This is a genomic window from Nonomuraea sp. NPDC050394, from assembly GCF_044459065.1.
Classification (GTDB): domain Bacteria; phylum Actinomycetota; class Actinomycetes; order Streptosporangiales; family Streptosporangiaceae; genus Nonomuraea.
This window is the reverse complement of record NZ_JBITIO010000007.1, coordinates 53648-110240: the sequence shown is the minus strand read 5'-3', so window position 1 is coordinate 110240 and position 56593 is coordinate 53648. Positions and strand designations below refer to the sequence as shown.

48 protein-coding genes, 1 other RNA gene and 3 pseudogenes (2 of these 52 cut by a window edge) are annotated in these 56593 nt (G+C 71.5%); 27 read left to right on the top strand and 25 right to left on the bottom strand.

All coding sequences use genetic code 11. From position 1 onward, the window contains the following. Positions 1–361, top strand: the 3' portion of a protein-coding gene (locus ACIBKY_RS27220; protein WP_397100708.1) for a sensor histidine kinase. It extends 698 nt beyond the left edge of the window; 361 of the gene's 1059 nt are visible here — the last part of the coding sequence; its start codon lies beyond the left edge, outside the window; its stop codon occupies positions 359–361. Continuing rightward, entirely contained in the window at positions 358–1017 is a 660-nt protein-coding gene (locus tag ACIBKY_RS27215) for a response regulator (RefSeq protein WP_397100706.1), read from the top strand. Before ACIBKY_RS27220 ends, ACIBKY_RS27215 begins: the two co-directional genes overlap by 4 nt. Here ACIBKY_RS27215 and ACIBKY_RS27210 read toward each other — a convergent pair. From ACIBKY_RS27210 to ACIBKY_RS27175, 8 genes are all read right to left on the bottom strand, one after another. Beyond that, a complete protein-coding gene (locus ACIBKY_RS27210) occupies positions 1001–2092 on the bottom strand; it encodes a C45 family autoproteolytic acyltransferase/hydolase (protein ID WP_397100704.1) in 1092 nt (363 codons plus the stop codon). The two genes, ACIBKY_RS27215 and ACIBKY_RS27210, sit on opposite strands and share 17 nt — an antisense overlap. Before the next feature lie 35 nt (positions 2093–2127). Further along, positions 2128–3081 carry a helix-turn-helix transcriptional regulator gene (locus tag ACIBKY_RS27205; protein WP_397100702.1) on the bottom strand — a complete coding sequence of 318 codons (954 nt, stop codon included), beginning with the start codon at positions 3079–3081 and terminating at the stop codon, positions 2128–2130. 17 nt (positions 3082–3098) lie between these two features. Beyond that, the gene (locus tag ACIBKY_RS27200) at positions 3099–5081 is read right to left on the bottom strand and encodes a zinc-binding dehydrogenase (protein WP_397100700.1); all 1983 of its coding nucleotides are present in this window, start codon (positions 5079–5081) and stop codon (positions 3099–3101) included. Between the two features lie 197 nt (positions 5082–5278). Continuing rightward, positions 5279–6706, bottom strand: a complete 1428-nt coding sequence (locus ACIBKY_RS27195; protein ID WP_397100698.1) for an Nramp family divalent metal transporter — start codon at positions 6704–6706, stop codon at positions 5279–5281. A 9-nt stretch (positions 6707–6715) separates the two neighbouring features. Further along, a complete protein-coding gene (locus tag ACIBKY_RS27190) occupies positions 6716–7474 on the bottom strand; it encodes a GNAT family N-acetyltransferase (RefSeq protein ID WP_397100696.1) in 759 nt (252 codons plus the stop codon). 7 nt (positions 7475–7481) lie between these two features. Then, positions 7482–8570 (bottom strand): M20/M25/M40 family metallo-hydrolase, encoded by a 1089-nt coding sequence (locus ACIBKY_RS27185; RefSeq protein WP_397100694.1) that lies wholly within the window; start codon positions 8568–8570, stop codon positions 7482–7484. Beyond that, positions 8567–9595 carry a dipeptidase gene (locus ACIBKY_RS27180; protein WP_397100692.1) on the bottom strand — a complete coding sequence of 343 codons (1029 nt, stop codon included), beginning with the start codon at positions 9593–9595 and terminating at the stop codon, positions 8567–8569. The genes ACIBKY_RS27185 and ACIBKY_RS27180 overlap by 4 nt, the downstream gene beginning before the upstream one ends. 100 nt (positions 9596–9695) lie before the next feature. Further along, positions 9696–11204: a flavin-containing monooxygenase gene (locus ACIBKY_RS27175; protein ID WP_397100690.1), complete on the bottom strand. Its 1509-nt coding sequence runs from the start codon at positions 11202–11204 to the stop codon at positions 9696–9698. A gap of 107 nt (positions 11205–11311) precedes the next feature. Here ACIBKY_RS27175 and ACIBKY_RS27170 point away from each other — a divergent pair, with 107 nt between their 5' ends. The 5 genes from ACIBKY_RS27170 to ACIBKY_RS27150 all read left to right on the top strand — a co-directional run bounded on the left by ACIBKY_RS27170 (position 11312) and on the right by ACIBKY_RS27150 (position 15609). Then, complete coding sequence (locus ACIBKY_RS27170; RefSeq protein WP_397100688.1) at positions 11312–12112, top strand: Nif3-like dinuclear metal center hexameric protein; 801 nt, start codon at positions 11312–11314, stop codon at positions 12110–12112. Positions 12113–12114: 2 nt separating this feature from the next. Continuing rightward, positions 12115–12855 carry a zinc ribbon domain-containing protein gene (locus ACIBKY_RS27165; RefSeq protein ID WP_397100686.1) on the top strand — a complete coding sequence of 247 codons (741 nt, stop codon included), beginning with the start codon at positions 12115–12117 and terminating at the stop codon, positions 12853–12855. Next, positions 12852–14351 carry a histidine phosphatase family protein gene (locus ACIBKY_RS27160; protein ID WP_397100684.1) on the top strand — a complete coding sequence of 500 codons (1500 nt, stop codon included), beginning with the start codon at positions 12852–12854 and terminating at the stop codon, positions 14349–14351. The genes ACIBKY_RS27165 and ACIBKY_RS27160 overlap by 4 nt, the downstream gene beginning before the upstream one ends. Positions 14352–14389: 38 nt before the next feature. After that, positions 14390–14779: RNase P RNA component class A (gene rnpB, locus ACIBKY_RS27155), an RNA gene on the top strand. 362 nt (positions 14780–15141) lie between these two features. Next, positions 15142–15609, top strand: coding sequence for a GNAT family N-acetyltransferase (locus tag ACIBKY_RS27150; RefSeq protein WP_397100682.1), 468 nt, complete (start codon positions 15142–15144; stop codon positions 15607–15609). Positions 15610–15706: 97 nt separating this feature from the next. On the opposite strand, the gene ACIBKY_RS27145 is transcribed toward ACIBKY_RS27150, so the two are convergent. The 4 genes from ACIBKY_RS27145 to ACIBKY_RS27130 form a co-directional block, all read right to left on the bottom strand. After that, positions 15707–16720, bottom strand: coding sequence for an NAD-dependent epimerase/dehydratase family protein (locus ACIBKY_RS27145; protein ID WP_397100680.1), 1014 nt, complete (start codon positions 16718–16720; stop codon positions 15707–15709). Positions 16721–16754: 34 nt separating this feature from the next. Beyond that, positions 16755–18971 carry a SulP family inorganic anion transporter gene (locus tag ACIBKY_RS27140; protein ID WP_397100678.1) on the bottom strand — a complete coding sequence of 739 codons (2217 nt, stop codon included), beginning with the start codon at positions 18969–18971 and terminating at the stop codon, positions 16755–16757. A gap of 58 nt (positions 18972–19029) precedes the next feature. After that, positions 19030–20508, bottom strand: a complete 1479-nt coding sequence (locus ACIBKY_RS27135) for a hypothetical protein (protein WP_397100676.1) — start codon at positions 20506–20508, stop codon at positions 19030–19032. Between the two features lie 183 nt (positions 20509–20691). Next, the gene (locus ACIBKY_RS27130; protein WP_397100674.1) at positions 20692–21264 is read right to left on the bottom strand and encodes a YbhB/YbcL family Raf kinase inhibitor-like protein; all 573 of its coding nucleotides are present in this window, start codon (positions 21262–21264) and stop codon (positions 20692–20694) included. Between the two features lie 120 nt (positions 21265–21384). On the opposite strand from ACIBKY_RS27130, the gene ACIBKY_RS27125 reads away from it, so the two are divergent. Then, positions 21385–24528, top strand: coding sequence for a BTAD domain-containing putative transcriptional regulator (locus ACIBKY_RS27125; RefSeq protein WP_397100672.1), 3144 nt, complete (start codon positions 21385–21387; stop codon positions 24526–24528). Here the strand turns inward: ACIBKY_RS27125 and ACIBKY_RS27120 are convergent. After that, positions 24512–25309, bottom strand: coding sequence for an ABC transporter permease (locus ACIBKY_RS27120; protein WP_397100670.1), 798 nt, complete (start codon positions 25307–25309; stop codon positions 24512–24514). The genes ACIBKY_RS27125 and ACIBKY_RS27120 overlap by 17 nt on opposite strands. Beyond that, positions 25310–26257 carry an ATP-binding cassette domain-containing protein gene (locus ACIBKY_RS27115; protein WP_397100668.1) on the bottom strand — a complete coding sequence of 316 codons (948 nt, stop codon included), beginning with the start codon at positions 26255–26257 and terminating at the stop codon, positions 25310–25312. Positions 26258–26352: 95 nt separating this feature from the next. Here ACIBKY_RS27115 and ACIBKY_RS27110 point away from each other — a divergent pair, with 95 nt between their 5' ends. Further along, positions 26353–26886 carry a PH domain-containing protein gene (locus ACIBKY_RS27110; RefSeq protein WP_397100666.1) on the top strand — a complete coding sequence of 178 codons (534 nt, stop codon included), beginning with the start codon at positions 26353–26355 and terminating at the stop codon, positions 26884–26886. Then, positions 26883–28607, top strand: coding sequence for a PH domain-containing protein (locus ACIBKY_RS27105; protein ID WP_397100664.1), 1725 nt, complete (start codon positions 26883–26885; stop codon positions 28605–28607). Before ACIBKY_RS27110 ends, ACIBKY_RS27105 begins: the two co-directional genes overlap by 4 nt. Positions 28608–28797: 190 nt before the next feature. Here ACIBKY_RS27105 and sepH read toward each other — a convergent pair whose 3' ends face one another. Both sepH and ACIBKY_RS27095 read right to left on the bottom strand, forming a co-directional pair. After that, on the bottom strand, positions 28798–31068 hold the full coding sequence (sepH, locus tag ACIBKY_RS27100; RefSeq protein WP_397100662.1) for a septation protein SepH: 2271 nt from the start codon (positions 31066–31068) through the stop codon (positions 28798–28800). Positions 31069–31227: 159 nt separating this feature from the next. After that, positions 31228–32361, bottom strand: a complete 1134-nt coding sequence (locus ACIBKY_RS27095) for a S8 family serine peptidase (RefSeq protein WP_397100660.1) — start codon at positions 32359–32361, stop codon at positions 31228–31230. Between the two features lie 113 nt (positions 32362–32474). On the opposite strand from ACIBKY_RS27095, the gene ACIBKY_RS27090 reads away from it, so the two are divergent. Beyond that, the gene (locus tag ACIBKY_RS27090; RefSeq protein ID WP_397100658.1) at positions 32475–33287 is read left to right on the top strand and encodes a hypothetical protein; all 813 of its coding nucleotides are present in this window, start codon (positions 32475–32477) and stop codon (positions 33285–33287) included. A gap of 160 nt (positions 33288–33447) precedes the next feature. Here the strand turns inward: ACIBKY_RS27090 and ACIBKY_RS27085 are convergent, their stop codons facing one another. Genes ACIBKY_RS27085 through ACIBKY_RS27070 form a run of 4 tightly spaced genes read right to left on the bottom strand, consistent with a single transcriptional unit; the run spans position 33448 to position 38024 of the window. Then, on the bottom strand, positions 33448–34677 hold the full coding sequence (locus ACIBKY_RS27085) for a sensor histidine kinase (RefSeq protein ID WP_397100656.1): 1230 nt from the start codon (positions 34675–34677) through the stop codon (positions 33448–33450). 53 nt (positions 34678–34730) lie between these two features. After that, positions 34731–36008 (bottom strand): D-arabinono-1,4-lactone oxidase, encoded by a 1278-nt coding sequence (locus ACIBKY_RS27080; RefSeq protein WP_397100654.1) that lies wholly within the window; start codon positions 36006–36008, stop codon positions 34731–34733. A 46-nt stretch (positions 36009–36054) separates the two neighbouring features. Further along, positions 36055–36765, bottom strand: a complete 711-nt coding sequence (locus tag ACIBKY_RS27075; RefSeq protein WP_397100652.1) for a polysaccharide deacetylase family protein — start codon at positions 36763–36765, stop codon at positions 36055–36057. A gap of 56 nt (positions 36766–36821) precedes the next feature. Beyond that, positions 36822–38024: an MFS transporter gene (locus ACIBKY_RS27070; protein WP_397100650.1), complete on the bottom strand. Its 1203-nt coding sequence runs from the start codon at positions 38022–38024 to the stop codon at positions 36822–36824. A gap of 78 nt (positions 38025–38102) precedes the next feature. On the opposite strand from ACIBKY_RS27070, the gene ACIBKY_RS27065 reads away from it, so the two are divergent. Beyond that, the gene (locus tag ACIBKY_RS27065) at positions 38103–39260 is read left to right on the top strand and encodes a lytic transglycosylase domain-containing protein (RefSeq protein WP_397100648.1); all 1158 of its coding nucleotides are present in this window, start codon (positions 38103–38105) and stop codon (positions 39258–39260) included. Here ACIBKY_RS27065 and ACIBKY_RS27060 read toward each other — a convergent pair. Next, complete coding sequence (locus ACIBKY_RS27060) at positions 39251–40162, bottom strand: ferrochelatase (RefSeq protein WP_397100646.1); 912 nt, start codon at positions 40160–40162, stop codon at positions 39251–39253. The two genes, ACIBKY_RS27065 and ACIBKY_RS27060, sit on opposite strands and share 10 nt — an antisense overlap. A 39-nt stretch (positions 40163–40201) precedes the next feature. Here ACIBKY_RS27060 and ACIBKY_RS27055 point away from each other — a divergent pair, with 39 nt between their 5' ends. Both ACIBKY_RS27055 and ACIBKY_RS27050 read left to right on the top strand, forming a co-directional pair. Then, entirely contained in the window at positions 40202–42178 is a 1977-nt protein-coding gene (locus ACIBKY_RS27055; protein ID WP_397100644.1) for a prolyl oligopeptidase family serine peptidase, read from the top strand. Between the two features lie 34 nt (positions 42179–42212). Next, on the top strand, positions 42213–43001 hold the full coding sequence (locus tag ACIBKY_RS27050) for an inositol monophosphatase family protein (protein ID WP_397100642.1): 789 nt from the start codon (positions 42213–42215) through the stop codon (positions 42999–43001). A 61-nt stretch (positions 43002–43062) separates the two neighbouring features. Here the strand turns inward: ACIBKY_RS27050 and ACIBKY_RS27045 are convergent, their stop codons facing one another. After that, positions 43063–43227, bottom strand: a complete 165-nt coding sequence (locus ACIBKY_RS27045) for a hypothetical protein (protein WP_184971869.1) — start codon at positions 43225–43227, stop codon at positions 43063–43065. 211 nt (positions 43228–43438) lie between these two features. Here ACIBKY_RS27045 and ACIBKY_RS27040 point away from each other — a divergent pair, with 211 nt between their 5' ends. The 4 genes from ACIBKY_RS27040 (at position 43439) to ACIBKY_RS27025 (ending at position 46781) form a co-directional block, all read left to right on the top strand. After that, positions 43439–44092 (top strand): response regulator transcription factor, encoded by a 654-nt coding sequence (locus ACIBKY_RS27040; RefSeq protein WP_184971867.1) that lies wholly within the window; start codon positions 43439–43441, stop codon positions 44090–44092. Then, a complete protein-coding gene (locus tag ACIBKY_RS27035) occupies positions 44089–45372 on the top strand; it encodes a sensor histidine kinase (RefSeq protein ID WP_397100640.1) in 1284 nt (427 codons plus the stop codon). The genes ACIBKY_RS27040 and ACIBKY_RS27035 overlap by 4 nt, the downstream gene beginning before the upstream one ends. A 287-nt stretch (positions 45373–45659) precedes the next feature. After that, positions 45660–45959 carry a DUF4193 domain-containing protein gene (locus tag ACIBKY_RS27030; protein WP_090929286.1) on the top strand — a complete coding sequence of 100 codons (300 nt, stop codon included), beginning with the start codon at positions 45660–45662 and terminating at the stop codon, positions 45957–45959. 12 nt (positions 45960–45971) lie between these two features. Further along, on the top strand, positions 45972–46781 hold the full coding sequence (locus ACIBKY_RS27025) for a hypothetical protein (RefSeq protein WP_397100638.1): 810 nt from the start codon (positions 45972–45974) through the stop codon (positions 46779–46781). A 7-nt stretch (positions 46782–46788) separates the two neighbouring features. On the opposite strand, the gene ACIBKY_RS27020 is transcribed toward ACIBKY_RS27025, so the two are convergent. The 3 genes from ACIBKY_RS27020 to paaI form a co-directional block, all read right to left on the bottom strand. Beyond that, complete coding sequence (locus tag ACIBKY_RS27020; RefSeq protein WP_397100636.1) at positions 46789–47379, bottom strand: TetR/AcrR family transcriptional regulator; 591 nt, start codon at positions 47377–47379, stop codon at positions 46789–46791. Positions 47380–47383: 4 nt separating this feature from the next. After that, positions 47384–48703 (bottom strand): phenylacetate--CoA ligase PaaK, encoded by a 1320-nt coding sequence (gene paaK / locus ACIBKY_RS27015; RefSeq protein ID WP_397100634.1) that lies wholly within the window; start codon positions 48701–48703, stop codon positions 47384–47386. A gap of 80 nt (positions 48704–48783) precedes the next feature. Then, a complete protein-coding gene (gene paaI / locus ACIBKY_RS27010; protein WP_397101319.1) occupies positions 48784–49152 on the bottom strand; it encodes a hydroxyphenylacetyl-CoA thioesterase PaaI in 369 nt (122 codons plus the stop codon). Between the two features lie 97 nt (positions 49153–49249). On the opposite strand from paaI, the gene paaN reads away from it, so the two are divergent. From paaN to ACIBKY_RS26965, 9 genes and pseudogenes are all read left to right on the top strand, one after another. Further along, positions 49250–50896 (top strand): phenylacetic acid degradation protein PaaN, encoded by a 1647-nt coding sequence (paaN, locus tag ACIBKY_RS27005; RefSeq protein ID WP_397100632.1) that lies wholly within the window; start codon positions 49250–49252, stop codon positions 50894–50896. A 572-nt stretch (positions 50897–51468) separates the two neighbouring features. Next, a complete protein-coding gene (locus ACIBKY_RS27000) occupies positions 51469–52212 on the top strand; it encodes an enoyl-CoA hydratase/isomerase family protein (protein ID WP_397100630.1) in 744 nt (247 codons plus the stop codon). Continuing rightward, positions 52209–52409, top strand: a pseudogene (locus tag ACIBKY_RS26995) (3-hydroxyacyl-CoA dehydrogenase NAD-binding domain-containing protein); the annotation flags it as partial. The gene ACIBKY_RS27000 and the pseudogene ACIBKY_RS26995, both read left to right, overlap by 4 nt. Positions 52410–52694: 285 nt before the next feature. Next, positions 52695–53456 (top strand): annotated as a pseudogene (locus ACIBKY_RS26990) (3-hydroxyacyl-CoA dehydrogenase family protein); the annotation flags it as partial. Continuing rightward, positions 53453–54352 (top strand): annotated as a pseudogene (gene paaA / locus ACIBKY_RS26985) (1,2-phenylacetyl-CoA epoxidase subunit PaaA); the annotation flags it as partial. The pseudogenes ACIBKY_RS26990 and paaA, both read left to right, overlap by 4 nt. A 431-nt stretch (positions 54353–54783) precedes the next feature. Further along, on the top strand, positions 54784–55053 hold the full coding sequence (paaB, locus tag ACIBKY_RS26980) for a 1,2-phenylacetyl-CoA epoxidase subunit PaaB (protein ID WP_397100628.1): 270 nt from the start codon (positions 54784–54786) through the stop codon (positions 55051–55053). Further along, positions 55050–55763, top strand: coding sequence for a 1,2-phenylacetyl-CoA epoxidase subunit PaaC (gene paaC / locus ACIBKY_RS26975; protein WP_397100626.1), 714 nt, complete (start codon positions 55050–55052; stop codon positions 55761–55763). Before paaB ends, paaC begins: the two co-directional genes overlap by 4 nt. Then, positions 55757–56224, top strand: a complete 468-nt coding sequence (gene paaD / locus ACIBKY_RS26970; RefSeq protein WP_397100624.1) for a 1,2-phenylacetyl-CoA epoxidase subunit PaaD — start codon at positions 55757–55759, stop codon at positions 56222–56224. Before paaC ends, paaD begins: the two co-directional genes overlap by 7 nt. 1 nt (position 56225) lies before the next feature. Next, positions 56226–56593, top strand: partial view of a 2Fe-2S iron-sulfur cluster-binding protein gene (locus tag ACIBKY_RS26965; RefSeq protein WP_397100622.1) — the 5' end (the start) only. It continues 637 nt past the right edge of the window; 368 of the gene's 1005 nt are visible here — the first part of the coding sequence; its start codon is at positions 56226–56228; its stop codon lies off the right edge, out of view.

Genomic DNA, 56593 nt, shown 5'->3' with positions numbered 1-56593 from the left:
GCGGCTGCCCGGACTGGTCGAGCGGACCAGGGCGGGCGGCCAGGACGTGCGGCTGACCGTCGGCGGCTCGCCCCGCCCGCTGCCCGAGGAGGTCGAACAGGCCGCCTACCGGATCGTGCAGGAGGCGCTGACCAACGTCACCAAGCACGCGGGCGGCGCGGCCGCGGCCGACGTGGTCGTCAACTACGGCAACGCCGAGCTGGTCCTTCAGGTGGACGACGACGGGCACGGCCAGGCGGCGGGTACGCCGGGGGTCGGGCTGACCGGCATGCGCGAGCGGGTCGCCGCGCTGGGCGGCACGCTGGCGGTGGGGCCGCGGCCGGAGGGCGGGTTCAGCGTGCGGGCGGAGCTGCCCGCATGATCCGTGTCCTGCTGGCCGACGACCAGAAGCTCATCAGGGCGGGCTTTCGCGCGCTGCTGGACGCCGAGGAGAACGTCGACGTCGTCGGCGAGGCGGCCAACGGGCAGGAAGCGATCGAGCTGGCGCGGGAACTCCTGCCCGACGTGGTCCTGCTCGACATCCAGATGCCGGTCATGGACGGCATCGAGGCCACCGCCGCCATCGCCGCCGACCCGGCGCTGGCCGGCGTCCACGTGGTGATCCTCACCAACTTCGGCCTCGACGAGTACGTCTTCTCCGCGCTGCGCGCCGGCGCGGCCGGGTTCCTGCTGAAGGACACCGACCCCGGCGACCTCGTGCACGCGGTCGGCGTGGTCATGCGCGGCGACGCGCTGCTGTCGCCCGGCATCACCCGCAGGCTGATCAGCGAGTTCGTGACCCGGCCGCCGCTGACGCTGCCGCCGGGGGAGGCCAACCTGCTGACCGCGCGCGAGCGCGAGGCCGTCGCGCTGGTGGCCCGCGGGCTGACCAACGCCGAGATCGCCCAGAGCATGGTGGTCAGCCCGTTCACCGCCAAGACCCACGTGAGCAGGGCCATGACGAAGCTGGGCGCGCGCGACCGCGCCCAGCTCGTGGTGTTCGCCTACGAGTCCGGCCTGGTCAGGGCGAAGGGCTGAAGACCACCTCGGGGGAGTGGCCGCGGCCCTCGCCCAGGTAGAAGCGGACCGTCATCGTGCGCTCGGCGGTGTCGAGGAACGAGTTGTACAGCGTCCGCATCGACGGGTCCCCGGTCTGCGCCACCTCCAGCAGGCTCGCGCGCAGGTCCGCCGGGCCCATGACCGCGTCCTGGCTGCGCTCGTGCAGGGTACGCAGGCGGGCGTAGGAGGCGAAGGACTCCGGGGTGTCCGCCGGCAGCGCCTTGGGGTCGGGGTGGCGGTGCAGCAGGTGGTTGGTCACGCACAGCGCGCCGTCACCGGCCTCGGTCACGTGGCCGGGCCCCTCCCACACGAACGCCTGCCCCCGCGCGTCGGCGATCAGGTAGTGCAGCGGCATGCCGAAGTCGTACGACGTGACCTCCCGCAGCGCCGCCCTGGCCTCCTCGGCCGTCTCACAGGTGTCCAGCAGGAAACGGGGCAACTGCACCGAGTTCACGCCGGCCTGCGGGGAGAAGTCCTCCGGCGGCTCGGCGCTCTCGAAGTCGGCGATCAGCAGCACCACGGCGAGACCGGCCTCGTTGACGCCGTCCATGCAGCCGTCGAACTCCGTCATCGTCAGCACCGTGGTCGCCAGGCCGTCGGCGGGCCGGGTGGTGATCACATGCGGGCGCGAGGCCATCGGCAGCTCGTCCGGCACCGGCGGGGTACCCATGAGCTCGCTCGTGGTCATCGTGAAGAAGTCGTAGTTGCGGCCGATCCTGCCGTGCCCGTCCGTGGCCGCCGAGGGCGGCACCCACAGCGCCGAGCAGGCCTGCGGCAGCGCGGTCAGCCCGTCGAGCGTGACCTCGTCCTGGCCGGGGTCGAGGCCGAGCGCGGCGGCGGCGCCGTTCATGCGGGCCAGATGCTGCGGCCAGTGGCGCGCGAACCACTCCCTGCGCGCCCGGTTGACCTCGGGATCGGCGGGGGCGGGCTGCCAGCCGATCCGGCGCGCCTCCTGCGCGAGCTGCCGGCCGATCTCCTCCTGCGAGCCGGCGACGGTGATGTGGCGGACGAGCTGGAAGTCGTCCCTGCTGCCTGCGACCTGGGTGATATCCATGCCCCAGACGATGCCGCCGGCCTCTGACCGCGGGCTTACCGGTCGCTGACCGCCCTGCCGTACCGGCCGGCCAGCGCCTTGACCGCGGCGGCCAGTTCCGGCGGGTCCAGCACCTCGAAGTCCACGTCGAGGAAGCCGATCCAGACGGCGATGCCGGTGAGGTTGTCGCCGCCCACCCGCATCAGGCAACGCTCCTCGCCGTCCGGCTCGATCTCCAGGCCGAGCCCCAGCTTCCGCATCCGCTCCGCCGGCGCGTGCAGCAGCACCGTTCCGGTGTGCTCCCACATCGCGGTGCTGATCCCCTTCTCCACGTACGCCGCCACGTCGCCGGGCAGTTCCCGCGGCACGAACCGCGGCCCGGTGGCGGGCACCTTCAGCGTGATCCGGTCCACCCTGAACGTGCGCCAGTCGGCCCGCTCGACGTCCCACGCCATCAGATACCAGCGCCCCCTGCGGTGCACCAGCCGGTACGGCTCCGCGTCCCGCCTGCTGACCGCCCCGCCGTGCCCCACGTAGTCGAAGCGCAGGCGCTCATGGTCACGGGCGGCGTTGGCGATCGTGGTCAGCACCTCGGGCGGCACCGACGGCGCCTCGCCGGGGATGTGCACCGTGTGGGTGTTGAGCGCGCTGACCCGGCGGCGCAACCGCGAGGGCAGCACCTGCTCCAGCTTGGCCAGCGCGCGTACCGAGGTCTCCTCGATCCCGGCCACGCCTCCGCCGGCCGCCCGTCCCAGGCCGACCGCGACCGCCACGGCCTCCTCGTCATCGAGCAGCAGCGGCGGCAGCGCCGCCCCGGCGCCGAGCCGGTAGCCGCCGGCGACGCCCGGGGTGGCGTGGACCGGGTAGCCGAGGGTGCGCAGGCGCTCGACGTCGTTCCTGACCGTCCGGGTGGAGACCTGGAGCCGGTCGGCCAGTTCGGGTCCCGACCACTCTTTGTGGGCCTGGAGCAGGGACAGGAGCTTGAGCAGGCGGGCCGAGGTTTCCAGCATGTGGCCCAGTGTGCCCGCTAACGAGGAACGTTCGCTTCCGCATTGACCACGATCTTGCCGAGGAAGTGGCCATGCTCGCTGAGCCGGTGGGCGTCCGACGCCTGTTCGAGGGGGAACTCGGCGGCGATGGGGAGGCGGGTGGCGGCGATTTCCCCCGAAATTTCGCGAAGTTTGATGGGGTTGGATGATCCGCTGGAGAAGCGAACCCCGTGGCTGCCCGCACCGGGATCGGCAATGCTGACCACCTTGTCCGGATCGCCGGTCAGCCGGACCGACATCGCCACCACATCCCTGCCCGAGGCGTCCAGCACCAGGTCCACCGGCTCCCCGATCCGCTCCTCCAGTCCCTCGCCGTAGGTCACCGGGTGCACGCCCAGGTCTTTCAGGTAGGGGTGGTGGGGTTCGCTGGCCGTACCGACCACCCGAAGCCCCGCCCGGATCGCCAGTTGAGCGGCGGCCAGCCCGACGCCGCCCGCGACGGCATGGATGAGCAGCGTCCGCCCTTCCTCCAGCCCGAGCAGCCCCAGCGCCCGCGTCGCCGTCTCCACCGCCACCGGCAACGCCGCCGCCTCGGCATGGGTGAGCCCGTCAGGCTTGGCAACCAGGTCATCCGGTACGGCCAGCACATAGTCGGCCAGCGCCCCGCCATGCCGCCCCACCACCTCCTGCCCGACCCGCAACGGCTCCCCGCTCACACCCACGCCAACTCCAGCACCCGCACCCGCACCCGCGCCCGCGCCCGCACCCGCGCCACCCGCGCCAGCGCCACTCGCGTCCGTTCTGGTCGCGTCCGGCCCGGCTGCGTCCTGCCCGTCCGGGCCCTTGCCGTCCGCGCTCGTGCCGTCCACGTCTGGTCCGATCGCGTCGATGACGCCCGAGAACTCCAGCCCCGTGCCCGTGGGCCCGTCCAGGGGGATGCCGAAGGCGCCGCCGCGGATCTTCCAGTCCACGGCGTTGACCCCGGCCGCCCGGACCGCCACCCGCACCTGACCGGGGCCGGGCACCGGGATCGGCACCTCGTCCACCCGCAGCACCTCGGCGCCGCCGTGCTCGGAGTAGCGCACCGCCCGCCCGTGGGTCACCAGCACCGCCTTGCCGACGACCTCGCGCGCCTCCAGAGCCGCGTGGGCACGATGCGCCTGGTCCAGCGGCACCGCCAGCCCGATCGTCGGCGTGATGCCGGCGGCCAGCGTACGCACCGCCAACCGGTGCAGCGCCTCCGGCGTGAACTGCACCTGCTCGATCCCCACCATCCGCACCCCACGCCGCTCCGCCTCTTCGGGACCGGCGTCCGCGAACCCGCCACTGAGCACCCCGTACCCGAAGAACACCCCACCCGGGACGGTCAGCGCGAAGGCGTCGGCCCCCACCTGCCCGCCCACCCCGTCGAAGACGGCGTCGAACTCCATGCCACCGGAGGCCAGGGCCGGGTAGTCCACCACGGACGAGGCGCCCAGCGAGAGGGCACGGGCCCGCTTGGCCGGACCCCGGGCGGCGCCGACCACATGGGCGCCCGCCCGGGCCGCCAACTCCACGAGCACCAGCCCGAGCGCCCCGCCCGCCCCGGTCACCAGCACCCGCGCACCCGGCTTGAGCTCGGCGGCGTCGAGAAGGCTGAGCGCCGCCGGCCCCACCTGGAGCAGCGCGGCGGCCGAGATGAGCGGGACGTGATCCGGCACCTCCACAAGGGCGGACAAGGGCGCGGCCACCTGCTCGGCATACCCGCCACCGGGCAGAAGCGCGGCGACCCGCCGCCCTTCCCACGAGCCGGCCCGCGGAGCCGACCGGACCACCCCGGCCACGGCCGTCCCGGGTACGTAGGGCGGCCGGGTGCCGAACCACTCCCGCCCCCAGCCGGTGCGCAACTGCACCTCGATCGACAACACATCGGCCGCGCGCACCTCGATCACCACCTCCCCGGGCCCGGCGGTCACCGGGGAGGACTGGCGGACGCGCAGGACTTCGGGACCACCGAACCGGGTCACTTCGACAATGTTCATGCCGGGCAGTGTGGTACCTCAACCAACGTTGAGGTCAAGCGGGCGCCGTGACGGCGGGGACCACGTCCGACGTGAGAAGCGATCCCCCCGATCGGCGCCCGCCCGGGTCGGCGGGTGGCGTGGGGGTGGCGGGAGCCGTAACGGAGAACCAGCGCGCGGAAACGTCAGAGGAGAAAGGCCCGGCAACCGCCGCGCCGTCAGAAGAGTTTGCCCGCCTGCTGGACGAGGGTGAGGATCGTCAGGGAGCCGAAGAACGCGACGGACCAGAACAGGGCCGCCAGCCGGTACGAGCGGACCTTGATCGCGTCAGGCAGCGACCGCCGGTTGAGGACGATGAGCAGGATCGAGTACACGAACATCATCACCGCCGCGAAACTCGCCGAGAACACCAGCAGGATCAGCGGCTGGTCGAAGCCCAGCAACAGGATCGCGATCCCCAGCACCGTCATCGTCCACACCGTGAGGAAGTAGACGCGGTTGACCGTGATGTCGCGGTTGCGGAGGTAGACGGTCTTGATGACGTCCGAGGCCAGCCGCGAGGTGTAGTCCACGATGCCCATCGCCGAGGCGAACAGCGACAGCGCGCCGATCACCCAGAACAGCACGCCGAACCACGGCCCCACCACGCTCTGCAGCGTCTCGCCCTCGACCTTGAGGAAGGTGATGCTGTTGGCCAGCCCCTCCTTCCCGAACACCGTCGAGTACGCCAGCATCGACATCAGCGCGATCGTCAAGAACGAGACCACCGCGAACGTGGACCCCTGCTCGATGTTGGCGAAACGCCACCACTGCCGCCAGTGGGCGAGGTTCTCCTTGGTCGGGGCGAACTGGAACCCCGTGGACGCCGCCGCCTCCTCGTGCCCGGTGACCGGGCTGACCAGTCGCGGCACGTACGCGCCCATGCCGAAGCCCTTGTCGCGGATCCAGTTGCTCTGGCACAGGTTCTGCCCGCCGCCCGCCCCGGCGTAGGCGATGGCGCCCATGAGCACCGCGAACTCCAGCGGCGGCACCGGGAAGCTCGCCCCGACGGTCAGGCCCTTGCCCAGTTCCACCCAGGCGTCGGCGTTGATCGCGAACAGGATCGCGACCACCGCGAGCGTCAGCACGAGGGCGATCTTCACGAAGATCACCCGCTCCAGGACGGTGTAGATGACCGGGGCGAGCGTCAGCCCCAGCGCGATGATCAGCAGCATGCCGATCGCGATGTAGCGGACGCTGGGCTGGCCGCCGCCGGTCAGGTACGTGACCATCGTGGCCGAGGTCGTCACCCAGCCCGGCCACAGGTTCGAGCAGAGCGTCATCAGCACGAAGACCAGGCCCCAGTGCTTCCACATGCGGCTGAACCCGGTCAGCGCGGTCTCGCCGGTGGCCAGCGTGTACCGCTCGATCTCCATGTTGAGGAACCACTGCGTGACGATGCCGATCAGCGCGCCCCAGATGAAGACCAGGCCGACCTGGGAGGCGATGTAGGGCCAGAGGATGAACTCGCCGGAGGCCAGTCCCACGCCCGCGCCCACCAGGCCGGGCCCGATGATGCGCCAGGTGGTGCGCGGTGGCTCTGGCAGGTCCCTCACGGTGACCGGGGGGAGAACACGGTGCGGGACGGTGGGGGTGAATTCCGTCATGCACCGACGTTAACCAGGCTGTTCGCCCTCTGACAGCTTTAGTACATATTCTCCACGGTCTGTGAAATCCACGACCCGCGCGCCCCGGCCCATCAGCCCGCCCAGGACCTCGCGCAGCGCCATCCGCCACGCCCTGCCCGCCTCGGGGTTCTCCCGCCGCAGCGTCTCGATGTCGCGCGGCGTCGCCACGAGCACGACCGGCCCGTCCACCGGCCCCACGACGGGCATCCCGTCCCGCTCCGCCACGCCGGTCGTGGCGTTCCCGATCGGGTACGGCACCGCCGTCTCGTCCAGCCGCCACACCGCCAGCAGCCGGTCGGACCGGTCGCCCTCGTTGATGGCGTCGACCATGACCCCGTAGAAGTCCTCCAGGTACTCCTCCGGCCGCGCGCCCAGCTTCACCAGGTTGAAGCGGGCGTTACGCCGTACCAGCGGGTCGAACGTCCAGCTGATCTTCGTGATCCCCCTGGCCAGCGCCCAGTCGCGCTGGTGCCGCTTGAGCGGCAGCCCGATGCCCTGACCGGGCAGCGCGCCGGTCACGTGCGAGTGCAGGGTGCCGCCCGCGGCCAGGATCCCCACCGATCCGCCGACCAGTTCCCCGTCACGGTAGGCCCCGGCCACGTAGCCGCCCGTGTGCGAGAACACCTTCATCAGCTCCACGGTCACCGGCGGGTTGCCCGGTTCCGGCTGCCAGATGTCGTCGAACAGGCGGTGCAGTTCGACGAACTCCCGCCGGTCGTGGAGCTCGCGGATCTCGAGGTCGCTCACGTGTCCCTCACTCACCCGCCAGGACCGCCGACACCAGCGCGCGCAGGAGCTCCGTGCGGCGCGGCATCTCGGCGACGATCACGTGTTCGTGGTCGGCGTGCGCGCCGCCGCCCACGCCGCCCAGCCCGTCGAGGGTGCGGCAGCCGACGCCGGCGGTGAAGTTGCCGTCGGAGGCGCCGCCCACGTGCGCGCTGGTCAGGGGTTCCGGGCTGAGGCGCTGGGCCAGCGCGAACAGCTCCGCCGACATGGCCTCCTCCAGCGGCGGCCGGTTCGGTCCGCCGCTGATCTCGATCCTGGTGCCGGGGGTCGTGGGGGACAGGGCGCGGATGAGCTCGTCCACGCGGGTCTGCGCGGCCACCGAAGACACCCGTACGTCCACGCCGACCCGGGCGTGCGCGGGCACGGTGTTGACGGTCGAGCCGCCGGACAGCACGGTCGGCGTGACCGTGGTGGCCTTGGCCCGGGGCAGTTCGCCGCCGTCGGCGATCCGGGCCAGCTCGTCGATGGCGAGGATCTGGCGGGCCAGTTCGACGCCCGCGTTGGCGCCGTTCCACGGTTCGAGTCCGGCGTGGGCGGCCTTGCCGTACACCTCGACCCGATAGTCGGAGGTGCCCTTGCGCGCGGTCTTCAGCGCGCCGCCGTCGGCGCTGGCCTCCAGCACGAACGTGGCGGCCAGCCCGCGCGCGGTCTCCTCGATCAGCCCGCTGGACGTCGTCGAGCCGACCTCCTCGTCACCGGTGATCAGCACGCTGACCCCGTCGAGGCTCGGCAGCCCCGCCAGCGCGTGGAACGTCTGCACGATCCCGGCCTTCATGTCGAAGACGCCCGGCCCGCGCGCCACGCCGTCCACCACCGACCACGGGTGGGTGCGCAGCGTGCCCATCGGCCAGACGGTGTCGTGGTGGCCGAGCAGGAGCACGCGCGGCTCGCCGAACGTCCAGCGCAGATGGGTGACGCCGTCCACGACGACGAACTCGGGTTCGGCGCCGAGGTGCCGCGCGCCCATCGCGCCCACGACCTTGGCGCTGCGCGCGACCGCCTCCAGATCGCTGGAGAACGACTCACACGTGACCAGCTCTTCGAGTTCCGCGATCATACGAGCAGCTCCCCCAGGAAACGGTGGACGTTCCCACCGATGATCTTCACGACGTCTTCTTCCGGCACCCCGCGCTGGAGCAGCCCCTCGGTGACCATCGGCAGCCCCGCCGGGCCCTCCAGCCCGGGGATCGCCTGCAGCGGGTCCACGCCGCGCAGGTTGACGTCCTCGCAGCAGGGCGGCGTGAGCTCCTTCAGCACCTCGTACACGAAGTCCGGGCCCAGCCCCACATGGTCGATCCCGGCCACGGCGGCGATGTGCTCGATGTGGTCGAGCAGGTTGTCGAGCTGCGCCTTCGAGCCGTCCTCCAGCAGGAACGGGGCGAAGAAGTTCACGCACACCACGCCGCCGCCCGCCGCCACGGCGCGCAACTGGTCGTCGGTGAGGTTGCGGTGGTGGTCGCGCAGCGCGCGGGCGCTCGAATGCGTCGCCAGGACCGGCCTGGCCGCCAACTCCAGCACGTGCGCCACTCCCGAGGCGCCCAGGTGCGAGATGTCGAACACCATCCCCAGCCGCTCCATCTCCCGCAGCGCCGCCACGCCGTGGGAGGTCAGGCCGCTGCCGGTGGCGTCCTCGCCGCTGCCGTCGGCCAGCGGGGTGCGCCCCCAGTGCGCGATCGAGGCGACCCGCACGCCCAGCCGGTGAAGGGTGGAGATCAGCTCCACGCTCGCGTCGAGGCCCGGCATGCTCTCCATCGCCAGGACGAGCGCGATCTTCCCGTCCGCGAGCGCCGCGTCGATCTCCGCTCCGGTACGGCACAGCGCCACGGCGCCGGAGTTGCCCTCGGCGATCACGTGGGCACACTCGATCATGCGCAACGTCTGCCGGAGCGCGCCCTCCGGGCGGTACTGGTCGTCGATGAACACTGGCAGCACCTGCAGGTTCACCCCGCCGGCCTGAAGCTGGGGCAGCCAGCGCTCGCGGAAGAACGAAGCCCAGATCTCCGCCGGTCGCGCCGAGACCGCCATCAGCAGGTCGTTGTGCGTGTCGGCCACGACCGAACGCTGGTGGAGGGGTGTTGTCATGCCAACGACGTTATCGCGCCGGATGGTCGTGATCGCTCGTACCCCAGGCCAAATCCACCCATGGTGGATGGGACCGTGCGACAAACGGTGGCCCGCTCCGCTAGCCGAACCGGTAGGCGGGTAGCGGTGGCAGTGCGGTCAGCTTGCGGTAGAGGGGCGTGGGGCCCGGCCAGTTGTTGGTGACGCGGCCCTCCGCGGTCTTGTACCAGCTCCGGCAGCCGTTTCCCCACACCATGCGCGTCATGGCCACGTCCAGTTGCCTGCTCCACGCCGCCATCGCCTCGGGCCTGACCTCCATCGGCCCCCGGTCCGAGAGGTGCGGCAGGCAGTTCATGATGTGGTTCACCTGGCATTCGATCATGAAGATGATCGAGTTGTGGCCCAGGTTGGTGTTGGGGCCGTACAGCAGGAACAGGTTCGGGAAGTCCGGCACCGAGATGCCCAGGTACGCCTCCGCCCCCTGCTTCCAGCGTTCGTCCAGCCGCTGCCCGCCGCGGCCCGTGAACGCGATCGGCGCGAGGAACTCGGTGCTCTTGAACCCCGTCCCATAGATGATCGTGTCCGCCGCACGCAGCCCCCGCGTCGTCTCGACCCCCTTGGCGGTGATGCGGACGATCCGGTCGGTCACCACGTCCACGTTGGGCCGGGTGAGCGCGGGATAGAACTTGCTGTCGATGACCACCCGCTTGCAGCCCGGCGGGTAGCCGGGCGTGAGCTTCGCGCGCAGCCCGGGGTCGGTCACCTGCGCGCGCAGGTGACCGAGGGCCCGCTTCCTGAGCAGCCCCTCGCTCCACCCGCGGGCCAGCGCCGGGTAGAGCGTGCCCTCGGCGTAGCGGTAGATCCATTCGCGGTACGCGCGCTGTAACCCGGGCACGAAGTGCAGCGCCAGCCGGGTCAGCGGTCCGAAGGCGGCGTCGGGCTTGGGGATGACCCAGTTCGGGGTGCGCTGGAACACGTCCAGATGCCCCGCTCTGCCCGCCACCGGCGGGATGAACTGCGCGGCCGACGACCCGGTGCCGATGACGGCCACCCGGCGGCCGCTGAGGTCGTGGTCGTGGTTCCAGCGAGCGGAGTGGAAGGAGACTCCCTCGAAGTCCGCCATGCCCGGGATGTCGGGCATCAAGGGCCGGTTCAGCTGCCCGACCCCGGCCACCACGACATCGAACTCCTCGATCCGCACACCCCCCACCCCGGGCACCGGCCGGTCATCCCGGGGTCCGTCGGGCTGGGCGCATTCGGCCGTACCGGAGGGGAGGGGACGGGTGGTGAGGTGCCAGTGGCCGCCGTCGAAGGCCGCCGCCGAGACCTCGGTGTGAAAGCGGATCTTCCCCCTGACGCCGTATTTGTCGGCGCAATGGGCGAGATAGCCCAGGATCTCGGGCTGGCCGGGGTAGCGGCGGGTCCACGAGGCGTACTTCTCGAAGGAGAAGGAGTACAGATGGGAAGGGATGTCGCAGCCCGCGCCCGGATAGCTGTTGTCGCGCCACGTGCCGCCGACCTCGCCCGCCTTCTCGAAGACGGTGTAGGAGGTGATGCCCGCGCGTTCGAGCTGGATCGCCATGCAGAGCCCACCGAATCCCGCACCGATGATCGCGATCCTTGGTGACATAACGCCCTCCGCGTCAGGATCCACTTACATTACGCCGAACCCTGTTCGGACGACACCCCCGCCACAACACGCCTGACGCCCCGGTCCGGGCCGGTAGTCTGCGCAGCGTGACGCTGGCAGAAGTGATCGGAACGCTCGAAACGGCCTACCCGCCCGCCACCGCCGAATCCTGGGACGCGGTCGGCCTGGTCTGCGGCGACCCCGCGCTTGAGGTGCGGAAAGTCCTGTTCGCGGTGGATCCGGTGGCGGTGGTCGCGGAGGAGGCCATCGCGTGGGGAGCCGATCTGATCGTCACCCACCACCCTCTCTACCTGCGCGGCACCACGAGCGTGGCCGCCACCACCCCCAAGGGTCGCCTGGTCCATACCCTCATCAAGCACGACATAGCCCTCTACACCGCTCACACCAATGCCGACATCGCCAACCCCGGCGTATCCGACGCGCTGGCCCGAGCCGTGGGCCTCACCGGCGACCTCGTGCCGCTGAGCCCTCTCCCCGACGACCCCTGGCGCGGCCTGGGCAGGATCGGCACGCTGCCGTCCCCCGTCACGCTGGGCGACTTCGCCGAGCGGGCGGCCGAGGGCCTGCCCAAGACGTCCTGGGGTATCCGGGTGGCGGGGGATCTGTCCCGTCCGGTCTCGCGCGTCGCCGTCAGCGGGGGCGCGGGCGACTCCCTCCTCGGTACGGCCCGCGCCGCCGGAGCCGACGTCTTCCTGACCGCCGATCTGCGGCACCACCCGGCCAGCGAGTTCATGGAGGCCGGCGGCCCGGCGCTCATCGACGCCGCCCACTGGGCCACCGAATGGCCATGGCTGGACAGCGCCGCGTCCATCCTGGCCTCGAGTGGCGTTAACGTTGAGACGCGTGTCTCCGCCACGGTCACCGATGCTTGGACAAGAGGATATTGATCATGAAAGCAGCCCCTGAAGCGCAGAAGCGACTGCTCGACCTGGCAGAGCTCGACTCCGCGGCCGACCGGCTGGCCCACCGCCGCCGTACCCTGCCCGAGCTGGCCGAGATCGACGAGCAGACCAAGCGGTTCGCCAAGCTCTCGACCGAGGTGATCGAGGCCGAGACCGAGGCGGGCGACCTGGCGCGCGAGCAGGCCAAGGCCGAAGCGGACGTCGACACCGTGCGCACCCGATCGGAACGCGACCAGAAGCGCCTCGACTCCGGCGCCGTGACCTCTCCCAAGGACCTGGCCAGCCTGCAGTCCGAGATCACCTCGTTGCACCGCCGCCAGGGTGACCTGGAAGAGGTCGTCCTGGAGATCATGGAACGCCGCGAGGCCGCCGACGCCAAGGCCGTCGACCTGGTCGCCCAGCGCGACGCCCTCGCCTCCACCAGGGCCGTCGCCGAGGACCGCCGCGACGCCGCGCTCGCCGAGATCGACAAGGACGCCGCCGACGTGCAGCAGCGCCGCGGCGACGTCGTCGCGGACATCCCCGCCGACCTGATGACCCTCTACACCAAGCTCAAGGGTCAGTACGGCGTCGCCGCCGCCATGCTCTACCGGGGCCAGTGCCAGGGCTGCAAGGTGTCGCTGTCCATCGCCGAGATGAACCGCATCAAGGCCGCGCCCCACGACGAGGTCCTGCGCTGCGACGAGTGCCGCAGGATCCTGGTCCGCACGCCAGAGTCGGGCCTGTGACCTCGTACATCATCGAAGCCGACGGCGGCTCACGTGGCAACCCGGGCCCCGCGGGTTACGGCGCCGTCGTCCTCGACGCCGCCGACCGGCAGGTGCTGGCCGAGACCGCGGAGGCGATCGGCGTCGCCACCAACAACGTGGCCGAGTACCGCGGCCTGATCGCCGGCCTGACCGAGGTGCTGCGACTGGGCGGCGAGGGCGCCGCGGTGGTGGTGCGCATGGACTCCAAGCTGGTCGTCGAGCAGATGGCCGGAAACTGGAAGATCAAGAACGAGGGCTTGCGCCCGCTCGCCCTGGAGGCCAACCGGCTGGCCGGGCGGCTACGGGTGACCGAGTGGACCTGGATCCCCCGGGAACGCAACAAACACGCCGACCGCCTGGCCAACGAGGCCATGGACGCCGCGGCCAAGGGCCTCGCGTGGCAGGCGGGCGACCAGCCCGACCCCGGATCCCCAGCAGGCGCGGACCATGGCGGACCCAGCCGGCCAGGCGACCTACCGGCACCCTCCGCAGACCACCGCGGCCCCAGCGAACCGGGCACCGGGAGCGGATCCGGCAAGCCGGGCACCGGGAACGGATCAGCCCAGCCGGGTACTGGGAACAGGTCCGGCAAGCCGGGCGCAGGGAACGGGTCCGGCAAGCCGGGCGCAGGGGGCGGAGCCGGTGAGGCGGGCACTGGGGGCGGAGCCGGTGAGGCGGGCGCGTCCGATGCCAGCCGAGACGCTGCCGGGCAGACGGAGCTTTTCGTGGGTGGCGGTGCTTCGGCCGGAGTGGTGGCGCGCAAGACGCCGCCTCCCGGCGCGGATCTGTCGGCGCCCTCCGCCTCCACCGCCGCGCGGCAGACCAGGGCCAAGGGGTCGGGATGGGGTGATGCCACCCGCGTCGCCACCTCCCTGCTGCTGCTGCGGCACGGCGAGACCCCGCTGTCGGTGGAGCGGCGGTTCTCCGGTCTCGGGGACGCCGAGCTCACAGCCAACGGACTGGCCCAGGCCGCGGCGGCCGCGGAGAGGTTGTCGCGGGAGCCGTACCGGCTGGATGTGATCGTGAGCTCGCCGCTCAAGCGCGCCCGGCAGACCGCGGAGGCGGTCGCGGCCCGCGCGGGGCTCGGCGTGGAGGTGGACGAAGACCTCAGGGAGACCGATTTCGGGGCGTGGGAGGGACACACGTTCACCGAGATCCAGCGGCGCTGGCCAGAGGAACTGGCCGCGTGGCTGGCCGAGCCGTCGGTGGCCCCACCCGACGGCGAGAGCTTCGCCGAAGCCGCCCGCCGGGTGCAGCGCGTCAGGGACCGCCTGGTCGAGCAGTATCTGGGCAAGACGGTCCTGGTCGTGTCACATGTGACGCCGATCAAGATGCTGCTGCGGTTCGCGCTGATGGCGCCGCCGGCGGCGTTGTACCGGATGCATCTCGACCTGGCCTGCCTGAGCCTGGTCGACTACTACGCGGACGGCAACGCCGTGGTGAAGGCGTTCAACGACACCGCGCACCTGCGCTGAATCCCCGGTTGCCCAGGAGTGATAACCTCGCTGCCAGACGAGCCGGCCGGGCGGCCGCGTCGGGCCCGCGAGGGTCCGCCGAGGAAGGTCCGGGCTCCACAGGGCAGGGTGGTCGGTAACGCCGACCCGGGGTGACCCGCGGGACAGTGCCACAGAAAACAGACCGCCTCCCCTTTTCGGGGAGGTAAGGGTGAAACGGTGGTGTAAGAGACCACCAGCGCCCACGGTGACGTGGGCGGCTCGGTAAACCCCACCTGGAGCAAGGTCAAGAAGGGCGTCTCGCGAGAGGCGCCCGCGCACGGCGTTCGAGGGCTGCCCGCCCGAGCCGCGCGGGTAGACCGCTTGAGGCCGCCGGCAACGGCGGCCCTAGATGGATGGTCGCCCCCTCACCAGAGGGACAGAACCCGGCCTACAGGCCGGCTCGTCACCATAGTCTGGCTGGAACGTTCCCCTTTTCGTGTCTACGGTCCGCATATGGCCGACAGGCGGCAGCACGTGAAGGGGCACTACCGGCGACGTCCGGAGGCGGTCGGACCTGGGTACGACCGCACACTCGCGTGGGCCGGGTCGCCGGAGCCTCGGTGGGGGTCTTCGCCCTGCTGCTGGGCATCTGGCTCGTGGCTGGTGCGTTGGGAGGCGGCGCGGAACCGGTCCCGCGCCCGCCCCTGCCCGCGAGCGGACCGCCCCCACCCGCCCCACCCACCGAACCCCCGCCGCCGGAGCCGCCCACTGAGCCGCCTCCTCCGGACCCGCCCACGGGTGGATAAGGGGCTCGGTTAATCTGAGGCACATGATTCGACCCGCGACCCCCGACGACGTCTCCGAGATCCTGGCCATGGTCGCCGAGCTGGCCGACTACGAGAAGGTGCCGCACGAGGCCAGGGCGACCGAGGAGCAGTTGCGTACGGCCCTGTTCGGGGAACGGCCCGCCGCCTTCGCGCATGTGGCCGAGCACGAGGGGCGGCTCGCCGGGTTCGCGTTGTGGTTTCTGAGCTTCTCGACGTGGCGCGGCGTACACGGGATCTATCTCGAAGACCTCTACGTGCGGCCGCAGCACCGAGGCGGCGGGTACGGCAGGGCGCTGCTGGCCGAACTGGCCAAGATCTGTGTGGACCGGGGCTACCAGCGCCTGGAATGGTCGGTTCTTGACTGGAACGCGCCCGCCATCGGCTTCTACAAGAAGCTCGGCGCGATCCCCATGGACGAGTGGACCGTGTACCGCCTCACCGACGAGCCGCTGCGGGCCTTGGCGGAGTGAGAGGCGGAGGCATCGGCAACTCCGCCCCTCACTCACGTCCCTGGGAGTCGGGACGCTTGCCACGCTAGAACCGGAGAATGGCCCCGTCTGCGGAAGATTACGCAGAACGGGCGGCCCAGGCGGCCAGGATGGCCTGTTCCTTCTCGGGCGCCATGCCGTGTTTGTGCTTCTTGCCGTAGACCCGCTCGTCCTCGGGGATCCGCCGCAGCCACTCCCAGGTGTCGCGCACGGTGTCGGCCACGGGACGGCTGCGCAGCCCCGCCGCCTCGGCCTTGGCGGTCGAGACGGTCCAGAAGTTGGCCATGTCGGGCTGGGCGGGAGCCCACAGCGGCAGTTCCATCCACACGCCGGCCTCGTGCTCGATCAGGAAGTCATCGGCGACCCACACGAACTCCGCGTCCGACCCGGTCTCCCGCCTGCACATCCCCAGCCACTCACCGTAGGTGGCGTTGCCCCGCGGCCCGGTCACGATGAACCGGTCGGCCACTCCCTTCTCGGCCTGGTCCAGCGTGAAGACGGCGATGTCGCGGGCGTCGATGAGCTGCATGGGCTGCGCCGGGTCGCCGGGGGCCAGCACCTTCCCGCCCTTCGACACCCTGGTCAGCCACCACGGCAGGCGGGCGACGTTCTCGTACGGGCCGAGGATGAGGCCGGGCTGGATGATCAGGGCGTTGCCCGCGAAGCCCTGCTCGACGGCCCGCTCGCAGCCCGCCTTGAGCACGCCGTAGTCACCGGCGTCGGGACCGGCGTCCGGCGCGCACTCCCAGAGCGCGCTGTCCTCGGAGGTCTGCTCGGCGGGAAAGTTCTTGAAGGCCGAGATGGTGGAGATGAAGGCGTACGTCGCCGCCCGCCCGGACAGCACCCGCACCGCCTCACCCACCACCTTCGGCACATAACCGGAGGAGTCGACCACCAGGTCCCAGGTGCGCCCGTCGACCAGCCGCTCCAGGTCCGCGGTGACCTCGCGGTCCCCGTGCACCGCCTCGACACCGGGCAGGTCGGGCCCGCTCTGACCCCTGTTGAACGTCGTGACCTCATGTCCTCTGTCGAGCGCTTCCTGCACGATCGCGCGGCCGAGGAACGCGGAACCTCCGATGACCAGAACTCTCATAACTGCATTCTTCGCGTACGGCCCGCCAAATCCGTCACGTCTTCACCGAGAGCGTAGAAGGCAGCTGCGGCAGCATGTGCACCCGAGCCGACCCGATGTCGAAGTAGAGCCCGACCAGCTCCAGCTCCCCGGCCTTCACCTGCTCATCCACCCGCCGGTACGTGCGCAGGTTGAGCAACTGCTGCTGCACATTGACCCGGCACAGCCGATCCAGCGGCCCGCTGTCGCTCCCGTCGCTCTCGGATTCGATGAACCGGGCCAGGCTGTGGTTGCCGTGCCGCAGCCAGCGCCGCAGCCCCGGCAGGCTGCCCGCCTGGACCCCTCCGCTGAGCAGCCCGGTCATCGCGCCGCAGCCCGAGTGCCCGCACACCGTGATCGTGCGCACGCCCAGCACCTGGGTGGCGAACTCGATCGCGGCCACGACCGAGTCGTCGTGCGGCTCGCTGCCGCGCCGGGGCACGAGATTGCCGATGTTGCGCACGGTGAACAGGTCCCCGGGGCCGCTCGCGGTGATCAGGCTCGGCACCACCCGCGAGTCGGCGCAGGTGATGAACAGGTGCGAAGGCGTCTGCCGGCGGGCCAGCTCGGTGAAGATGGGACGGACCAGCGGAGCCGTACGCCGGTGGAACTCACGCGCGCCCGCCGTCAGCTGGCACTCGACCTCGACCGGTCCGACCTGCTGCGGCACCAGCGACGGACGGACGGTGCGCCGTCTGCGGTGCGCCCACGGCAGCCACCAGCGGTCCGGCGCGCGCGGCGGCGTCTTGGCGGGGAACATGCGCGAGCCCGCCGCCGCCATCGCGTACCACTCGTCGTGGATGTCGTCGATGTCCACGTGGCCGCCCATCCGCTCGTGGTCCACCCGCCACGAGTGGATCGCCTCGAACGCGGCGTTGTCCATGAAGTCGATGTTGAGGTCGAGGTCGACGCTGGCGCCCTCGGGGATCGAGCGCAGCTCGTGGGTCAGCCGGGGCACGCCGAGGAAGGTGAGCGAGCCGGAGATCGTCGCGTGGTAGTGGCCGTCCTCCTCCGGGCGTACGTTCACCGTCACCCAGGTCAACCGGCGCAGGGCCAGCAGCGCGGCCAGCCCCAGCCCGGCCACCACGCCCTCGGCCAGCCCGAGCACCACGACGCCGGCCAGGGTCACGATGTAGACGGGCACCTCGCCGTGGCCGTGCACCTTCCTGACATGGCCCAGGTTGACCATCTGCACGCCGATGAAGACCAGCAGCGCGGCCAGCGCCTCCATCGGGATCAGCTGGATCGACCAGCCGAAGCCCAGCGCGAACAGCAGCATCCAGACGCCGTGCAGCACCGTCGACCAGCGGCTGCGCGCGCCCGCCTTGACGTTGGCTGTGCTGCGCACGATCGCCCCCGCCACCGGCACCCCGCCGAGCGCCCCGGTCACCATGTTGGCCACGCCCTGGCCGGTCAGCTCGGTGTCGAGGTCGGAGCGCGGGCCCTTGTGCGTGCCGTCGACCGCGACCGAGCACAGCAGCGACTCCACGCTGGCCAGCAGCGCGACGAGAAGCACCGCGACGACGATACGGTGCCCGTCGCCCTGCGGCAGCACCGGGAAGGCCCAGTCGGTGAAGCTGCCGGACAGGTCGACCCGTGTCACGTTCCAGCCGAACGCCCACGCCGTCACGGCGGCGGCCAGCAGCGCGGCCAGCGGTGCGGGCACGGCCCTGACCGGTTTCGGGAGTCTCGACCAGATCGCCAGCACCGCGATCGTCAGCACGCCGACCGCGAAGCCGTGGTCGTGGTGGGCGGCGATCTGCGCGGGCAACTCGATGATGTTGGCGATGGCCGAGGTCTGCGGGCTGCCGCCGAGCACGACGTGCAGCTGCGACAGGGCGATGACCACGCCCACCCCGGCCAGGGTGCCGTGGATGACGGCGGGCGAGACGGCCAGGGTGGCCCGTGCCGCGCGGAAGAGGCCGAGGACGATCTGCACGGCGCCGGCCAGCAGGGTGATCATGCAGGTGGCGCGCCAGCCGTACGTGTGCACCAGGTCAACCACGACGAGCGACAGACCGGCGGCGGGCCCGCTCACCTGTACGGCGGAGCCGCCCAGCGCCCCCGCCACGATGCCGCCCACCACGCCCGAGATCAGGCCCGCGGCGAGCGGCGCCCCGGAGGCCATGGCGATGCCCAAGGACAGGGGCACCGCGACGAGGAACACCACCAGCGAGGCGGGCAGGTCGTATCGGAGCGTGCGGATCACGCTACTCTGTGTGTCCCTGATCATGCGAGCAACTCTAGTGCCCTACTGACCAGGGATTACGCCTAACCCGGGCTTTTGATGATCACCGGTAGTGGTCGGGATAGTCCTGCTGCTCGGGTGCCCGGCGGCGGCCGCCCTGGCGGGCCGGCTGCTGCTCCTGGCCGTTGGGGTACATCTCGCCGTAGCTCGGCCAGCCGGGGCCGCTCGCGGGCGGCTCCGGCCAGGCGGCGCCGGGAGCGGCGGCATTGGCGGGGGCGTAGTCGCCCGTCTCGTAGGCGGGATAGGGGGCGGGCTGGGGCGCGGGCTGCGCGGTGGGCGCGGCCAGCACGTCGTCATAGGCGGAGACCGCGCGGGCGGGCGCCGTGGGGGTGCCGGAAGCGGGCGTGGGGCCGGTGACCTCACTGTCATCGGCGACGGCCCAGCCGGCGCGGACCTCGTAGGAGTTCGGGAAGTCGTTGGCGGGCGGAGCGGCGTACGCGCCCTCGAAGGCCGGCCAGGAGTCCGCCGGTCCCGGCGTCACGGGCGTCGGGTCGTCGAGCACGTCGCGCACCGGCGTCGCCGGCCACGAGCCGGAGGCGGTGGGAGCCGGGGAGACCGGGCTCTGCCACGTCTCGGCGTTGTTGACGTAGGCGGGGAAGGGATCGCTGGTCGGCGCGCCGTGCAGGGAGCCGCTGGGGATCGCGGTGAACGAGCCGCTGCTGGTGGGGGTGAACGACGGCGAGGGCGGCGGGGCGGTGGGGGTCGCGGGGAAGGTGCCGCTGTTGCGGGCGGGCTCCTGGCGGGACGGCGGCGGCACCGGCTGGGCGCCGGCACCCAGGATGCTCATGACGTCCGAGGTCGGGGCGGCGAAGGTCACGGTGCGCTGGTCGGCCAGGTCGGCGGTGGACGGGGCGGGAGCGGGGGCGGCCGCCTTCTTGGCCCGCCGCGACGAGCGCGTGGGCGGGGCGGGGGCCTCGCTCGGGACCGCTTCCATGTGCTGCGTCGGCTCGACCAGGCCAGCCAGGTTCGCCTTGGCCGCCGCGGGGGCGGGAGTGGGAGTGCGCTGAGGCAGCGGCTGCTGGACGGTGGTGGCGTTGGGGTCGGGTTCCGCGGCGGCGCCCACCGGCTGCTCCGGCTTCACCGGGCGCGGGGCGCCCATGGGACGGTCGACGTTCACCGGGCGGGAGGCGCCCTTGCGGGCCGCGACCGTGCCGCCGGCGCCGAAGCCGCCTTCCTCCGCATCGCTGCGGATGTTCGCCCAGAACTCCTCGTCCTCGTCATCGGAGCTCGGGTTGCCCCACTCGTCGACGCCGCGTTTGCCACGCTGGCCGGTGCGTACCGGCCGGGGCTGCTTCACCTCGTCGATCGGGCTGAAGTCCGGGCTGAAGTTGTTCATCCGGGGCTCGTGCGCCGCGAACTCGTCGGTCGAACGCGCTGTCCTCATCTCTTCCCGGTCGGCCATCTCCTTCAGCCGCTCCGGAGGCAGGGAACTCTCCCTCTTGTTCATCGAACGCATGCCCAGTGCCACGACGACGAGCACGAGGAGCACGACAGCGACCAAGCTGACTACGACCGCGATCATTGCACCACCCTCAAAGCCATGGCCTCCCAGTGGCGCCGGTGAGATCGCGCGGCCATCGACGCGACCTGCCCCCATTGATCACCGACGTCTAACAATTGGATCTGATTCTGTCGGACCACTATGAGCGTTGTCACACCCTAAGTGAAGAATTGGTAACCATTACTACCTGCGGTGTTCGACCTCTCACTCGATGTGGACCACCGTCAGTCGCCCCCGGGCGATGGTCCGGTCCGCGATGTTCTTCAGGACCTTGGGGAGAGAGGCGCCCCCCTCGACCGTCACCGGCTCGTCCAGCGCGTAGACGCTGAACCGATAGGTGGCCTTGTCGTCGCAGGGTGGCTCATAGCCTTCCTTGCCACTCGTCACCTTGGCCTGGCCGGTGTCGTCGTCCGGCAGTGCCTCGGTGGCGTTGGGGCCGAGCTCGGTCCAATCTGGCGGAATGTTGTAAACAACCCAGTTGACCGCGGGATTCGTGCCGGTGTGGGTGTCGAGCACGATCGCGATCGACTTGGCCCCGGGCAACGGCTCACCCGACCAGCGCAGCGGCGGACTGCCCTGGTTGCCCTTGCAGGAATATTCACGGGGCAATGGCTTGCCCTCGCGCAGTTCTGGACTCGTGACGTTGAGCTGGCCGATGTCCTTGGCCATCGACCGGCCCGGAAGGAGCGCGCACCCCGACGACGCGAGCGCCAGCGCGACCGCCGCCGCGAGGACGACGGCCCGTCGCACGCGTGTCGCCGTGTAACGCAGCCCCATGCCGGATGATGCTACGCGGCTCACGGCGGTGCGCCGACCGTTTCGCGAGGGTCGGTGGCGAGGGAAGGGCCGGAAATCATCCAGAATCGTGGGATGGAGAAGGTGAGCTTGGACACAAGCATGACCTTCGCCATTCTCGGCCCGCTCGAGGTTCGCCGGGACGGCGAGGTCGTGGAGATCGCAGGTCAGAGGCTACGCACCCTCCTTGGCCTGCTGGTTGTCGAAGCGGGCAGGACCGTTCCCCTGGCGACGCTGATCGCCGGGGTGTGGGCGGACCGGCCGCCTGACGGGGTCGCCAACGCCCTTCAGGCGCTGGTTTCCCGGCTTCGGGCGGCACTCGGCAAAAACCCGGTGCGCCAGCTCATCGTCGCGGAACCGGCCGGGTACCGGCTGGTCGCCGGTCCTGACCAGGTGGACGCGCACCGCTTCGCCGTACTGGCCGGGGAAGGGCAGGCACGGCTCGCGGAAGGGGACGCCGCGACGGCGGCCGGGTTACTGCGGGAGGCGCTGGCGCTGTGGCGCGGTCCCGCGCTCGCCGACCTCGCCGACCTGGACGTGGTCGCCGCCTACATCGCCCGTCTCGACCATCTCCGGCTGGCCGCGGCGGAGGACCGGATCGAGGCCGACCTGCGGCTCGGGCGGCCTGCCGACGCGCTCGACGGGCTGGCCGGGCTGCTGGCCGTCCACCCGCTGCGCGAGCGGCTGCACGGCCTGCGCATGCGCGCACTCCATGGCGCGGGCCGCCGTGTGGAGGCGCTGGCCGCCTACGAGAGCGCCCGCCGTGCCTTCCGCGACACCCTGGGCGCCGATCCTTCTCCCGAACTGGCCCGGATCCACCTGAACCTGCTCCGCGACGAGCCCGTGGTCCGGACGGAGGACTCCCGCGAGCGGCGGGCGGGAAATCTGCGGGCCAGGCTGACGAGCTTCGTCGGCCGTGATCGTGATGTTGCTCACATCGGTGATCTTCTGGGCCGGCACCGTCTCGTCACCGTGCTCGGACCCGGCGGCGCCGGCAAGACCCGGCTCGCCGTCGAGGCCGCCGCCGCGCTCGCGCCGCCCGGCGGGGCCTGGCTGGTGGAACTGGCCGGGGCCGCGGACGTCGCGCAGGCCGTGTCCGCCGCCCTGGAACTGCGTGACGGCACCCGCGTCCCGGGTCCCGAACTTCCGATCGAGCGGCTCGTGCGGCTCATCGGCGACCGCGAGCCGCTGATCGTCCTGGACAACTGCGAGCACGTGATCGACGACGCCGCCGAGCTGGCCGAGCGGGTGCTCGCCGACTGCCCCGGGGTACGCGTGCTGGCCACCAGCCGCGAACCGCTCGCGGTCACGGGCGAGGTGAGCTGGGTCGTGCCGCCGCTGGAGCTGCCCCCGCCCGGCGCCGGCGATCCGCGCGAGTACGCGGCCGTGCGGCTGTTCGCCGACCGGGCGGCCGCGGTCCGCCCCGGCTACGCGCCGGACGCCGCCGAGGCCGCCGCGGTCGCGCGGATCTGCCGGGCGCTGGACGGGCTGCCGCTGGCCATCGAGCTGGCCGCCGCGCGGATGCGCTCGCTCGGCGCGGGCGAGGTGGCCGCCCGCCTGGGCGACCGGTTCTCGTTGCTGACGAGCGGCAGCCGTACGGCCCAGCCGCGCCACCAGACGCTCCGGGCGGTGGTGTCGTGGAGCTGGGACCTGCTGCCCGGACCCGAGCGCGAGCTGGCCGCCCGGATGTCCGTCTTCGCGGGCGGGGCCACGCTGGAGGCCGTGGAGCAGGTATGCGCCGCCGACCTGGAGCCCCTGACCCGCCTGGTGGACAAATCCCTCGTCGTCTTCGAGTCCGGGCGCTACCGCATGCTGGAAACCATCCGCGCCTTCGCCGCCGAACACCTGACCGGGGGAGACCGGATCCGGCGCGCGCACGCCGCGTACCATCTCCGCTTCGCCGAGGAGGCCGAGCCCGGCCTGCGCGCGGCCGGTCAGCTGCGGAACCTCGCCGCGCTCACCGCCGAGCATGACAACCTCGACGCCGCGCTCCGCTGGTGCGTGACGGCCGCGGCGGCCGATCCCGAGGCGGGGGAGATGGCGTTGCGGCTGGTGGGGGCGCTCGGGTGGTACTGGTGGCTGCGGGGCAGCAGGCTCGAAGGCGCCCAGCGTTCGGCCGAGGCGCTGGCCGCGGCGCCGGCGGCTCCGGCGCACCTGCGTGCCCTGGGACTGGCCGTACACGGGATCAACGCCGTCGGCGCGGCGCTGCCGTGGGAGGAGGCGCGCGCCGCGCTCGCGCAGGCCCGCCGTCTCGGCGGGCCCGGCCACCCGCTGGTCGCGCTCGCCATGCCCATGTTCATCCTGTACGGCGGCGCCCAGCGGCTTTCCCGGGAAACCGGCGACCCCCTGGCCGGCGACCTGCTGAACCACACCGACCCGTGGGTCGTCGCCTCCGGCCACCTCACGACCGGCCTGCTCAGCTACTACAGCGGCCGGATCGGCGGCTGTGAGGCCGATCTGCGGGCGGCGCTCGCCGGCTACCGCGCGGTGGGCGACAGATGGGGCATCAGCTCCGCCCTCGCCGCCGTGGCCGACCTCCACGTGCTGCGCGGTGAGATCCGGCAGGGCATCGAGGTCATGGGCGAAGCCCTGGAGGTCATGCGGACGCTCGGCGCCGTCGAGGACATCCCCTACCTGCGCGCCCGCCTCGCGATCGCGCTCAACCTGGCCGGCGACCGAGCGCGGGCGGAGCGCCACCTGGCCGAGATAGCCGATCTGGTCGTCCGCTTCGGCGACCGGGTGGGCGAGGCCGGGGTCACCGCCGCCCAGGGCGACCTGGCCCGCCACGACGGCGACCTGGCCACGGCGCTGGCCTGTTACGGGCGGGCGATGGCCATCATGGAGTCCTCCGACGGAGTGCCCAAGCCGATGATCGCCGCCGTCAACACCTCGCTCGCCCTGATCGCCCTGGACAAGGGGCGCCAGCCCGACGCCCGCCGCCATCTCACGCTGGCCCTGGAGCAGGCGGCCACCTCGGGCGACGCGCAGCTGACCGGTCTGGCCGTGGTCGGCTGCGCCGCGCACGCGCTGGCCGTCGGCGACGCCACCCGCGCGGCCGTCCTGCTGGGCGCGGCCGCCGCGGTCAAGGGCCTCACCACGGTCGTGGACCCCGACCACGCCCGGATCACCCACGACACCCGCTCCGCTCTGCCAGCCGGCTCCTTCGACGTCCACTTCGCCCAGGGTCAGACCCTCGACCGGCCCGCCGCCCTGGCCCTGGCCGGTTCGTTCACACGCGGGTCCTGAAGACCCTGATGGCCAGCGGCGCGAACACCGCCACGAACCCCGCCGCCCACAGCAGTGAGACCAGCGCCGGCGTCGCCACCTCGCCGCCGATGAGCAGCCCCCGGATCGCGTCGGCCAGGTAGGAGACCGGGTTGACCTCCGACCAGGCCCGCAGCCAGGCCGGGAACGTCGCCGGATCGACCAGCGCGCTGCTCGTGAAGGTCAGCGGCATCATGGCGGAGAACGCGATCATCTGCACCTTCTCCGGGCTCGACGCCCTGAGCCCGATCAGCACCGACATCCACGACATGGCCAGCGCGACCACCACCAGCAGCGCCAGCGCCCCGAGCACCCCGGCCACGCCCGTCTGGACCCGGAACCCCAGCACCATCCCGAGCCCCATCAGCAGCGCGAACGCCCACACCTGCTTGAACGTGTCCGCGACGATCCGCCCCGCCAGCGGCGCGGTGCGCGCGATGGGCAGGCTCCGCAGCCGGTCGAACACGCCCTTGCTGATGTCGGTGTTGAGCCCGATCGCCGTGGACAGCGTGTAGAACAGCGCGTTCTGCACCACCAGGCCGGGCAGCGCGAACTGCAGGTAGTCCCCGGTGGAGCCGGAGATCGCGCCGCCGAACACATACGTGAACAGCAGCAGGAACATGATCGGCTGGATGCTCAGGTCGAGCAGGTCCCAGGGATTGTGCTTGACCTGCACCAGGCTCCGCCAGGCCAGCGTGGCCGTCTGCCGGACGGTCGCCCCCGCCCCGGCCCGCCGCTCCACGCGCACAGCAGTCGCCGCCACCTAGACCACCACCTTGGGATCGGCACGGTGGCCGGTCAGAGAAAGGAACACCTCGTCCAGGCTGGACTTGCGCAGGGCGAGCTCGGAGGCCACCACCCCCAGCTCGTCCAGCCGCCGCACCACCGCGGGCACCACCCGCGGATCGTGCACCGGCGCCGTCACCTTCCCGTTGGCGACCTCGGGCGGCGTCTCCACCACGGCCCCCACCACCTCGGCCACCAGGTCGAGCTGGTCGGGGCGCAGCGGGCTCACCTCCAGCACCTGCGCGCCCGTCATGGACTTGAGCTGGTCGGAGGTCCCGGAGGCGATCACCCTGCCGTGGTCGAACACCACGATGTCGTCGGCCAGCTGGTCGGCCTCCTCCAGATATTGGGTGGTCAGCAGCACGGTCACGCCGTCGGCCATCAACCCCCGCACCACCCCCCACAGGTCGGTACGGCTGCGCGGATCCAGCCCGGTCGTCGGCTCGTCGAGGAACAGCACCTGAGGCCGCCCCACCAGGCTCGCCGCCAGGTCGAGGCGCCTGCGCATGCCGCCGGAGAAGGTCTTGGCGGCCCGGCCGCCCGCGTCGGCCAGGTCGAAGCGGTCGAGCAGCTGCCCCGCCCGCGCCCGCGACTCCGGTCTGGACAGGCCGAGCAGACGGCCGATCATGAGCAGGTTCTCGACGCCGGTCAGCATCTCGTCGACCGCCGCGTACTGCCCGGTCAGGCCGATCAGCGAGCGCACCTGATGGGCGTGGCGCACCACGTCGAATCCGCCCACCGACGCCCGGCCCGCGTCGGGGGCGAGCAGGGTGGCGAGGATCCTGACGGCGGTGGTCTTGCCCGCCCCGTTGGGGCCCAGCACGCCGAGCAGCCTTCCCGGCGGGACCTCCAGGTCGACACCGGCCAGCGCGGTGGTCTCGCCGTAGCGCTTGGCGAGGCCCTCGGCCTCGATCGCGTATCGCATGGACCCCACTGTGGCCCACGTCACTGACAGTTCTCTGACCCCGCGCGCGGGCCGCTGAGATAACGCTGACGCGAGCCGCGCCTAAGCTGGGCGGTGTGAGTGAATCCGAGTCCCGAGCGGGGACGCTGCGTGACCCGGCGCACCGCGTCTCGCCCAAGGCCAGGCAGCTGTGGATGCTGGAGTCGTTGATCGGCTTCGTTCTCCTGGTGGGCGGGGCGGTCGTGGTGGCGCGTGTGGTGGGCGGCAGCGGGTGGGGCTGGGTGCCCGGGTGGCTGTCGGCCGACTCGTGGCTGCTGCCGGTGGGGGTGGGCGTGGTGGCCACGCCGTTCCTGGTGGCGGAGCCGTTCGTGCGCTTCGCCGTCCATCGCTGGGAGCTGTCGGGAGACGTCGTGTACGCCCGCTCCGGCTTCCTCACCCGGGAATGGGTGTTCGTGCCGGTGAGCCGGATCCAGACGGTGGACAAGGCGCAGGGATGGCTGGAGCGGCTGTTCGGGCTGGCCACGCTGGAGATCCGCACCGCGTCGCACGCCGGTTCCTCCACGATCAAGGGTCTGGAGTACGGCGTGGCCGCCGGGCTGGCCGACCAGCTCGCCCATCGGGCCGAGCACCTCAGGGACGACGCCACATGACCCCCGACCCCCACCACCTCGACCACCAGGCACAGCCACCCGCGCCGGAAGGCCCGCCCGAGGTGGAAGGCCCGCCCGGGACGGAAGGTCTGCCCGGGGCGGAAGGTCCGTCCGGGGCGGAAGGTCCGTCCGGGGCGGAACACCCGTCTGGGACGGAAGGCCCGTCCGGGGTGGAAGGCGCGCCCGCGGCAGGACCCGCCCATCCCGGGGCGGAAGTGCCCGCGCGCCCTGATTCCCCCGGGCCGCCGGAGGGCTGGGCGGTGCCGGTGCGGCTCAGCCCCAAGGTGCTGCTCATCGACCCGGTCCGCATGCTGCCCTCGCTGCTGCTGCCGCTGGTCGGCGTGCTGTTCGTGGGCGGGTTCTCGCCGCGCTCGTTCCTGTGGGCGGCGCTGGGCGTGGCCGGGACGGTGGTGTTCGCGGTGGTGCGCTGGGCGACGTTCAGCTACCAGATCGCGGGCGACCGTCTGGAGATCAAGCGGTCGCTGATCAGCCGTTCCGTCCGGACCATCCCGCTTGAGCGCATCCGCGGGGTGGACGTCTCCACGCCGCCCATGCACCGGTTGCTCGGCCTCGCCGTACTCAAGCTCGACACCGGAGCCAGCGGCGGCAGCGAGCAGGAGGGCGAGCTCGACGGCGTCACCCTCGCCGAGGCGGAACGCCTCAAGGCGGTGCTCCTGCACGCCCGCGCCCAGGAGCGGCGGCAACCGGCTCCCGACGCCCCTCCGCAGCCGCGGGAGAATGAGCGGATCATCATGCGCGTGCCCCGCGCCTGGCTGCTCTACGGGCCGTTGTCGGGGGCGTACCTGCTGACGCCGTTCGCGCTGGCCGGTGGCGCCATCGGCCTCGCCTTCCAGTGGGGCGACCAGCTCGGCTTCGGCCGCGACGCCGCCTGGGACGCCGGGCAGTGGCTCTGGGACCGTCCCTACCTGCTGCTGGTCGCCGTCGTCCTGCTGGTGGTCGCGATGCCGGTGGTGGGCGGGGTCATGTACGCGGTGTTCAACTGGAACTTCACGCTCAAGGAACGCGACGGCTACCTCGTCGCCGAGCGCGGGCTGATCAACCGCAGGAGCGTCTCCCTGGAATCCCGGCGCGTACGCGGCTATGAGATCGCCGACGCCCTCGCCGAACGCTGGGCCGGAGTCGTACGCGTCTGGGCCATCGTCACCGGTCTCGGCGACTCCCAGGCCCGCGGCCAGCTCCTGCCCGACGTGCCCCGCGCCGCCGCCCACCAGGTCACCGGCGCCGCGATCGGCCCCTTCACCGCCGAACTGCGCCCGCACCCGCCGGTGGCGCGCAACCGCCGTCTGTTCCGCGCGATCGCCCCCTGGGCGGCGCTGGCCGCCCTCGCGCTGGCCGCCGCGCTCATGACCGCCGCCACGGCCTGGTGGGTCCTCGCCGTCGCCACCCTCATCCTGGCCGCGCTGGGCGTCCCGCTGGGCCTCGACCGCTACAGGTCGCTGGGCCACGGGTACGACGGGATCCGGCTGTCGGTGCGTTCCGGGTCGCTGCGCCGTTCTCAGGCGGTGTTCGAACGCCGGGCGGTGGTGGGGTGGCGGATCCGCCAGACGTGGTTCCAGCGCCGCGCGGGCGTCATGACGCTCGTGGCGGGGGTGGGCGCGGGCGAGGGCGGCTACTCGGCCGTGGACGTCTCGGAAACCCAGGCGGTCACCTTTCCCACCGAGGTGACGCCCGACTGGCTTGCCCACTTCATCCGACCTTGACCGCGCGCTCCGGCTGAGGTCCATGCTCTTCTCTTACGGCAAACCACGCCTTTTCTCTTACGGCAAGCCAGGCAGGCGCCCCCCGCCGCCGTGTGCCGGGCCCGGTCGTCAGGCGCCCGGCGGTCGCACGCACGGCCCGCCGTGACGACGCACGGCCGGCCACTTACCGTGGCCGGCCGTACCCAGAGCCTCAGTCCTGCTTGCGGGCACCGAACATGATCTCGTCCCAGGTCGGGACGGAGGCGCGCCGGCCCTTGGAACCCTTGCGCGGCTGCCGGGCCGCGGGTGCGGGCGGCGGCGACGGGACCGGCACCGTCGACGGGTCCTTCGGCTTGGGCTTCGGCTTGGCGATCGGCTCGTCCTTGCCGTCCCTGGCCGCCGGCACAGCCGCCTCCTCGCCCTTGCCCGCCTCGTCCTCCCGAACCGTCTCGACCTCGGCCTCCTTGACAGGAGGCTTCTCGGCAACCGCCTCTTCCGCCTTGGCAGGTTCCACCTTGGCCACCTCAACCGGCGGCGCCACAGGCTTCGGCACCGCAGCCTCGGGAGCCTCGGCCTTCGGTGCCTCAGGCTTGGGTGCTTCGGCCTTGGGCGCTTCAGGCTTGGGCGTTTCGAGCTTGGGTGCAACGGGCTCGTGTGTCTCGGCGTCGGGCGTCCCGGCGTCGGGCGTCTCGGCCTTGGGCGGCTCGATCGGCTGGGCGTCGGCCTTCGGCTCGGGGGCCGGCTCAGGCGCGGCAGGCTCTACCACGACGGCCTCGACCGGAACGGCCTCCACGGGCGCCGCCTCGACCGGCTCGACCACCGGCTCGGAGGCCACGGGCTCCTCGGCGACCGGTTCCGCCGTGAGCTCCTCCACGGCGGACGCAGGCTCGGCGACGGGCTCCACGACCGCGGCCTCTTGCACGACAGCGGGCGCCTCCGGCACAGGTGTGACGGCAGGCGGTTCCTCGGCAGGCGTGACGGCCGGAGCCATGGGCTCGGCGGTCTCCGGCTCCCGGACATCCGGCGCGGCAACCGCCGCCTCCTCCACGACCGGCGCGGCAGAGGCGACGACCTCATCGACGACCGGCTCAGCCGCCGCGGGCTCCTGGACAGCCGGCTCGGCGGCCGGCTCGGGGGCAGATGGCTCCTGGACGGCCGGGGCTGAGGGCACCTCAATGACAGGGGCCGCGGGCACCTGGACGACGGGTGCCGAGGGCTCCTGGGTGACCGCTTCGGGTGACGTGGGCTCCTGAAGAGCGGGGGGTGTGGGCTCCTGGAAGACAGGGGGCGTGGGCTCATGGGCGGCCGGCTCATGGGTGGCCGGCTCCGGGGCTGTGGGCTCCTGGGGGCGGGGTGCGGGGGCCGGGTCGGGGGTGCGGGGGGCCGGGGCGTAGATGGGGTCGGTGTCGCGGGCCTGCGGGCGTTCCGGGCGGTTGGTGGCGAAGTCCGGGTGCCAGGCCGCCGGTGCCCGGCGCACGCCCTCTCCACCCCGCCCGTCGAAGTCGGATGTCTCGTCCTCGAACGGGTACCCGCGCTCGGCCTCCCTGGAGGGGGTCTCGGGCGGGCGGGCGTAGGCGCCTTCGCCGCGGGCCGGTGAGTACGCGTCCCGGTTCGGCGGGAACCCGTCGCGGCCGGTGCCCTCCTTGCCCTGCGCGTACCCCTCACGTCCAGGCGCGAAGCCTTCCCGGGCGGGCGGGAAGGACTCGCGTCCGGGCGGGAAGGCATCGCGTCCGGGAGGGAAGCCGTCACGGCCGGGCGGGTAGGCGACGGCCGAGCCGTCGCCGGGTCTGACCACGGCGGGCGGCTCGTGCCGGATCACCGACGGCAGCGGAGGCACCGGCTGCAGCTTGGCGGCGCGCGGCGCGAACGGCGTGACGGTGGTGTCCTCGGCGGGCGGGTTCGGGTCGAAGTCGGCCGCCGACAGTCTCATGGACTCGTCGTCATGCGGCGTGACGTGCCGCTTGCGCGGGTCGAACAGCCACTCCGCGTGCCGGGTGTGACCGTTCCAGACGTAGCCGAGCTTGACCCGCCACAGGCCGTCGTCGCGTTTGGCGGAGTCCCAGTCGATCTCGTCGGTGGGCACGCCACGGCGGGTGAGGCGCTCGGCGACGAGGTCGCCGAGCGTGGGTCCCGGCGCGGACTCTCCAGGCATGCGAACGGCGACGCGCTGCGCCTGCTGGGCGACGTACTCCCGCTCTTGGAGCACGGGACCCTCGAACCAGCGGACACGCTCGACCGGGATTCCCGCGGTCGCGGCGATCTCTTCCGCGGTCTCTCCAGCGCGAATGCGTGCCTGGATCTCCTTGGGGCGCAACGGACTCTCCACTTCGATCTCGTACTGGCCGAGACGGGAGAAGTTTCCGCGGACGGCAGCGCGGAGCCGGTCGTCCACGGGGAGCGTGAACCGCGTACCCCGCCCGGCTGTCGCCAGGACGAGATAGGTGCCGTCCTCACTCACCGCGACGAGTCGGAGCTCCTGCATGCGAGTCCCTTCGTCAGCGCGCTCATTCTTCCCCCGGACCCTTGAGTCTCTCGCGTGTGCCGGTTGCCTGCCAGCACCGTACCCGGCATGTCCGAACATCGCCTGCCTGGGATACTCCCCAAGCGTTGTGACGCCGGTCACATTTGTCGATTCCATCCTTTATAGCCCGCCGGAGTGCAGCAGGAGGTTAGGGGTCCTCGACGGATTCTGGCGAATCACGCCACGGGTCGCCGTGGACTTGAGCCAAGACGCGAGAGTTGACGGGCTGGAGCCGCGATGGGACTCCAGGTAGAGGGCGGCGACTCCGGACACGTGCGGGGCGGCCATCGAAGTGCCGCTCTCCTCGCGCGTGGCCCCCGCCAGCCAGGCGGAACGCACGTCGACGCCCGGCGCGTAAAGATCGACACAAGGGCCGTGGCCCGAGAACGGCGCCCGCCGGTCCGCCGCGTCGCTGGCCGCCACCGCGAACGCCCGGCGGGCCGGTGACACCGAGCAGGCGCTCTCGCCGGAGTTGCCCGCGGCGGCCACGACCAGGACGCCCGCCCGGGTGAGGTTGCTCACGGCGGCGTCCAGCGCGGGGGAGGGCTCGGCGCCGATCGACATGTTGGCCACGGCGGGGCCGCGGGCGTGCCTGCGTACCCAGTCGGCTCCGGCCAGCACGTCCGACATCGAACCGAAGCCGCAGCCCAGCACCTTCACCGAGGCGATCCTGGCCTGCGGGGCCACGCCGTACGTGCGGCCCGCGGCGACGCCCGCCACCTGCGTGCCGTGACCGCTGCAGTCGGCGCCGCGCCCGCCGGTGGCGTCGAAGGCGCGCCAGGCGCGGTCGCCGAACTCGCGGTGGCCGACGTCCACGCCGCTGTCGAGCACGTAGACGGTGACGCCCCGGCCGGTCGCCGTGGAGCGGTGGCGGCCGTCGAGGGGGAGCTCGCGCTCGCCGAGCCGGTCCAGTGCCCAGCCGTCCATGGGGTGGACCTGCCGGTCGGGTTCGAGCGAGCGTACCCGCGCGTCGGCCCGCAGTTCGGCCACCTCCCTGTCGCTCAGCCACGTCGCGAATCCGGGCAGGACGGCCGTGTAGTAGCGGCGTACCCGCCAGCGCGCCTCGCTGACCAGGTCCCGCGCGTCGCCGCGCGTGTGCGCGGTCACGATGTACGGGCGGGTGGGCTCCGTCACCACCGGCCGCGCGGACAGTCCTGAGGCGGGCTCGGTCACGGCGAGCGGGGCGACGGTCGTGACGGCCGTGGCCACGGCCGCGGCGGCATAGACGGAGGGCAGTCCGAATCGGCGGGGCACGGCCCTTGAGCCTTCCTGTCGCGCAGGTCACAGGAACAACAGGACACGCACTCGCGTCTATTCACGAGGAAGCTCTTTACCTGTCGGATGACAAGAGGGGACTGATCTGGAGGATGAGCGGCGAGCAGCGGAGGTTCGAGCTGAGCGTGCCGCAGGTCCTCGGTGGAGCCCTGGCCGCGGTGACCGCCGCGGTGGCGGCGTCGTATCTCGGCGTGGCGGGGACGGTGATCGGCGCGGCCGTGGCCAGTGTGGCCAGCACGGTCGGCAGCGCGATCTACACGCACTACCTGAAGCGGACCGGCGAGAAGGTCAAGGAACACACGGTGCTCGCGTGGCGCGAGCACGAGGACGGCGAGGAGGTGCCGCCGCACCGCGACGGCGAGGGAGAGCTGGCCACCGCGGCACAGGCGACCCTCCGCGACGAGCCGCCGCCGGAGCCGGGCGCGGCGGAGGCGACCCTGGTCATGGCGGCGGTGGAGAAGCCGGAACGGCGCCGCCCGCTGCCGTGGCTGAAGCTCGGGTTCGCCGCCGCGCTGGTCTTCGCGATCAGCATGGGCGCGATCCTCATCTACCAGGCGGCCAGCGGCTCGGCGATCCCCGACCAGCTGCCCGGCAAGCGCCCGGCCTCGGTCAGGGAGGAGCCCAAGGGACCGGTCCAGGAGGACGAGCACACCACGCCGCCCACCGAGACCCCGGCCACCCGGGAGGAACCGGAGTCCACGCCGACCCCGACGCCCACTCCGACACCCAAGCCGACCAAGACCAGGACGCCGACGCCCACCCCGACGCCGACCGGGAGCGATGAGGTGGAGCCGTCGGGCGAGCCGACCACGGACCCGCCCGAGGAGACCGGCCGGCCCGAGGAAGAGGCCACCCCACCCCCGGACGACGCACCCGCCGACCAGGACCGCGCCCCCATCCCCTGACAAACCCCCTCCCATCCCGTACGGCCACGCCCTCACCAGGCCGGCATCCGGTACGGCCACGCCCCGCGAAGACCGGCACCCGGTACAGCCCCACCCTCGCAAGGCCGGCATCCGGTTACCGCCGAGCCCCACAAGACCAAGATCCGGTACGGCCGGAGCCTCAGGAGGCCGGTGGGAGGACGGCCTCCAGCCTGGTGGGACCGCCCTCCGGGCTGGACAGGGTGAGGACGCCGTCGTGCGACTCCACGCGCCGCCTGATCCCGGCCAGTCCCGAGCCTCCGCCGGTGCCCTCGCCGGCGCCGCCCCTGCCGTCGTCCTCCACGGTGATCCGCAGCGCCTCGCCGTACAGGATGACCTCGACGTCGACCCGGGTGGCGCCGCTGTGGCGGGCGACGTTGGTGAGGGCCTCGGCGACGGTGAAGTACGCGGTGGCCTCGACCGACAGCGGGAGCGGACCGAGTTCGCCCACGCTCAGGCCGCACGGGACGGCCGACCCGGCGGCCAGCGCCGACAGCGCGCCGGACAGGCCCTTGTCCTCCAGTACCGGTGGCAGGATGCCGCGTACGACGCCGCGCAGTTCGGCGAGGGCCTGCTCGGCGGCGGTCTGGGCGCGTTCGAGCGCGGGGTCGGCGGCTTCGGGGTTCCTGGAGAGGGCGCGCCTGGCGGCGGCGACGGTGACGACGACGGCGACCAGCCTGTTCTGGGCGCCGTCGTGCAGGGAGCGCTCGATCCTGCGCAGTTCGGCGGCATGAGCGCGCAGGGCGGCGGCCCGGGTCGCGGTCAGCCGCGCGACCCGCGCGGACAGGTCCACCGAGGCGTGCGGCGACAGCAGCCTGCGGCCGGGCAGGTTCTGGAGAACGGCCAGCCTCGGCCCCAGCACGAGGGCCAGCCCCAGCCAGAGCAGCCCGGACAGGCCCACGGCCAGGACCGCGGGCCACGTCTCCGCGCGTACGCCGAGCGAGGAGCCCGCCTCGCCCGCGGGCAGGAGCCGCCACCACAGCGGGTACGTCACGTCGCGCAGCCCCATGATCGGCAGCGCGAGCCCGGCCAGCCCGAGCACCAGCCCCATGGTGGCGTGGATGGCCACCCACGCCAGGTCGCGCCGGACGGAGGGCTCGTGCCAGGCCGCCTTCATCTGCTCGGCCCAGTTGCCCTCCGCCGGTTCGCCGTAGGGGGAGATGACCGGCTCACCGCGGCGGCCCAGGCGGGCGCGTTCCCGCTCGGCCACGGACCTGGTCAGCCCGATCATGCCGGGCAGCGCCAGCAGGCCGACGCCGATGAGACAGCTCACCAGCGTCACCGACCACGCCATCGCGAGGAATAGGGCGAGTACGGCAGTGCCGAGCCCGCCCGCGAGGCGGTCCAGAGCCTCGAGGGCGTCACGCATCATGCGTCAAGGGTATGGACGGCCAGGCACTGCGGCACTCCAGCCAGCTGTACGACTCAGCCGAGGACGGTGTCCAGATAGGGGTTGGTGAAGACGCGGCCGGGGTCGAGGCGGTCGCGCAGCGCCACGAAGTCGGGCAGGCGCGGGTAGACGGTCGCGAGGTAGGCGGCGTCGCGGGTGTGCATCTTGCCCCAGTGGGGGCGTCCCCGCAGCCTGGTCATGATCTCCTCGACGCCTTCGAAGTAGGCGGGGTTGGGGGTGGGGCGGTAGATGTGGCAGGCGATGTAGGCGGAGTCCCGGCCGTACGCGGTGGACAGCCAGGCGTCGCTCGGCGGCGTCACCCGTACCTCGATCGGGAAGGTGATCTTCCAGTCCATGCGCTCGACCAGGTCGCGGGTCTCGCGTAGTGCCTGGGCCAGGTGCTCGCGCGGCACGGCGTACTCCATCTCCAGGAAGCGCACGTCGCGCCGCGCGGTGAAGATCTTGTAGGAGGTGTCCACGGACTCGGAGTCGCCGAGCGCGGCGGCGCTGACGCCGTTGACGCGGGGGATCAGCCCGGGGAAGCGGGCGCCGAGCGCGCAGGCCGCGCCGAAGAGCGTGTTCTCCAGGAAGACCGCGTCGAGCCAGTGCTTGAACGCGCTCGGCGGCCGGGCCGGGCCCGGGTTCCTGTTGTTGGTCTTGACCAGGCAGGCGTCGGTGTGCGGCACCCAGAAGAAGTCGAGGTGCTCGTTGGCCGAGGTCATGGTGTCGAGCGAGGACAGGATCTCGGTGAGGGGGAGACGGCGGCGCCGGTTGTGCAGCAGGAACGCGGGCTCGACCTTGAAGGTCACCGCGGTCAGGACGCCGAGCGCGCCGAGCCCGACCCGGGCGGCGTCGAAGAGGTCTTCGCCCGGCTTGACCGTGGCCACGGAGCCGTCGGCGAGCACGAGCTCCAGCTCGACGACCTGGTCGGCCAGGCCGCCCGTGTCGCGGCCGGTGCCGTGGGTGCCGGTCTGGATGGCGCCGGAGACGGTCTGCTCGGTGATGTCGCCCATGTTGGCGAGCGCGAGGCCGCGCCGGTCGAGCAGTTCGTTGAGGTGGCTGAGCGGGGTGCCGGCGAGGACGGTCACCCGGTCCTCCGCCCACGTCCTGACGCCGGTGAGGCCGGTGGGGCGGAGCATGATGCCGTCGGTGAGGGCCACTCCGGTGAAGGAGTGGCCCGTTCCGACCATGCGCAGGCGCCGTCCGGTGCGCGCGGCGTCCCGCACGGCGCCCGCCACGTCTTCGACCGAGGTGGGCGTACGCACCTCGGCGGGGGTGCCCGACTGGTTGCCGGCCCAGTTGGTGAAGACCATGACGCGCCCCCTGGAAAAGGATCGTTCCGTTAAACGTGAACGATACTCACCTCTCCCAGCCTTCGGGAACAGGGTAGATGTCGCCGGGCTGAAGGTTCTGGTTCTTGAGCAGTGTGGAAACGGTCACCAGCGTGTAGCCGCGGCTTTGGAGCAGCTTGACCAGGCTCGGCATCACGTCGACCGTCTGCTTGACCCAGTCGTGCATCAGGATGATGCCGTCGCGCTGGGCGACCGCCAAGGTCTGCTTCTTGATCTCGTCGGCGTTCTTGGTGGCCCAGTCACGCGAGCCCGCGGTCCACAGCACGATCGGCATGTCGAACTCCGCCGCCACGTCCGACACCTGGATGTCGGCCATGCCGTACGGCGGGCGCAGGAGCTTGGGCGTGACCCCGGTCGTCTTGTAGATGATGTCCTGGGTCTTCTTGACCTCGTTCCGGATGGCCCCCGGCTCGAGATCGGTGAAGTTGGGGTGCTTGTAGCTGTGGTTGCCGAGCTCGTGGCCCTCCTTGGCCATGCGCTTGGCGAAGGCGGGCCGCGTCTTGACGTACTGGCCCTCCAGGAAGAACGTCGCCTTCGCGTTGGCCTTCTTCAACGTGTCGAGGAGCTTGTCAGCGTACTTGCCCGGCCCGTCGTCGAAGGTCAGCGCGAGGCATTTGACCTGCGTGCAGTCGACTTCGGGCGCGGCCGACGCCGGCGCTGGGGCCAGAGTGACGGTGACAGCGGCGATGGCTAGAAGTGAAGCAATTTGTCGGGACATTACGGAGCTTTCGTGAGTTGAGGGTGTTGCTTGAGGGATCTCCCGACCGTAGCGGATCAGCTCTTCGCCGGTGAAGGCGCTTCGGGAATCCTCAGCAAACCCGAACCTGACACCCCGACGATGGCCGCGAACAGCGCGCACGCCAGCGAGAAGGCGTAGGCGTTGGAGGCGCCGAACGCCTCGGTGAGCCGCCCGCCCGCCCACGCGCCGAGCGCGACGCCGAACCCGATCGAGGTCGAGATCCAGGCCATTCCCTCGGTCAGCAGCGAGGGCGGCACCAGGCGCTCGGTCAGCGAGAAGCCCGTGATGAGCGTCGGCGAGATGGCCAGGCCCGCGACGAACAGCGCGAGCGCCATGATCCGCGTGTCACCCACGAACATGATCGGCAGCAGGCCGACGACGAACACCCCGAGCGCCCGCACGAAGCGCCCGCGCATCGGGATCCGCCAGTGCCGCGAGCCGAACCACAGGCCCGAGACCATCGAGCCGCCGGCGAAGCTGGCCAGCAGGAACCCCGCGGCTCCCTTGGCTCCGTGCTCCTCGGCGAAGGCCACGGTGATCAGGTCGACCGAGCCGAACACCGCGCCCAGCCCCACATACACACCCGACAGCAGGGCGACGCCCGGGATCAGGATCGGCGTGCCGCCGGCGGAGCGCACCGCCACGATCGGCGGCTGCGTACGCCGCTGCGCCGCCAGCGCCAGCGACCCGCCCAGCATCGCCGCCACGGCGACCACCAGCCCCGCGTACGGGTTGACATAGGTGGCCAGCAGCGTCACCGCCGCCGGCCCGGTCACGAAGATGACCTCGTCGGCCACCGACTCGAACGCGAAGGCGGTGTGCAGCTTGCCCGATCCGCCGTGCAGGGTCGACCACCGCGCGCGCACCATCGAGCCCAGCGAGAGCGAGGTCGCGCCGACGAGCAGGCCCGAGGCGTAGAGCGTCCATTCGGGCAGCCGGAACCCGGCGCTGAGGATGAGCGAGACCAGGGCCACCGCGTTGACGACGGAGAAGGGGACGATCACCCGGTTCTGGCCGAAGCGGTCGGCCAGCCGTCCGGAGAACGGCGCCGCGATCGCATAGGAGACGTTGACCACGGCCGCGACGGCTCCCGCTGTGGCGTAGGACTCGGTCAGCGCGGAGATCAGAAGGACGATCCCGATCCCCAGCATCGACATGGGGAAACGCCCCACGAATCCGGCCAGGACGAAACCCTTTACCCCGGGCGCGTTGAAAAGTCCCCGATACGGCCCGACCACAAAATCCCCCTATCGCCGCGTGACACCCTTCTGCAGACCCTCGCGGAAGCGCAACTGATTTTGGGTAACGTGTCCCGCGTGTCCGCTCTTCCCTCGATCCGCTCCGCGGTGCTGCTCGTGGCCGCGGTCGCCGTGGTCACCGTGACGAGCGGCGGCGTGGTCTTCCTCGTGCGCGACGATCTTTTCACCGGTACGGCCCGGCCCCAGGAGACCCGCCGCGCCCCCGAACCGCGGACCAGGCCGGAACCCCTGGAAAGCATGGTCCCCGAACAGGTGAAGGACTTCGGAAGAGGCGGCCCCGGCATCACCCCCACCCCGCCCAGGGTGTTGGCGATCGCCCGCGCCACCGTGCCCAAGCAGGCCCGCCACGCGCTCGGCCGGCTCAAGCACGTGCAGAAGGTGGCGGTCGTGGACGCGGGCGCCATCAAGATCGCCGGCACCGGCCTGAACGTGCTGGCCGTCACCCCGGCCGACTTCCGCGCCTGGACCCCGAAAGCGGTCGCCGACGAGCCGGCCGTCTGGAGCGCGCTGAGCCGCGGCGAACTGGTCGCCGACACCGCCGCCACGCGCCGCCTCGGCATGGTGCTGGGCGCGGACTACCAGGTGGACGGCGGGCCCAGGCTCCGGCTGGCCGCCTCGGCGGGGCTCGGGCTCAAGGGCATCGACGGCATCGTCAGCGCCGAGACCGGCAAGGCGCTCGGCGTCGCCCCGGGCGTGGCCGTGCTGCTGCACGGCAAGGAGGGCAAGGTGGGCACCGCCGGGGTCGCCGAGCTCCTCGGCAAGGGGGCCCAGGTGATCGGGCTGGGCGGCAGCCGTACCCCGGCGCCGCAGGAACAGCGGGTGGCGTCGGTGGGACGGCCGGGCAGCTACCTCGACCTCTACAAGCAGGCGGCCACCCGCTGCCCCGGGCTGTCGTGGACGGTGCTGGCCGCCATCGGGCAGGTCGAGAGCGGGCACGGACGCAACAACGGGCCGTCGAGCGCGGGCGCGCTGGGACCGATGCAGTTCATGCCCGCCACGTGGCGGGCCTACGGCGTGGACGGCGACGCCGACGGCAAGAAGGACATCTGGAGCCCGTACGACGCGGTGCCCGGCGCAGCCAACTACCTGTGCGCCAACGGCGCCGGCAAGGGCGGCGAGAAGCTCCGCAAGGCGATCTGGTTCTACAACCACTCGTGGGACTACGTGAACAAGGTCATGGGCTACGCCGAGGCCTACGCCCGCGCCTACACCTGAGGACACGTCTCCGTCGAGCACGGCACCGGCTCAGGACCGGCCATCAGCTCGCCCACCAGGCGCACGAACGCCGGGTGCGTGCCGACCGTGGCCGCCCGCGCCATCGGCAGCCCCCGTTCCCCGGCCACCTCCACGGCCTCGGTGTCGAGGTCGTAGACGACCTCCATGTGGTCGGAGACGAACCCGATCGGCGCCAGCACCACCGGGCCGTCCAGCGTGCGCAGGTGGTCGCAGACGTCCGGCTCCAGCCACGGCACCTGCGGCGGGCCGCTGCGCGACTGCCACACGAGGTCCCAGTCCTGTGTACGGCCCAGCGCCTGGTTGACCAGCTCGGCGCTGCGCCGCAGCTCGCTCTCGTAGGCGCTCTTCGCGTGGGCCAGCGGGATGCTGTGGGCGGTGAAGACGAGCCTGGCGTCGGGCCGGCCGAGCCCGGCCAGCGCGTCACGGACCCGGTCGGCCATCGCCGTCACGAACCCCGGGTGGTCGCCGTAGTGGGGCAGCTTGACCAGCTCGGGCCCGTCGGGCAGCGAGATGCGCGCGATGTCCTCGTAGTACTGCCGGCACGAGGAGTAGCCGGCGAAGGCCGAGGTGGCGAAGACCGCCGCCCTGCGCACGCCGTCCGCGCGCATCTGGCGCACGGTGTCCTCGCCGTAGGGCGCCCAGTTGCGGTTGCCCCAGTAGACGGGCACGTCGAGCGTGGGCCGCACGGCCTCGATCAGGTCGCGGTTCTGCTGGTTGATCGGGCTGATCCCGCCGAAGTGGTAGTAGTGCTCGGCGACCTCCTTGAGCCGCTCGCGCGGCACGTTACGGCCGCGCACGACGTTCTCCAGGAAGGGCATGACGTCGCCGGGACCTTCAGGTCCGCCGAAGGACAGGATCAGCAGTGCGTCGTAGTTTCCCACGTAGGCAAGCCTAGGGGGCGCTGAGGTAGGTTCGATCGGGTGAGCGCATTCAACGACATTCGCGACTATGTGGCTATCCCTCGGGTTCTCTCGCTCAAGCTGTCCCCGGACGGCTCGCGGCTGGTGTCGGTGGTCCAGTCGCTCAATCCGGACGGCAAATCCTTCGGCACCGCGCTCTGGGCGATCCCCGTCGACGACGCCCCCTACCGGCTGACCCGCTCGGCCAAGGGAGAGAGCTCGGCCGACTTCACCGCCGCCGGCGACGTGCTGTTCACCTCCGCCCGCCCCGACCCGACAGTCAAGGACGGCGAGGAGGAGGTCCCGGCGCTGTGGCTGCTGCCGCGCGAGGGCGGCGAGGCCCGCCAGATCGCCGCCAGGCCCGGCGGCATCGGCGCCTTCAAGACCGCCGGCGACGTGGTCGTCTTCTCCGCCGACGTGCTCACCGGCGAGGAGTCCACCGAGGAGGAGCGGCGCAAGGCCCGCAAGGACGCCGGCATCAGCGCGATCCTGCACGAGGGCTACCCGGTCCGCTACTGGGACCACGACCTCGGCCCCGGCGGCCCGCGGCTGTTCGCCGGCCGGCTGAGCGGCGACCGCCTGGCGGAGGTGCGCGACCTGACGCCGGACGCCGGACGGGCGCTGACCAACGCCTCGTTCGACCTCACCCCCGACGGCGCCGCCGTGGTCAGCACCTGGACCACGTACCTGCCCGGCGGGCAGCAGCGCACCGACCTGGTCGCGATCGACGTGGCCACGGGGGAACGGCGCACCGTCGTCACCGAGGAAGGCCAGGACTTCACCGGCCCGCTGGCCGTCTCGCCCGACGGCGGCAAGGTCGCCGCCGCCCGCGACCGGCACACCGCGCTCGACCTGTCGGCCCGCACCGAGCTGTGGATCGGCGACCTGGCCACCGGCCAGGGCCAGGCCCACGCCCCCGACCTGTTCCCGATGGACGTGGCCTGGGCGCCCGACTCCGCGTCCGTCTTCATCGTGGCCGACCACCAGGGCCGCCGCCCGGCGTTCGTGGTGCCGATCGGCGGCGCGGCCTCCCGGCTCACCCGCGACGACGACGCCTACCTCGCGCTCAATCCCGCCGCCGACGGCAGCTCCGTCTACGCGCTGCGCAGCTCCGTGTCCTTCCCCGCCGGGCCCGCCCGCATCGACCTGCCCGGCGGCCAGGTCACCGACCTGCCCTCGCCGGCCGAGCGGCCCGAGGTCAAGGGCACGCTCACCGAGATCTCCGCCACCGCCGACGACGGCGCGACCATCCGCGGGTGGCTGGTGCTGCCCGAGGGCGCCTCGGCCGACGACCCCGCGCCGTTCCTGCTCTGGATCCACGGCGGCCCGGTCGCCTCCTGGAACGACTGGCAGTGGCGCTGGAACCCGTGGATCATGGCCGAGCACGGCTACGCCGTACTGCTGCCCGATCCGTGCCTTTCCACCGGCTACGGCCAGCCGATGATCGACCGCGGCTGGGGCGACTGGGGCCCGCGCACGCTCGCCGACCTCGACGCGATCGTGGACGTCGCCCTCGCCCGCCCCGACGTGGACGGCGAGCGCGCCGGCGCGATGGGCGGCTCCTACGGCGGCTACATGGCCAACTGGGTCGCCGGCCACAGCGACCGCTACAAGGCCGTCGTCACCCACGCCTCGCTGTGGAACCTCGACCAGTTCGCCGGCACCACCGACGCCGCCATGTACTGGCAGCGCGAGTTCGGCGAGCCCGGCTCCGAGCGCTACGCCAAGCTCTCCCCGCACCACGGCCTCAAGGACATCCGCACCCCGATGCTCGTCATCCACGGCGACAAGGACTACCGGGTGCCGATCGGCGAGGCCCTGCGCCTGTGGTGGGACCTGCAGCGCAGCGAGGTCGAGTCGAAGTTCCTGTACTTCCCCGACGAGAACCACTGGATCCTCAAGCCCGGCAACGCCGTCGCCTGGTACGAGACCGTCCTGGCCTTCCTCGCCCAGCACGTCCTCGGCCAGGAGTGGAAGCGCCCGGACTCGGTCGCATGACGGTGACCTCCAGCCCGCGCCCGGACTCGCTCTCATGACCGATTTCCTCAAGCTCGCCGAAGACATCGCCAGGGAGGCGGGCGCCATGTTGCTCGCCGAGCGGCCCACGATGTCCGCGGCGGTCGAGACCAAGTCCAGCCCCACCGACGTCGTCACGGCGCTGGACAAGGCCTCGGAGGAGCTCATCAGGGCCCGCATCCTGGCCGCCCGTCCCGACGACATGATCCTCGGGGAGGAGGGTGGCGCCACCCCCGGCTCCAGCGGCGTGCGCTGGGTCGTCGACCCCATCGACGGCACCGTGAACTTCCTGTACGGCCTGGCCGACTGGGCCGTATCCATCGCGGTCGAGGTGGACGGCGAGATCGTCGCCGGGGTCGTCAACGTGGTGCCGAGGGGCGAGGTGTTCACCGCCGCGCTCGGCGAGGGCGCCTGGCTGGGCGGCTCCCGGCTCGCCTGCAACCAGGACGTGCCGCTGTCCAGGGCGCTGGTCGCCACCGGGTTCGGATACTCGCCGGAGCGGCGGGCCGTACAGGGGGAGGTGCTCGCGGCGGTGCTGCCCAGGGTGCGCGACATCCGGCGGGGCGGCTCCTGCGCCACGGACCTGTGCTCGGTGGCCGCCGGCCGCGTCGACGCCTACTACGAGCGCGGCGTCAACTACTGGGACTGGGCGGCGGCCGGGCTCGTCGCCGCCGAGTCCGGCGCCAGGATCGGCGGCCTGCGCGGCAAGGCCCCCAACACCGAGCTGACGCTGTGCGCGCCCCCCGGCCTGTTCGAGGACCTGCACGGCCTGCTCACGCCCCTGGACCCGGAGCGGGACGCCTGACGCACACGTGAAACGGCCGGAGCCCCGCTGATGGGCTCCGGCCGTTTCGTGCTTTCGGTGGTCAGCGAGGCAATGGCACCCCGTGGTCGTCCGCCAGGCGGCGAAGGTCCTCGATCTCGGCGTTGAGGGTGTCGGCGAGGTAGTCGTCGCCGGAGCACTTGGCCTCCTTCAGGCCACGATATGCCTGGTCGAGGCGGCGTTCGATCGTAGTGGTGAACTCGCCCATCTCACCTTCTCTCTCAGGGGGGTCGCAAAGAGCGCGCGAAAACCCGCGAGCACACGTCAGCGGGTGGTCCCGACGGCATACCCCGGACCCTCCGTTCCCGAAACATGGATTTGGCCGCGGCTTGCGGGCCGCGTGCCCACACATGCCTTACCGTGCGCTTATCGTCGTGTGCGGAGAATGTGAGCCGGGACCGGAGAGAGGTGTGCACACCGTGCGAGTGCTGGTGGTCGAAGATGAGCGGGTGCTCGCCGACGCGATCGCGACCGGGCTGCGCCGCGAGGCCATGGCCGTCGACGTGGCCTACGACGGGGGCGGAGCGCTGGAGCGTACCTCCTACATCGACTATGACGTGATCGTGCTCGACCGTGACCTTCCGGTCGTCCACGGGGACGAGGTGTGCCGCCGTCTGGTGGCGCAGCGCACCGCGTCGCGCATCCTGATGCTGACCGCCTCGGGCGACGTGGACGACAAGGTCGAAGGGCTCGGGCTGGGCGCCGACGACTATCTCGCCAAGCCGTTCGTGTTCGTGGAGCTCGTGGCGAGGGTACGGGCCCTGGGCCGGCGCTCCGCGCCGGCGCTGCCGCCGGTCCTTGAGCGGGGCGGCATCCGCCTGGACCCGGGCAAGCGGCTGGTGGAGCGAGACGGCAAGGAGGTCGTGCTCACCAAGAAGGAGTTCGCGGTGCTCGAAGAGCTGATGCGGGCCGAGGGCGCCGTCGTCTCTCAGGAAGACCTACTGGACAAGGCATGGGACGAGAACATCGACCCGTTCACCAACGTCGTGCGGGTCACCATGATGACGTTGCGCAAGAAGCTGGGAGAGCCGCAGGTGATCGAGACCGTACCCGGGGTGGGATACAAGCTGTGAGCGAACCGGTGCCGACCCACCCGATGATCAGCCCGCACTCGGAGCGGGCCGAGGGCACGCAGATGCCCCCGCGCGGCGGGGCGCCCGCGTGGGACGGCCCGCCCCCTCCCGAGTACCTCGGTTCGGCACCACAGGGGTCCGTCTGGGACCTGCCCGGCAAGGTCAGCGTCCGCTGGCGCCTTACGCTCGCCTACAGCGGGATGTTCTTCGTGGCCGCCGCCGTCGTGGTGATGTCGCTGTACACGATCGCCGGTTCCACGGTCGACACGGAGTGGCCCAACCTGAACCTGCGGGGCGTGGCGCCCATCGAGGCGACCATCGCCGAGGCACAGTGGCGGGCGGTCCAGACCCAGACCAGGCAGAACATCCAGGAGGCGATGCTGCGCAGCAGCATCATGGCCCTGGTCGGCGTCGGCATCTTCGCCATCATCATCGGCTACTTCGTGGCCGACCGGGCGCTGCGGCCGGTCAGCAAGATGACCGCCACCGCCCGCAAGCTCTCTGACGGCAACCTCAGCCACCAGCGCATCGCCCTGCAGGGCCCCGACGACGAGCTCAAGGAGATGGCCGACACCTTCGACGACATGCTCACCCGCCTCAACGTCGCCTTCGACACCCAGCGGCGCTTCGTGGCCAACGCCTCCCACGAGCTGCGCACGCCGCTCACCATCAACAGGACGGTCCTGGAGATCGCCCTGGGCGACCCGGGGGCCTCGGAGGATCTGAAGGCGCTGGGCCGTACCCTCCTGGAAGTCAACGCGCGCAACGAGAAGCTCATCGAGGGGCTGCTGCTGCTCGCCAGGAGCGAACGCGAGCTGGCCGTGCGCAAGCCGCTCGACATCAAGGACGTGGCGCGGACCGCGGTGGAGCAGGTGACGCCCTTCGCCGAGGAACACGGTGTGACGGTCACCACAGAACTGAGTCCGGCGGGCACCGTGGGGGATCCGGTGTTGCTGGAGCGGTGCGTGAGCAATCTGCTCGAGAACGCGGTCAAGTACAACCTTCCCGATAACGGAAAAGTCTGGATCCGAACGGGAATGGCGGACGGGGCCTTGGTTGTTCAGGTGGCCAACACCGGGCAGCACGTCCCGGCGTACGAGGTGAACAGCCTGTTCGAGCCGTTCAGGAGGCTCCATGCGGACCGTGTGGATTCGGCGAAGGGATCGGGACTCGGGCTTTCGATCGTCCGCGCTGTGGTGCAGGCGCACGGCGGAAACGTCGCCGCTGTTCCACGTGATGGTGGGGGACTTGTCGTGACCATTCGGCTTCCTGGTCGTTGATCCCGGCGTGTTGATCCACCGCGGGCGTCTCGTTCGCGCCGTACATGTGGTTGGATGTGCCGTCGAACACGGTGGCGCAAGACGCCAAGGCTGTGGGTTTAGCCATATTTGGCTAACCATTGCCGTCGGCGGCGCGTCATGACGTGTTGGGAGGTTCGTCGACCTCTTCTCGCGGGTATCCGATGCAAAATCTCCCGCGAGGAACGGGCACAAGATGAACGTCCCGGACGTTAGACCACGCGCGACGAGCGCGAAGACATATAGATGAGGGGGATGGAGTAAGCACAATGGCTACCGACTACGACAGCCCGCGCAAGACCGATGACGACCTGGGGGAGGACAGCCTCCAGGAACTCCAGGCGCGGCGCACGGACAAGTCGTCCGGCAGCATCGACATCGACGAGACCGATCTCGCCGAGTCGCTCGAGCTGCCCGGTGCCGACCTGTCCAACGAGGAGCTCTCCCTGCGCGTGATACCGCGCCAGGCCGACGAGTTCACGTGTTCGCGTTGCTTCCTGGTGCACCACCGCAGCCAGCTGGCCTCCGAGCGGAACGGCCAGCAGGTCTGCCGGGAGTGCGCCGCCTAGTTGGGAGGCACCGTGGCAGCACCTGACAAGGAGAACGCCGAGCCCGACAGGGAAATCGGCGAGATCGTGGGCAAGCTCTCCCAACCCGGTGAGCTGGAGCCGGCCGAGCGGCGCAAGCTGCTCGGCCGACTAGCCCAATCTCTCGCGGCAGGCGCGAGGAAGGCACGCAGGAGCGGCGAGAGCCGAGGCCGATGGCTCGCCGACGTGTTCCTCAGCATCGCGCCCCGCATCCCCATCAGGGACCTGCAGACACTTTCCGAGCACCATCACGGCCTCACTGGTGAGCAACTCGCCGACGACCTGGTGCGCACCGCCCAGAAGGCCACCATGACCGTCGGCGCCATCGGCGGGGCACTGGCCGCCGCCGAGTTCGCCGCTCCACCCCTCCTGCTCTCCGCGCCGGCCCAGCTGGTCGCCGAGACGATCGTCGTGGCCGCCATCGAAGTCAAACTTCTGGCCGAGCTGCACGAGGTCTACGGCGTCCGCGTCGAGGGCACCGGCACCCAGCGTGCCGTCGCCTTCACCGCGGCCTGGGCCAGGCAGCGCGGAATCGACCCCTTCGCACCGGCCACGGTGACGCTCGCGATCGGCGCCGCCACCAAGACCGCACTGCGCAACCGGCTGCTCAAGGTCCTGGGACGCCACCTGACCACGCTCGGGCCCTTCCTCACCGGCGCCGTCGCCGGAGGCGCGCTCAACCGGGCCGCCACCAAGCGGCTGGGCGAGGCGATCCGCAACGACCTGCGGGGCAAGCAGGCGCTGCCGACGCCCGGCAAGCGGGCCCTCGACGCCGATTCCGCCCCCGGGCGGCTCGACCCCTGAGCCGCGCTCAGACGCGCAGGCCGTCGAACGTCATCTTCAGCACCGCGTCGGCCAGTTCGTCGGCCGTGCCGCCCCTGCCGGGCTGGTACCACTCGGTGATGGAGTTCACCGTCCCGAACAACAGCCGCGTCACCAGCGCCGGGTCCAGGTCGGGCCTGATCTGGCCGTCGGCCGCCGCCTCCTTCACCAGGTGCGCGATGAACCGGTCGAACTCGCGCCGCCGGTCCAGCGCCTGCTGCTCGGTCGCGCTGTTGCCGCGCACCCGCAGCAGCAGTGTCACGTACGGCAGGCGGTCCACCAGGATGCGGACGCTCTGCCGTACCACCCACTGGAGCCGCTCGATCGCGGGACCGGTACTGGCCCGCTCGTCGGCCACCACCTCGAACAGCCCGTTCAGCGCCCGGTCCAGCGCCCGCGCGAGGAGCTGTTCCTTGCCGGGCACGTGGTAGTAGATGGCCGACTTGGTGACGCCGAGCGCGCGGGCCAGGTCCTCCATGCTGGTCCCGTCGAAGCCGCGCTCGTTGAAGACGCCCACGGCGATGGACAGCACGGACTCGGGGTCGTGTCCGCGCTTCCGCTGACGGGATGTGGTGGCCATATGGTCAATTATCCCGTCTGTCGATGACCCGTTTGAGCTTGCCGACGGATCGCTCCAACGTCTCCGGCTCCACGATCTCCACCTCGACGCTCACCCCGACCGTGTCCTTGACCGCCCCGCGCAACGCGGCGGCGGCCTCGCCGCGGCCCTCGAAGCCCGGCCTGGCCTCGACCTTGACGGTCATCACGTCCAGCCGCTCCGGCCGGGTCAGGTGCACCTGGAAGTGCGGCGACAGGCCGGGCGTGCGCAGCACAATCTCCTCGATCTGGGTGGGGAAGACGTTCACGCCGCGCAGGATGATCATGTCGTCGGTGCGTCCGGTCACCTTCTCCATGCGCCGGAACGCCGGCCGCGCGGTCCCGGGCAGCAACCGGGTCAGGTCACGGGTGCGGTAGCGGATGATCGGCAGCGCCTGCTTGGTCAGCGAGGTGAAGACCAGCTCGCCCGCCTCGGCGACCTCGCCGGTGAACGGGTCGACCGTCTCCGGGTAGAAGTGGTCCTCCCAGACGTGCAGGCCGTCCTTGGTCTCCACGCACTCCTGCGCGACGCCGGGGCCCATCACTTCCGACAGGCCGTAGATGTCGACCGCGTGCAGGTCGAAGCGCTCCTCGATCTCCTTGCGCATCTCCTCGGTCCAGGGCTCGGCGCCGAAGATCCCGACCTTGAGCGAACTGGCGCGCGGGTCGAGGCCCTGCGACTCGAACTCGTCGAGAAGCGCCAGCATGTACGACGGGGTCACCATGATGACCTCGGGCCGGAAGTCGTTGATGAGCTGGACCTGCCGGGGCGTCATGCCGCCGGAGACCGGCACGACCGTGCAGCCGAGCCGCTCGGCGCCGTAGTGGGCCCCGAGGCCGCCGGTGAACAGGCCGTAGCCGTAGGCGACGTGCACGATGTGGCCGGGGCGGCCGCCGGCGGCGCGGATGGAGCGGGCCATGACGCCGGACCAGGTGTCGATGTCGTGCCGCGTGTAGCCGACGACGGTGGGCTTGCCGGTGGTGCCGCTGGAGGCGTGGATCCGGACGACCTGCTCGCGGGGGACGGCGAACATGCCGAAGGGGTAGGTGTCGCGCAGATCCTGCTTGGTGGTGAAGGGGAAGCGCGCGAGGTCGGCGAGTTCTTTGCAGTCGTGGGGGTGGACGCCTAGTTCGTCGAATTTATGACGATAAAACGGGACGTTTTGGTATGCGTGGTTGAGCGTCCACCGCAGGCGCTCCAGCTGCAACGCGGCCAGCTCGTCACGCGAAAGCCGTTCCGCGGGATCTAGGTCCTCCGGCGCGGGCGCTCCGGCCGTGTTCACGGGACGGTCCGTGGGTCGGTCCATGGGTGTGTTCATGGGACGGTCCGTGGGTCGGTCCATGGGTGTGTTCATGGGACGGTCCGTGCGTCGGTCCATGGGTGGCTTCACCGCATCTCCCTGCTTCTGCCGCGGAACTCCGCGACCACCTGGCCGCCGGAACCCGTCACCGTGATGTCGTAGATTCCGCTGCGTCCGTAACGCGTGCGCTCGGCCGCGGCGGCGGTCAGCACGTCGTCCTCCCGGGCGGGGGCGACGAAGGTGATCTCCGCCCCGGCCGCGACCGTCACCGGGCCGTAGGTGTTGCACGCGCAGGCGAAGGCGGTGTCGGCCAGGAGGAAGACGTATCCGCCGTGGCACAGGCCGTGCCCGTTGACCATCTCCCCGGTCACCCGCATCCGGCAGGTCGCCCGGCCCTCGGCCAGATCGAGCAGCTCGATGCCCAGAGCCTTGGAGGCCGTGTCGGCGGCGAGCATACGACGCGCGCTTTCCAACGGAAGTCTCCCTTGTCAACTGACCGAATGTTCGGTAAACACTTCACGTCCGGCGGATCCCTGTCAAGAGAGGGACAACATGTTCGAGCAGAACCGCGAGACCCTGGACCAGGCGCTCTCCGCGATCTCGGAACGGGGCTACTGGAGCGCCTATCCCGAGTCGCCGAGCCCCCGCGTCTACGGAGAGGGCGCCGCCGAGCGGGGCAAGGAAGCGTTCGAGGCCTATCTGGGCAGACCCTTCCCCACCGACCAGCCGTCCTCCGGTGACCCGGCCGGGGCCGAACGCTCGCCGTACGGGATCGAACTCGGCGTCACCTACCCGCGGCCGGACGTCGCGGACCTCATCGCCGCGGCCAAGGCGGCGCTGCCCGCCTGGCGCGACGCCGGGCCCGAGGCGCGCGCTCTCGCCTGCGTCGAGATCGTCAACCGGATCAACAAGCGCTCCTTCGAGATCGCCAACGCCGTGCAGCACACCAGCGGGCAGGCGTTCGTCATGGCCTTCCAGGCCGGCGGCCCGCACGCCCAGGACCGCGCGCTCGAAGCCATCGCGTACGGCTACGCCGCCATGACCGCCTCCGGCACCGCGGCGCGCTGGGAGAAGCCGGCCAAGGGCGATCCGCTGGTGATGGAGAAGAAGTTCACCGTCGTGCCGCGGGGCATCGGGCTCGTCATCGGCTGCAACACCTTCCCGACCTGGAACTCCTACCCGGGCCTGTTCGCCTCGCTCGTCACCGGCAACCCCGTCATCGTCAAGCCCCACCCGCGCGCCATCCTGCCGCTGGCCATCTCCGTCCAGATCGCCCGCGAGGTGCTGGCCGAGGCGGGCTTCGACCCCGCCCTCGTGCAACTGGCCGTGGAAGAGGGCGTGGGCCTGGCCACCGACCTGGCCGTCCATCCCGACGTACGCATCGTCGACTTCACCGGCTCCACCACCTACGGCGACTGGCTGGAGGCGAACGCCCGCCAGGCGCTCGTCCACACCGAGAAGGCCGGGCTCAACACCGTCGTCCTCGACTCCACCGACGCCTACAAGGGCATGCTCGGCAACCTCGCGTTCTCCCTGTCGCTCTACAGCGGTCAGATGTGCACCGCGCCGCAGAACATCCTCATCCCGGCCGCCGGCATCGACACCGACGAAGGACACAAGAGCTTCGACGAGGTCGCCGCCGGGATCGCCGCCGCGGTCGGCAAACTCCTCGGCGACGACGCCCGCGCGGTGGAACTGACCGGGGCGCTGGCCAACCCCGACGTGCTGGCCCGCGTCGACAACGCGCCCGCGCTGGGCGAGGTGATCCTGGAATCACGGGCGCTCAAGCACCCGACCTTCCCGGAGGCGACCGTCAGGACGCCCGTCATCGTGCGCGTCGACCCCGCGCGATCCGACGTCTACACCAGCGAGCACTTCGGTCCCATCTCCTTCGTCATCCCGGTGGAGTCGACCGAGGCGGCGCTGAACCTGCTCGGCGAGACCGTCTCGGCGCACGGGGCGCTGACGGCGGCCGTGTACTCGACCTCGCCCGATGTGCTGGACCGGGCGGAGAAGGCGGCCTTGGAGGCCGGGGTCAACCTCTCCTGCAACCTGACCGGCGGCATCTTCGTCAACCAGTCGGCGGCGTTCAGCGACTTCCACGGCTCCGGCGCCAACCCCGCCGCGACGGCCTCCCTCACTGATCCGGGCTATGTGGCGGGCCGCTTCCACATCGTCCAATCCCGCCGCCCGGCCTGACACCCGGTTCCCGTGCCGTGTGGTGCCGAGGGGCCGGGCGAGGAAGCGGTCCACCCGCTCCGGCCCCGGGGCTCCGGTCCGGCCCTTGCCATCCGGTCCGGGGAACGGGCCGCCTGGTCCCTGCCAACCGGTCCGGGGAACGGGGCGCGCGGTCCGGTCCCTGTCAAGCGGCTCGGAACAGGCCGCCTGGTCCGGCCCTTGCCCTCCGGTCCGGGGAACGGGCCATCCGGTCCCGGCAATCCGGTCCAGGGAACGGGCCATCTGGTCCCTGCCTTCCGGTCCGGGGAACGGGTCACCCGGTCCCTGCCATCCGGTCCAGGGAACGGGTCACCCGGTCCCTGCCATCCGGTCCGGCCCCGGGGATCGCGCCGCAGCACCCGGTGCAGTCCAACCACCACCGGGCCCGTTCGCGCATCCCTCCCGGCCCTGTCGTCCGCGTCCCCAATGGCGGCCGCATCGTCCCCCTTCGGCACACGGCCCTTGTCGTCGCTGCCCGACCGACGCCTCTGCCCGTGCCGCGAACCGTGAGGAACCCGCATGACTGACATCCACCCGGCCGCCGGGGATCGACGGTGAACACCCTGCTCGTGGAGGAGAAGCCGGACCGGCTCGTGGTGCGGCTCCACCGGCCCGAGGCCCGCAACGCGATCAACGCCGAGATGGTCGGCGACCTCCACGCGGTCTGCGGCCTCCTGGAAAGCAACCCCAGGCCGCTGATGCTGACCGGCGGCAACGGGTTCTTCGCCGCCGGGGCCGACATCGCCGAACTGCTCGAACGCGGCCGTGACCAGGCACTCCAGGGCATCAACAGCACGCTGTTCGAGCGCATCCGCCGCCTGCCGATGCCGACGGTGGCCGCGGTCGACGGTTACGCGCTGGGCGGCGGCGCGGAGCTGGCGTACGCCTGCGACATCAGGGTGGCCAGCACCCAGGCGAAGTTCGGCAACCCCGAGCCCAATCTGGGCATCATCGCCGGCGCCGGAGCGTGCTGGCGGCTGAAGGAACTGGTCGGGGATCCGCTGGCCAAGCTGGTACTGCTGGCCGGGCACACCATCGACGCCCAGGAAGCGCTGTCGTCGCGCCTCGTCGCCTCCGTGCACGAGCAAGGGTCCCTGGAGGCCGCGGCCCACGCCCTGATCGACCGTATGGCGAACATGTCACCCGCCGCACTCCGCCTGACCAAGCTCGTCCTGGACGCCCCGCCGGCCGCCCACCCCGTCACCGACCACCTGGCCCAGGCCGTGCTGTTCGAGGACCCCGACAAGCACGCCCGGATGCGGAAATTCCTGGACCGGAACAGGAAGGACAACCGATGACCGACGCACCCCGAGCCGCAGAACCAGAACCGGGGCCAGCCGAGGAACCCGCAGGACCAGAACCGGGGCCAGCCAAGGAACCCCGCCGCCTGCGGGTGGCCGTCATCGGCGGCGGCCGGATGGGCGCCGGCATAGCCCAGGTCTTCCTTACGGCCGGAGCCGAAGTAACCGTCCAGGAACCGGAAGCCGCAGCCGCCCACGCCCGCATTGCCAAGGGCCTGGCCATAGCCGAATCCAAATCCACCCCCATCGGCCAACCCCCCACCCCACCACCCAGCCCCGAGCCCGCCAACCCCACCCCGGTCAACCCCACCCCGGTCAACCCCACCCCGGTCAACCCCGGGTCCGTCGGTCCCGGGTCCGTCGGTCCCGGGTCTGTCGGTCCCGGGTCTGTCGGTCCCGGGTCTGTCGGTCCCGGGTCTGTCGCCCCTGGGTGGGACACTCCGGGATCTGCCGGTCCGGGGTCTGTCAGCCCGAGGTCGGACACCCCGGGATCGGTCGGTCTCGGGTCGGTCGGTCTCGGGTCGGTCGGCCCCGCGTCTGTCGGTCCGGGGGTTGTCGGCTCTGGAGGTGGTCGGGTCAGTGCGGCGGAGGCGTTGGCTCGGTTGGTGATGGGGCCGGTGCCGCATGGTGTGGATCTGGTGATCGAGGCGGTGCCGGAGGATCCCAAGCTCAAGGTCGAGGTTCTGGCCGAGGCTGAGGCGCGGGCGGGGGAGCGGGCCGTACTGGCGAGCAATACGAGTTCGCTGTCGATCGGAGAGCTGGCGGCGGGGCTTGATCGGCCCGAGCGGCTGATCGGGCTGCACTTCTTCAATCCGGTGCCGGTGCAGAAGCTGGTCGAGATCGTTGTGACGCCCGGTACCCCGGATGAGGTGCTTGGGCGGGCCCAAAGCTGGGTGGAGCTGATCGGGAAGACGGGAGTGGTGGTCAACGACTCGCCGGGGTTCGCGTCCAGTCGGCTGGGCGTGCTGCTGGGGCTGGAGGCCATGCGGATGGTCGAGGAGGGCGTCGCCTCGCCCGAGGACATCGACACCGCCATGGAACTCGGCTACCGGCACCCGATGGGGCCGATCAAGCTCGGGGACCTCGTGGGGCTGGATGTGCGGCTGGCCATCGCCGAGTACCTGCACCAGAAGCTCGGTGAACGGTTCGAGCCGCCCCGGATCCTGCGGGAGAAGGTCGCCGCGGGGGAGCTGGGGCGTAAGTCGGGGAAAGGGTTCTATACGTGGGAGGAGGATCGATGAGCGGGATATTTCAGGAAGTCATCGACGCGGACGAGCGCATCGAACCACGCGACGACATGCCCGACGCCTACCGCAAGACGCTGATCCGGCAGATCGCCCAGCACGCGCACTCCGAGATCATCGGCATGCAGCCGGAAGGCAGCTGGATCACCCGGGCGCCCTCGCTCAAGCGCAAGGCGATCCTGCTGGCCAAGGTTCAGGACGAGGCGGGGCACGGGCTCTACCTCTACAGCGCCGCCGAGACGCTCGGCGTCCACCGCGACGAACTGCTCGACGCCCTCCACGAGGGCCGTCAGCGCTACTCCTCGATCTTCAACTATCCGACCCCCACCTGGGCGGACATGGGTGCGATCGGGTGGCTCGTGGACGGCGCCGCCATCGTCAACCAGGTGCCGCTGTGCCGGTGCTCGTACGGGCCGTACGCGCGGGCGATGGTGCGGATCTGCAAGGAGGAGAGCTTCCACCAGCGGCAGGGCTACGAGCTCCTCTACACGCTCGCCCACGGCACGCCCGCCCAGAGGCGCATGGCCCAGGACGCGGTGGACCGCTGGTACTGGCCGTCGCTGATGATGTTCGGCCCGCCGGACACCGAGTCGACCCATTCCGCGCAGTCGATGGCCTGGAAGATCAAGCGCCACTCCAACGACGAGCTGCGGCAGCGGTTCATCGACATGCTGGTACCGCAGGCCGAGATCCTGGGCCTCACCCTCCCCGACCCCGACCTGAGCTGGAACCCCGCGCGCGGCCACTATGACCACGGCGAGATCGACTGGTCGGAGTTCAAGCGCGTGCTGGCGGGCGACGGGCCCCTGAACGCCGAACGCATGGCCCACCGCCGCCGTGCCCACGAGGAGGGCGCCTGGGTCCGCGAAGCCGCCACCGCCTACGCCACCCGCCCCACTCCCCACCCACCCACCTCTGGGGCCTCGGGTGCCAGTCCACCGGACCATGAGGCGCTGCCCTCCGAGGAGTCAGCCGCCGGGATGTCAGCCGCCAGGTCGTCGGACCCCAGGTCGTCAGCCCCCGGGATGTCAGCCGCCAGGTCGTCGGACCCCAGGTCGTCAGCCCCCGGGATGTCAGCCGCCAGGCCGTCGGACCCCAGGTCGTCAGCCCCCGGGATGTCAGCCGCCAGGCCGTCGGACCCCAGGTCGTCAGCCCCCGGGTTGTCGGCCGCAAGGTCGTCGGACCAGGGATTGTCAGACCACGGGTTGTCAGACCCTGGGTCGTCGGACCACGGGTTGTCAGAGCGTGGGTCGGCGGAGCGGGAGCTGCCGGGGGATGGGGTGGGGCCGCGGGAAGGTGGTTCCGGGGCTGGGGAGGTGGGGTGATGTTGTGGGAGGTGTTCGTGCGGCCCAAGCGTGGGTTGTCGCACGTGCACGCCGGCAGCCTGCATGCCGAGGACGCCGAGCTGGCGTTGCGGCATGCCAGGGACCTGTACACCCGCCGCCAGGAGGGTGTGAGCATCTGGGTCGTCCCGGCCGCCAAGATCACCGCCTCGTCGCCGGATGAGAAGGACGCGTTCTTCGATCCGGCGGGGGACAAGCCGTACCGGCATCCGACGTTCTACGACCTGCCCGAGGGGGTGAAGCACCTGTGAACTCCCTGGAGATCGGTGACGACTGCCTCGTGCTGTCGCAGCGGCTGGCCGAGTGGGTGACGCGGGCGCCCACCCTTGAGGAGGACGTCGCTCTGGCCAACCTCTCGCTCGACCTTCTCGGGCAGGCCCGCTCCCTGTTGTCGCGGGTCGGGGATGAGGATGAGCTGGCGTATCTGCGCGGGCCCGGGGAGTTCCGCAACTGCCTGCTCGTGGAGCAGCCCAACGGGGACTTCGCGCACACGGTGGTGCGGCATCTGCTGTACGCGAGCTTCCTGTTCGAGGTGTACGGCGCGCATCCCGAGGACGGGGTGGCCGCCAAGGGCGTCAAGGAGATCGCCTACCACCGCGACTACGCCGCCCTCTGGACCAGGCGCCTCGGCCTGGGCACCGACGAGAGTCACCGCCGCATGACGGCCGCCCTGGACGCGCTCTGGCCGTTCACGGGGGAGCTCTTCGCCCACGACCCCCAAGATGCCCACGACCCCCAAGATGCCCACGACGCCCAAGATGCCCTAGATGCCCGGGACGCTGTGCTCAGGGAGCCATGGGCGGGGTACGTGGGGGCGGTGCTGGAGGAGTCGGGGCTGGTTGTGCCGGAAGGTGTCGAGCAGCGGTACGGGGGGCGCAGAGGTGCGCATACCGAGCACCTGGGTGTCCTGCTGGACGAGATGCAGGCGCTGCACCGCGAGCACCAGGGGGCCACATGGTGACGCTCGCGCAGGCCAGAGCGGTGGTCGCGGCGGTGCCGGATCCTGAGCTGCCCGTGCTCACCCTTGGTGACCTGGGCATCGTCAGGGAGGTCAGGCAGGGGGCGGACGGTGGGTTCGAGGTGGTGGTGACGCCCACGTACTCGGGCTGCCCGGCCATGGACGCCATCCGCGAGGACATCGGGCGGGCGCTGCCCGGCGCGGTGGTCACGACGGTGCTGTCGCCGCCCTGGAGCACGGACTGGATCACCGACGAGGGCAGGCAGAAGCTGCGGGAGCACGGGATCTCGCCGCCGGGCCACCTGCGCGACCGGGGGCCGGTGGCGCTGGAGCTGAGCGCGCGGTGCCCTCGGTGCGGGTCGCCGCGGACGCGCCTGGTCAGCCGGTACGGCTCGACCGCGTGCAAGGCGCTCTACACGTGCCGCGTGTGCCTGGAGCCGTTCGACCACTTCAAGGAGATCTGACGTGAGCCGCTTCCGGCCACTCACGGTCGCGGCCGTGGAACGGCTGACCGACGACGCGGTGGCGGTGACGTTCGAGGAGCGGCTGCCGTTCACGCAGGGGCAGCATCTCACCGTGCGCGTCTTCCTCGACGGCCTTGAGGTACGGCGCAGCTACTCCATCTGCTCCCCGGCGGGCGGCCCCCTCAGGATCGGGGTCAAGCGGCTCCCGGGCGGGGCGTTCTCCGAATGGGCCAACTCCATGCTCAAGCCGGGCGACGTGGTGGAGGCGATGCCGCCACTCGGCCGGTTCACCACCCCGCTATATCCGGAAAAATCGCGGCATCATCTGGCCATCGCCGCCGGATCCGGCATCACCCCCGTCATCTCCCT

What these genes read in the sequence shown, in the direction of transcription:
- ACIBKY_RS27215 (WP_397100706.1), top strand. Translation starts at nt 358, where the DNA reads ATGATCCGTGTCCTGCTGGCCGACGACCAGAAGCTCATCAGGGCGGGC.
- ACIBKY_RS27210 (WP_397100704.1), bottom strand. Translation starts at nt 2,092, where the DNA reads ATGGATATCACCCAGGTCGCAGGCAGCAGGGACGACTTCCAGCTCGTC.
- ACIBKY_RS27205 (WP_397100702.1), bottom strand. Translation starts at nt 3,081, where the DNA reads ATGCTGGAAACCTCGGCCCGCCTGCTCAAGCTCCTGTCCCTGCTCCAG.
- ACIBKY_RS27200 (WP_397100700.1), bottom strand. Translation starts at nt 5,081, where the DNA reads ATGAACATTGTCGAAGTGACCCGGTTCGGTGGTCCCGAAGTCCTGCGC.
- ACIBKY_RS27195 (WP_397100698.1), bottom strand. Translation starts at nt 6,706, where the DNA reads ATGACGGAATTCACCCCCACCGTCCCGCACCGTGTTCTCCCCCCGGTC.
- ACIBKY_RS27185 (WP_397100694.1), bottom strand. Translation starts at nt 8,570, where the DNA reads ATGATCGCGGAACTCGAAGAGCTGGTCACGTGTGAGTCGTTCTCCAGC.
- ACIBKY_RS27180 (WP_397100692.1), bottom strand. Translation starts at nt 9,595, where the DNA reads ATGACAACACCCCTCCACCAGCGTTCGGTCGTGGCCGACACGCACAAC.
- ACIBKY_RS27175 (WP_397100690.1), bottom strand. Translation starts at nt 11,204, where the DNA reads ATGTCACCAAGGATCGCGATCATCGGTGCGGGATTCGGTGGGCTCTGC.
- ACIBKY_RS27165 (WP_397100686.1), top strand. Translation starts at nt 12,115, where the DNA reads ATGAAAGCAGCCCCTGAAGCGCAGAAGCGACTGCTCGACCTGGCAGAG.
- ACIBKY_RS27150 (WP_397100682.1), top strand. Translation starts at nt 15,142, where the DNA reads ATGATTCGACCCGCGACCCCCGACGACGTCTCCGAGATCCTGGCCATG.
- ACIBKY_RS27145 (WP_397100680.1), bottom strand. Translation starts at nt 16,720, where the DNA reads ATGAGAGTTCTGGTCATCGGAGGTTCCGCGTTCCTCGGCCGCGCGATC.
- ACIBKY_RS27140 (WP_397100678.1), bottom strand. Translation starts at nt 18,971, where the DNA reads ATGATCAGGGACACACAGAGTAGCGTGATCCGCACGCTCCGATACGAC.
- ACIBKY_RS27135 (WP_397100676.1), bottom strand. Translation starts at nt 20,508, where the DNA reads ATGATCGCGGTCGTAGTCAGCTTGGTCGCTGTCGTGCTCCTCGTGCTC.
- ACIBKY_RS27130 (WP_397100674.1), bottom strand. Translation starts at nt 21,264, where the DNA reads ATGGGGCTGCGTTACACGGCGACACGCGTGCGACGGGCCGTCGTCCTC.
- ACIBKY_RS27125 (WP_397100672.1), top strand. Translation starts at nt 21,385, where the DNA reads ATGACCTTCGCCATTCTCGGCCCGCTCGAGGTTCGCCGGGACGGCGAG.
- ACIBKY_RS27115 (WP_397100668.1), bottom strand. Translation starts at nt 26,257, where the DNA reads ATGCGATACGCGATCGAGGCCGAGGGCCTCGCCAAGCGCTACGGCGAG.
- ACIBKY_RS27105 (WP_397100664.1), top strand. Translation starts at nt 26,883, where the DNA reads ATGACCCCCGACCCCCACCACCTCGACCACCAGGCACAGCCACCCGCG.
- sepH (WP_397100662.1), bottom strand. Translation starts at nt 31,068, where the DNA reads ATGCAGGAGCTCCGACTCGTCGCGGTGAGTGAGGACGGCACCTATCTC.
- ACIBKY_RS27090 (WP_397100658.1), top strand. Translation starts at nt 32,475, where the DNA reads ATGAGCGGCGAGCAGCGGAGGTTCGAGCTGAGCGTGCCGCAGGTCCTC.
- ACIBKY_RS27085 (WP_397100656.1), bottom strand. Translation starts at nt 34,677, where the DNA reads ATGATGCGTGACGCCCTCGAGGCTCTGGACCGCCTCGCGGGCGGGCTC.
- ACIBKY_RS27080 (WP_397100654.1), bottom strand. Translation starts at nt 36,008, where the DNA reads ATGGTCTTCACCAACTGGGCCGGCAACCAGTCGGGCACCCCCGCCGAG.
- ACIBKY_RS27075 (WP_397100652.1), bottom strand. Translation starts at nt 36,765, where the DNA reads ATGTCCCGACAAATTGCTTCACTTCTAGCCATCGCCGCTGTCACCGTC.
- ACIBKY_RS27050 (WP_397100642.1), top strand. Translation starts at nt 42,213, where the DNA reads ATGACCGATTTCCTCAAGCTCGCCGAAGACATCGCCAGGGAGGCGGGC.
- ACIBKY_RS27045 (WP_184971869.1), bottom strand. Translation starts at nt 43,227, where the DNA reads ATGGGCGAGTTCACCACTACGATCGAACGCCGCCTCGACCAGGCATAT.
- ACIBKY_RS27030 (WP_090929286.1), top strand. Translation starts at nt 45,660, where the DNA reads ATGGCTACCGACTACGACAGCCCGCGCAAGACCGATGACGACCTGGGG.
- ACIBKY_RS27020 (WP_397100636.1), bottom strand. Translation starts at nt 47,379, where the DNA reads ATGGCCACCACATCCCGTCAGCGGAAGCGCGGACACGACCCCGAGTCC.
- paaK (WP_397100634.1), bottom strand. Translation starts at nt 48,703, where the DNA reads ATGGACCGACCCACGGACCGTCCCGTGAACACGGCCGGAGCGCCCGCG.
- paaI (WP_397101319.1), bottom strand. Translation starts at nt 49,152, where the DNA reads ATGCTCGCCGCCGACACGGCCTCCAAGGCTCTGGGCATCGAGCTGCTC.
- paaN (WP_397100632.1), top strand. Translation starts at nt 49,250, where the DNA reads ATGTTCGAGCAGAACCGCGAGACCCTGGACCAGGCGCTCTCCGCGATC.
- paaB (WP_397100628.1), top strand. Translation starts at nt 54,784, where the DNA reads ATGTTGTGGGAGGTGTTCGTGCGGCCCAAGCGTGGGTTGTCGCACGTG.
- paaD (WP_397100624.1), top strand. Translation starts at nt 55,757, where the DNA reads ATGGTGACGCTCGCGCAGGCCAGAGCGGTGGTCGCGGCGGTGCCGGAT.